At 34.1% G+C, this 57671-nt stretch carries 47 protein-coding genes, 3 tRNA genes and 4 pseudogenes (2 of these 54 cut by a window edge); 31 read left to right on the top strand and 23 right to left on the bottom strand.

The window, feature by feature from the left end:
• Together frr and OOK99_RS02775 are read left to right on the top strand one after the other, a co-directional pair.
• A protein-coding gene (gene frr / locus OOK99_RS02780; RefSeq protein WP_015588404.1) for a ribosome recycling factor crosses the window boundary here: on the top strand, positions 1-434 show its 3' portion. Its footprint begins 124 nt before the window's first position; only the last 434 of its 558 coding nucleotides appear in the window; its start codon lies off the left edge, out of view; its stop codon occupies positions 432-434.
• A gap of 192 nt (positions 435-626) precedes the next feature.
• A complete protein-coding gene (locus OOK99_RS02775; RefSeq protein ID WP_264720114.1) occupies positions 627-1643 on the top strand; it encodes a substrate-binding domain-containing protein in 1017 nt (338 codons plus the stop codon).
• 102 nt (positions 1644-1745) lie between these two features.
• On the opposite strand, the gene OOK99_RS02770 is transcribed toward OOK99_RS02775, so the two are convergent.
• On the bottom strand, positions 1746-3041 hold the full coding sequence (locus OOK99_RS02770) for a hypothetical protein (protein WP_264720113.1): 1296 nt from the start codon (positions 3039-3041) through the stop codon (positions 1746-1748).
• A gap of 124 nt (positions 3042-3165) precedes the next feature.
• On the opposite strand from OOK99_RS02770, the gene OOK99_RS02765 reads away from it, so the two are divergent.
• Both OOK99_RS02765 and dcd read left to right on the top strand, forming a co-directional pair.
• Entirely contained in the window at positions 3166-4623 is a 1458-nt protein-coding gene (locus tag OOK99_RS02765; protein WP_264720112.1) for a TrkH family potassium uptake protein, read from the top strand.
• Between the two features lie 71 nt (positions 4624-4694).
• Positions 4695-5252 carry a dCTP deaminase gene (dcd, locus tag OOK99_RS02760; RefSeq protein ID WP_006012513.1) on the top strand — a complete coding sequence of 186 codons (558 nt, stop codon included), beginning with the start codon at positions 4695-4697 and terminating at the stop codon, positions 5250-5252.
• 313 nt (positions 5253-5565) lie between these two features.
• On the opposite strand, the gene OOK99_RS02755 is transcribed toward dcd, so the two are convergent.
• The gene (locus OOK99_RS02755; protein WP_264720111.1) at positions 5566-6807 is read right to left on the bottom strand and encodes a metallophosphoesterase family protein; all 1242 of its coding nucleotides are present in this window, start codon (positions 6805-6807) and stop codon (positions 5566-5568) included.
• A 190-nt stretch (positions 6808-6997) separates the two neighbouring features.
• On the opposite strand from OOK99_RS02755, the gene OOK99_RS02750 reads away from it, so the two are divergent.
• The 8 genes from OOK99_RS02750 (at position 6998) to OOK99_RS02715 (ending at position 15215) form a co-directional block, all read left to right on the top strand.
• Positions 6998-7085 (top strand) — tRNA-Leu (locus OOK99_RS02750).
• A 20-nt stretch (positions 7086-7105) separates the two neighbouring features.
• Positions 7106-8191, top strand: coding sequence for a GTP cyclohydrolase II (locus OOK99_RS02745; protein ID WP_127464237.1), 1086 nt, complete (start codon positions 7106-7108; stop codon positions 8189-8191).
• 72 nt (positions 8192-8263) lie between these two features.
• Positions 8264-8944: a VirB8 family type IV secretion system protein gene (locus OOK99_RS02740; RefSeq protein ID WP_007302609.1), complete on the top strand. Its 681-nt coding sequence runs from the start codon at positions 8264-8266 to the stop codon at positions 8942-8944.
• The gene (gene virB9, locus OOK99_RS02735) at positions 8931-9722 is read left to right on the top strand and encodes a P-type conjugative transfer protein VirB9 (protein ID WP_254230093.1); all 792 of its coding nucleotides are present in this window, start codon (positions 8931-8933) and stop codon (positions 9720-9722) included. Before OOK99_RS02740 ends, virB9 begins: the two co-directional genes overlap by 14 nt.
• A gap of 16 nt (positions 9723-9738) precedes the next feature.
• Positions 9739-11250 carry a TraB/TrbI/VirB10 family type IV secretion system protein gene (locus OOK99_RS02730; RefSeq protein WP_264720110.1) on the top strand — a complete coding sequence of 504 codons (1512 nt, stop codon included), beginning with the start codon at positions 9739-9741 and terminating at the stop codon, positions 11248-11250.
• 1 nt (position 11251) lies between these two features.
• Positions 11252-12244 carry a P-type DNA transfer ATPase VirB11 gene (gene virB11 / locus OOK99_RS02725; protein WP_007302612.1) on the top strand — a complete coding sequence of 331 codons (993 nt, stop codon included), beginning with the start codon at positions 11252-11254 and terminating at the stop codon, positions 12242-12244.
• 30 nt (positions 12245-12274) lie between these two features.
• Positions 12275-14293, top strand: coding sequence for a type IV secretory system conjugative DNA transfer family protein (locus OOK99_RS02720; protein ID WP_211907957.1), 2019 nt, complete (start codon positions 12275-12277; stop codon positions 14291-14293).
• A 100-nt stretch (positions 14294-14393) separates the two neighbouring features.
• Positions 14394-15215, top strand: a complete 822-nt coding sequence (locus OOK99_RS02715; protein ID WP_264720109.1) for a P44/Msp2 family outer membrane protein — start codon at positions 14394-14396, stop codon at positions 15213-15215.
• 21 nt (positions 15216-15236) lie between these two features.
• On the opposite strand, the pseudogene OOK99_RS02710 reads toward OOK99_RS02715, so the two are convergent.
• The 3 genes and pseudogenes from OOK99_RS02710 to topA all read right to left on the bottom strand — a co-directional run.
• A pseudogene (locus tag OOK99_RS02710) lies at positions 15237-15848 on the bottom strand (IS3-like element ISWpi17 family transposase); the annotation flags it as partial.
• A gap of 104 nt (positions 15849-15952) precedes the next feature.
• Positions 15953-16455, bottom strand: a pseudogene (locus OOK99_RS02705) (transposase); the annotation flags it as partial.
• A 124-nt stretch (positions 16456-16579) separates the two neighbouring features.
• The gene (gene topA / locus OOK99_RS02700) at positions 16580-19030 is read right to left on the bottom strand and encodes a type I DNA topoisomerase (RefSeq protein ID WP_264720108.1); all 2451 of its coding nucleotides are present in this window, start codon (positions 19028-19030) and stop codon (positions 16580-16582) included.
• Between the two features lie 735 nt (positions 19031-19765).
• On the opposite strand from topA, the gene OOK99_RS02695 reads away from it, so the two are divergent.
• Positions 19766-21037, top strand: coding sequence for an MFS transporter (locus OOK99_RS02695; RefSeq protein ID WP_143689067.1), 1272 nt, complete (start codon positions 19766-19768; stop codon positions 21035-21037).
• 66 nt (positions 21038-21103) lie between these two features.
• Positions 21104-22447: a DNA repair protein RadA gene (radA, locus tag OOK99_RS02690; RefSeq protein WP_264720107.1), complete on the top strand. Its 1344-nt coding sequence runs from the start codon at positions 21104-21106 to the stop codon at positions 22445-22447.
• Between the two features lie 1028 nt (positions 22448-23475).
• On the opposite strand, the gene ftsY is transcribed toward radA, so the two are convergent.
• Positions 23476-24387: a signal recognition particle-docking protein FtsY gene (gene ftsY, locus OOK99_RS02685; RefSeq protein ID WP_264720106.1), complete on the bottom strand. Its 912-nt coding sequence runs from the start codon at positions 24385-24387 to the stop codon at positions 23476-23478.
• A 177-nt stretch (positions 24388-24564) separates the two neighbouring features.
• Between ftsY and iscU the strand changes: the two genes are divergently transcribed.
• From iscU to OOK99_RS02665, 4 genes are read left to right on the top strand one after another with little or no spacing between them, the layout of a single operon-like run.
• The gene (gene iscU, locus OOK99_RS02680) at positions 24565-24948 is read left to right on the top strand and encodes a Fe-S cluster assembly scaffold IscU (RefSeq protein ID WP_007302620.1); all 384 of its coding nucleotides are present in this window, start codon (positions 24565-24567) and stop codon (positions 24946-24948) included.
• 5 nt (positions 24949-24953) lie between these two features.
• Positions 24954-25340 carry a HesB/IscA family protein gene (locus OOK99_RS02675; protein ID WP_006012614.1) on the top strand — a complete coding sequence of 129 codons (387 nt, stop codon included), beginning with the start codon at positions 24954-24956 and terminating at the stop codon, positions 25338-25340.
• A complete protein-coding gene (locus OOK99_RS02670) occupies positions 25333-25791 on the top strand; it encodes an iron-sulfur cluster co-chaperone HscB C-terminal domain-containing protein (RefSeq protein ID WP_264330518.1) in 459 nt (152 codons plus the stop codon). Before OOK99_RS02675 ends, OOK99_RS02670 begins: the two co-directional genes overlap by 8 nt.
• Positions 25769-27664, top strand: a complete 1896-nt coding sequence (locus tag OOK99_RS02665; protein ID WP_264720103.1) for an Hsp70 family protein — start codon at positions 25769-25771, stop codon at positions 27662-27664. Before OOK99_RS02670 ends, OOK99_RS02665 begins: the two co-directional genes overlap by 23 nt.
• 3 nt (positions 27665-27667) lie before the next feature.
• Here the strand turns inward: OOK99_RS02665 and lepB are convergent, their stop codons facing one another.
• Positions 27668-28453, bottom strand: coding sequence for a signal peptidase I (lepB, locus tag OOK99_RS02660; RefSeq protein WP_264720102.1), 786 nt, complete (start codon positions 28451-28453; stop codon positions 27668-27670).
• A 199-nt stretch (positions 28454-28652) separates the two neighbouring features.
• Between lepB and OOK99_RS02655 the strand changes: the two genes are divergently transcribed.
• On the top strand, positions 28653-29009 hold the full coding sequence (locus tag OOK99_RS02655; protein ID WP_007302624.1) for a TrbC/VirB2 family protein: 357 nt from the start codon (positions 28653-28655) through the stop codon (positions 29007-29009).
• 2 nt (positions 29010-29011) lie between these two features.
• Here OOK99_RS02655 and OOK99_RS02650 read toward each other — a convergent pair whose 3' ends face one another.
• Together OOK99_RS02650 and OOK99_RS02645 are read right to left on the bottom strand one after the other, a co-directional pair.
• Positions 29012-30010: a pyruvate dehydrogenase complex E1 component subunit beta gene (locus OOK99_RS02650; protein WP_264720101.1), complete on the bottom strand. Its 999-nt coding sequence runs from the start codon at positions 30008-30010 to the stop codon at positions 29012-29014.
• 737 nt (positions 30011-30747) lie between these two features.
• On the bottom strand, positions 30748-31251 hold the full coding sequence (locus OOK99_RS02645) for an ankyrin repeat domain-containing protein (protein WP_264720100.1): 504 nt from the start codon (positions 31249-31251) through the stop codon (positions 30748-30750).
• 325 nt (positions 31252-31576) lie between these two features.
• On the opposite strand from OOK99_RS02645, the gene uvrA reads away from it, so the two are divergent.
• The 4 genes and pseudogenes from uvrA (at position 31577) to OOK99_RS02620 (ending at position 36216) form a co-directional block, all read left to right on the top strand.
• Positions 31577-34390 (top strand): excinuclease ABC subunit UvrA, encoded by a 2814-nt coding sequence (uvrA, locus tag OOK99_RS02640; protein WP_264720099.1) that lies wholly within the window; start codon positions 31577-31579, stop codon positions 34388-34390.
• Between the two features lie 51 nt (positions 34391-34441).
• Positions 34442-35071: pseudogene (locus OOK99_RS07000) on the top strand (double zinc ribbon domain-containing protein); the annotation flags it as partial.
• A 71-nt stretch (positions 35072-35142) separates the two neighbouring features.
• A pseudogene (locus tag OOK99_RS02625) lies at positions 35143-35999 on the top strand (IS3 family transposase); the annotation flags it as partial.
• Between the two features lie 13 nt (positions 36000-36012).
• Positions 36013-36216, top strand: coding sequence for an ankyrin repeat domain-containing protein (locus OOK99_RS02620; RefSeq protein WP_264720097.1), 204 nt, complete (start codon positions 36013-36015; stop codon positions 36214-36216).
• 185 nt (positions 36217-36401) lie between these two features.
• Here the strand turns inward: OOK99_RS02620 and OOK99_RS02615 are convergent, their stop codons facing one another.
• Complete coding sequence (locus OOK99_RS02615; protein WP_070357039.1) at positions 36402-37424, bottom strand: IS110 family RNA-guided transposase; 1023 nt, start codon at positions 37422-37424, stop codon at positions 36402-36404.
• Between the two features lie 180 nt (positions 37425-37604).
• On the opposite strand from OOK99_RS02615, the gene OOK99_RS02610 reads away from it, so the two are divergent.
• From OOK99_RS02610 to OOK99_RS02590, 5 genes are all read left to right on the top strand, one after another.
• On the top strand, positions 37605-37940 hold the full coding sequence (locus OOK99_RS02610; RefSeq protein WP_264720096.1) for a hypothetical protein: 336 nt from the start codon (positions 37605-37607) through the stop codon (positions 37938-37940).
• Positions 37941-38228: 288 nt separating this feature from the next.
• Entirely contained in the window at positions 38229-39566 is a 1338-nt protein-coding gene (locus OOK99_RS02605) for an AAA family ATPase (RefSeq protein ID WP_264720095.1), read from the top strand.
• 83 nt (positions 39567-39649) lie between these two features.
• Positions 39650-40764 (top strand): IS3-like element ISWpi17 family transposase gene (locus tag OOK99_RS02600; RefSeq protein ID WP_214303219.1). Its coding sequence is split into 2 segments (ribosomal slippage): positions 39650-39923 and positions 39923-40764, totalling 1116 coding nucleotides; the frame shifts between segments, so codons are not numbered across the junction.
• 317 nt (positions 40765-41081) lie between these two features.
• The gene (locus tag OOK99_RS02595) at positions 41082-41897 is read left to right on the top strand and encodes a hypothetical protein (protein ID WP_264720094.1); all 816 of its coding nucleotides are present in this window, start codon (positions 41082-41084) and stop codon (positions 41895-41897) included.
• Between the two features lie 120 nt (positions 41898-42017).
• The gene (locus OOK99_RS02590) at positions 42018-42845 is read left to right on the top strand and encodes a hypothetical protein (protein WP_264720092.1); all 828 of its coding nucleotides are present in this window, start codon (positions 42018-42020) and stop codon (positions 42843-42845) included.
• Positions 42846-42925: 80 nt separating this feature from the next.
• Here OOK99_RS02590 and dnaQ read toward each other — a convergent pair whose 3' ends face one another.
• From dnaQ to rpsD, 8 genes are all read right to left on the bottom strand, one after another.
• The gene (gene dnaQ / locus OOK99_RS02585; protein WP_264377951.1) at positions 42926-43585 is read right to left on the bottom strand and encodes a DNA polymerase III subunit epsilon; all 660 of its coding nucleotides are present in this window, start codon (positions 43583-43585) and stop codon (positions 42926-42928) included.
• 786 nt (positions 43586-44371) lie between these two features.
• Positions 44372-44836 (bottom strand): hypothetical protein, encoded by a 465-nt coding sequence (locus OOK99_RS02580; RefSeq protein ID WP_264720090.1) that lies wholly within the window; start codon positions 44834-44836, stop codon positions 44372-44374.
• Positions 44837-44934: 98 nt separating this feature from the next.
• Positions 44935-45798, bottom strand: a complete 864-nt coding sequence (lipA, locus tag OOK99_RS02575; RefSeq protein WP_108784143.1) for a lipoyl synthase — start codon at positions 45796-45798, stop codon at positions 44935-44937.
• Complete coding sequence (rpmB, locus tag OOK99_RS02570; protein ID WP_007302640.1) at positions 45791-46105, bottom strand: 50S ribosomal protein L28; 315 nt, start codon at positions 46103-46105, stop codon at positions 45791-45793. The genes lipA and rpmB overlap by 8 nt, the downstream gene beginning before the upstream one ends.
• Before the next feature lie 54 nt (positions 46106-46159).
• A complete protein-coding gene (locus OOK99_RS02565) occupies positions 46160-46420 on the bottom strand; it encodes a DciA family protein (protein ID WP_254229807.1) in 261 nt (86 codons plus the stop codon).
• Positions 46421-46750: 330 nt separating this feature from the next.
• The gene (iscX, locus tag OOK99_RS02560) at positions 46751-46945 is read right to left on the bottom strand and encodes a Fe-S cluster assembly protein IscX (RefSeq protein ID WP_264337261.1); all 195 of its coding nucleotides are present in this window, start codon (positions 46943-46945) and stop codon (positions 46751-46753) included.
• 20 nt (positions 46946-46965) lie between these two features.
• A tRNA-Leu gene (locus OOK99_RS02555) sits at positions 46966-47052 on the bottom strand.
• A gap of 5 nt (positions 47053-47057) precedes the next feature.
• On the bottom strand, positions 47058-47672 hold the full coding sequence (gene rpsD, locus OOK99_RS02550; RefSeq protein ID WP_006012690.1) for a 30S ribosomal protein S4: 615 nt from the start codon (positions 47670-47672) through the stop codon (positions 47058-47060).
• A 113-nt stretch (positions 47673-47785) separates the two neighbouring features.
• Between rpsD and tkt the strand changes: the two genes are divergently transcribed.
• From tkt to gatC, 3 genes are all read left to right on the top strand, one after another.
• Positions 47786-49750 carry a transketolase gene (gene tkt, locus OOK99_RS02545; protein ID WP_264720089.1) on the top strand — a complete coding sequence of 655 codons (1965 nt, stop codon included), beginning with the start codon at positions 47786-47788 and terminating at the stop codon, positions 49748-49750.
• Between the two features lie 148 nt (positions 49751-49898).
• Positions 49899-50819 carry a ribose-phosphate diphosphokinase gene (locus OOK99_RS02540; protein WP_264720088.1) on the top strand — a complete coding sequence of 307 codons (921 nt, stop codon included), beginning with the start codon at positions 49899-49901 and terminating at the stop codon, positions 50817-50819.
• Positions 50809-51162: an Asp-tRNA(Asn)/Glu-tRNA(Gln) amidotransferase subunit GatC gene (gatC, locus tag OOK99_RS02535; RefSeq protein ID WP_007302647.1), complete on the top strand. Its 354-nt coding sequence runs from the start codon at positions 50809-50811 to the stop codon at positions 51160-51162. The genes OOK99_RS02540 and gatC overlap by 11 nt, the downstream gene beginning before the upstream one ends.
• Before the next feature lie 38 nt (positions 51163-51200).
• Here gatC and OOK99_RS02530 read toward each other — a convergent pair whose 3' ends face one another.
• The 5 genes from OOK99_RS02530 to OOK99_RS02510 form a co-directional block, all read right to left on the bottom strand.
• Positions 51201-52457 carry a Tol-Pal system protein TolB gene (locus tag OOK99_RS02530; RefSeq protein ID WP_026092717.1) on the bottom strand — a complete coding sequence of 419 codons (1257 nt, stop codon included), beginning with the start codon at positions 52455-52457 and terminating at the stop codon, positions 51201-51203.
• 446 nt (positions 52458-52903) lie between these two features.
• Positions 52904-54538 (bottom strand): ribonuclease J, encoded by a 1635-nt coding sequence (locus OOK99_RS02525; protein WP_063630613.1) that lies wholly within the window; start codon positions 54536-54538, stop codon positions 52904-52906.
• A 169-nt stretch (positions 54539-54707) separates the two neighbouring features.
• Positions 54708-55826, bottom strand: coding sequence for a molecular chaperone DnaJ (dnaJ, locus tag OOK99_RS02520; RefSeq protein WP_012481762.1), 1119 nt, complete (start codon positions 55824-55826; stop codon positions 54708-54710).
• 82 nt (positions 55827-55908) lie between these two features.
• Positions 55909-55986 (bottom strand) — tRNA-Arg (locus OOK99_RS02515).
• A gap of 852 nt (positions 55987-56838) precedes the next feature.
• Positions 56839-57671, bottom strand: the end of a protein-coding gene (locus OOK99_RS02510; RefSeq protein WP_264720084.1) for a phosphoribosylformylglycinamidine synthase subunit PurL. The gene runs 2218 nt beyond the window's last position; only the last 833 of its 3051 coding nucleotides appear in the window; its start codon lies beyond the right edge, outside the window; its stop codon occupies positions 56839-56841.

Below are 57671 nucleotides of genomic sequence, written 5' to 3'. Positions count from 1 at the left end.
TAAATATCTATGGTGGACATCAAAAACTGAACCAAGTTGCAGGCGTTTCAGCTATAGATAACAAAACTCTATCAGTTAAAGTTTGGGATGCTACTGTTATCGGTGAAGTAAAAAATGCGATAATCAATGCTAACCTGAATTTAAATCCTGTTGTTGAAGGAAATACTATACGTATAGTTCTTCCAGACTTAACGCAAGAAACTCGTGAAAAATTAGTGAAATTATTGCATCAATTTTCTGAAAATGCACGAGTTGCAATTAGAAATATACGCAGAGATGTTATGGAAGAAATAGAGGAAATGAAGAAAAATAAGGAAATCTCAGAAGATGATTTTCATGTTGCCAAAAAGGAAATACAAAACATTACTGATGATAATGTAAAAAAAGTCGATGATGACTTATCTATTAAAGAAAAGGATATATTGCATCATTAAGTTAATATGGAAGAATTTTTCAGTATTGAAAAACATAAGAGTATTTGATACAGGTGTAATTGTATGAATGCTGTGATTCAGATCTCATCATTACGCACACATTTGATCGTTATACCTTCTAAAATCTAGAAAAAAAGCTTTTCAGTTTGATTTTTATTACGATAATTAAGTTTACACTCTTGAACAAAAACGATGCTGAAACGCTTTTTCCTTATTTTTGCATTTGTATTACTCGTGCCACTTTCAGATGCTGATGCCAGAAAATATATCAGAATTGTTGGATCTTCAACTGTTTTTCCTTTTATCTCATTTGTATCTGAGGAATTCAGTCGTATATTTCCCTTTAAAACTCCAGTTGTAGAATCGATAGGAAGTGGATCAGGGTTCAAAATGTTTTGTTCAGGAATAGGGAAAGGCACACCAGATATCACCACTTCATCTCGCCCTATGAAGGAAGTAGAGAGAGAATTATGCAAAAGAAATAAAGTGAATGAAGTAATAGAGATCATAATCGGCTATGATGGAATTGTTATTGCAAATTCAAATCAAAGCCATAGATTTGATTTTACAAAAAATGACCTGTTTGAAACTTTATCTTCATATTCTGAAGACAATGATAGATTAGTAAAGAATAACAAGAAATTTTGGTCTGATGTAAATCAAGCTCTACCAAAAACAGAAATTAAAATCTATGGTCCACATCAAAATACAGGTACACATGAAACTTTGATTAATTTTATTATGCTTGATCAATATTCATGCATGAACTCAAGGATTTTCAAAGAGAATTATCAAGACCAAGAAAAAAGAAAGAAAGCATGTAGTAATATCAGAGATGATGGAAGGTATATAGAAGTTGGAATTAATGAAAACATAATAATACAAAAATTGAAGAGCAATAAAAATGCTTTAGGAATATTTAGCTTCAGCTTTTTAGCGAAAAACCAAGATGAGATTCAAGGAAGCACAATCGCAGGAATTGAGCCAACTTATAAAAATATATCATCGGGGGAGTATATGTTAGCAAGGCCTTTATATCTTTATATAAAGAAAGAACACTTAGATACTGTTGATGGATTAAGGGAATTCATTAGAGAAGTTGTAGACTCTATTAGTACTGAAGGTGGATATTTATCTAGACTTGGCTTAATTCCACTTTCAAGCGAAAATATAAAAAAAGTCTTGGAAAAGGTTCGTGATATAATATGATGACTTTGATATTTTTTTATTCTGGATACTAGGTTAAAAATAGAACGTTTAAATTTCTTGTTTTTATTGTTATCATACTTAGATTTCCTAAGAACTTATTTACTACAAAATACAACAAGTTCTATTTATTTGAGAAAGTTGTGCGTCTTGTAGAACAGATTTTGTTGTAGGTTTCTCTGTAGCTATTTCAAGGTTTTCTTCTATGCTTTTTTGTTCTGTGTAATCTTTAACTTCTTGAATGAAATCTTCAAGCCACTTCTCACTACCTATCTTAGCATGTCGTTGTTGCTCACCTTTAAGAAGTTTTATTACAGCTGCATCTTGATTTTCAGGAGCTCTTTGATTTTTAAGCCACGAGTCACGAATATCAGGAGAAGCGTTTTTCAAATGAGCTTCAAAGGTTGCTTTTTTGTCTTTTGTACTTTCTTCTTGTTGATCTTGATGGAATTTAAGCCAGAAATCGCAAATATCAGGAGAAGCTTTATCCCAAAGAAGTTTAGTAATTTCTTTTATATTGCTCAGATCTTCTTGTTTCAATCTTTTACCATCACCGGTACGTAGTTTTTTAAGACCAACGTACAGAGGGTAAAGTAAAAGGGTAGTTTTGCTCGGTGAATGTATAGGTCTATTTAAAATCATTTCTAGATTTGTATCACAATCTTCTAATACTGCTTTAACTTTTTCAATTTTCAAAGAATTTATTGCTTCACATAATTTGCAATGAAGGGTACCTATTCTTCCTAAATTTTCCACTTTTTGCATAGCTCTATCACGAATATCATTTTTCTGATGAGATTCTTCATAAGTTCGTTTGGTAGCTTTTTCAGTGCACTTTCTATTATAATTCTCAATTTCTGGAATAAATTTTTTAACATCAAAATTTGAACTATAATTAGCTGATTTGATTGCACTATCACTCAAGAAGACACGAGTGTTTTTATCAGCTTTATCCCAAAATGCCTTAATGATATCTCCTTCTTGTTTTAAAATAGCAAAATCTAAGATAGTATAATTACCATCGAACTTACTCCTTAAAACCTTTTGTGTATAATCTATATTCTCCTCAGAATTAATTTTTTTGATTATGTTTAGGACTTCTCGAAGACTGCTATTCACAACTGCAAAACGTAATGAATTTTGAGTTGCTTTACGCTTATTCCATAAAGCATTAGTGTATTCATTAGCTTTCTGCTGAAGTGTCTGAATGATTTCTTCATTTCCTATGGATTTAGCAACATCAAAGATTGTACGACCACTCGGGAATTGGCTTCTGAAAACCTTTTGTATATTACTGTAAGAATTAATATTGAATATATTCTGGACCTCTTGAAGATTGTTATTCAAAATTGCAAAATATAATGATTCTTGAGTTTTAATAAGGCCACAATCTAATACCATACCCTACCTCTATCTCTTATGGCAAATTTAGCGCTATAATTATACGTATTTATAATCAAGTCAAGAGAAAAAATTAGCAAAGCGGTTGAAGTTTTAATAACATATAGCTTTCACGTTGCTATCTATGGAAAATCTGCAAGTTTTACGTTCAATTGCGTTTATTGTGGGAATTTTTCTATTGTTGTTTGGTGTAGCAATGCTTATTCCTGCTATTACTAATAATTATCTAGGTTACGAATGGAAAAATTTTCTGGTTGGATTTATAGTTACCTGCATATTTAGTGCGATTTTTATTCTACTGGGTAAACTAAGTAGGTTACATGGAATGCCGGCAATTTTTGCGATTACCAGTTGTACCTGGATTGCATTATCTCTATTTGCAGCTATTCCATTTTATCTTGATAGTTTAAGCTACATTGATGCACTGTTTGAAGCAGTATCTGGGATTACAACCACAGGAGCAACTGTTCTAAGTTACATCGAGCAACAATCTCCGGGGATACTACTGTGGAGAGCAATGCTGCACGGTATAGGTGGTTTTGGAGTAATTACAGTAGGAATTGCAGTTTTTCCCATATTTAAAGTTTTGAGCTTAAATAACTTGCTATATTCCGAATACTCAGATGCTATTAAAAAACGGCTACCGCATACGCGAAGCGTAGTGATACATATTACAGAAATATATTATGGCCTAATTTTATTATGCATACTTTCATATTATCTAGCTGGCATGCCATTATTTGACGCAATATGTCACGGGATGTCTACCGTGTCAACTGGTGGATTTGCTAACTATAACGATTCTATAGGCTACTACAATAACCCTATATTGGAGGTCATAACAATTATCTTTATGATTTTAGGCTCTTTACCTTTTATGAGCTATTTAAAAATTATAAGACGATTAGACGTTTGTTATGATGAACAGGTCTCTTACTTTATTAAGATAGTTGTTATCTCATCTTTGCTTGCTTGTTTTTGGTTATATAAAAATTTTGACTTAGGAGTATTTTTATCATTTAGGTACAGCACATTCACCATTACCTCCTTTATCACATCAACTGGCTATGTAATGTGCAACTACTTGAATTGGAGCTTTATTTCAGTCTTAGCTTTCTTTTTAGCCTTTATTGGTGGATGTGGTGGTTCTGCTAGTGGTGGAATCAAAATCTTCCGTTTAGTCATTTTTCTAAAATCTATAAGGAATTACTTTAGCTCTTTATTAAATCCAAGTGAAAGCGATAGAGTAAAACTCAATGGTAAAATACTGGAAAATGATGAAGTTCAATCCGTCTTTACGTTTTTTGCGATTTACATGTTAACGTTCACTATATCATCAATAATGATGTCTTACTTGAGCAATGCGGACTTTATAACTAGCATCAGCTCTGTTTCTGCAATGCTTACAAATTCTGGCCCAGGATTTAGTAACCTAATAGGTCCTTCAGGTAATTATTCCTCCTTTAGTGGTGGAGTAAAGCTATTTCTATCGTTTTTGATGCTGCTTGGCAGGCTTGAAATATTGCCAATTTATTTTTGTATAGGTAGTTTATACTGGAAACTTTGCCATTCCAGAGTGTAACGCTAATTCAGGTTTACATTTAAATTCTATTACATATTATTATAAGTATTACAAAACTTTAAAGGACAATTATGGCAGTTATGCCAGATAAATGGATAAGGGAAAAGGCTGAAAACTCTAGAATGATAGAGCCTTTTGTGAATCATAAAAGCAGTAAGGGTGTTGTATCTTTCGGATTATCATCTTATGGCTATGATGCAAGAGTTAGTAATAAGTTTAAGATTTTTACTAATGTTAATTCAGCTATTGTAGACCCCAAGAATTTTTCTGAGAATAGTTTCATAGATAAGGAAACAGATGTATGTATAATCCCACCAAATAGTTTTGTACTTGCCAGCACGGTGGAATATTTTCGTATACCAAGGAATGTACTGGTAATTTGTGTTGGTAAATCAACTTATGCAAGATGTGGTATTATAGTAAACGTCACACCTTTAGAGCCTGGATGGGAAGGTCACGTCACACTTGAATTCTCTAACACTACTCCACTTCCTGCAAAAATTTACGCTAATGAAGGAGCATGCCAGTTTGTATTTTTAAGCGGCGAAAGTGAGTGTGAGAAGTCATATGATGATATGAAAGGAAAATATATGAATCAACATGGTATCACTTTGCCGCTGGTGAAATAATCTGTAATTGCGGTAAATTTTTGATCATTGGCAGCCACTTCTCCACACTGCTTCCATACATATTCTCAACTTCTCCTCGCTTTTACTGTGTATTCTTTTTGTGCTCTTTAAAACGGTAACTTCTCTATATTTATTGTCATTAGGCTAAGTTACCGCTTTTTTCCATTTTTATACTTCCTGCTCTTGATTAATTTGACCTGCTAACATTTTGTTTACAGGGCCTGCTATTAACTCTGCACAATTTATTCTCATGGTAAAAACTTCTTCTCTACTTTTTTTCGGTAAGGTCAGTAATCGATAACAACAAATAGTCCTAATTTAAATTTGTTTTGAGTTTAAAGTCTTTCGTTAGGTTTGCAGAATACATTTCCTTATTATCTTGGTTATAGAAAGTAAATTTGTGATCATCTAAACTTAATATTGCAAAGCCAAAGCCGAAAAAGTTTCTAACTTCGTGTGCTAAGTAATTTCTACTATTTGGATAGTTAAATTCTACATTTTGATAAACAGGTTCTTGATCTTGAGCGTGTAATAATGCACCGCCGTTTCCAACTATAATCTGATCTGGAACATCATCCATTAATAAAATCTGGGCTATATGAATGTGGCCAGAAACTATGGTAGTAACATTGTTTGGAAATTTATCTCCAAAAGCTTCAATTTGTGTAAGATTACCATGGCTTTTTAATGTCAAAAATTCTTTTTTTGGAGATCTCCAAAGCGGTTTATGAGTCAAAAACCACGTGGGCTTATCTTGTATCAATTTATCAAATTGTCTCTCAAAAGCATCAACTGTGCTTTGGGTTGTAAAAATTTCCTCACCGGATGAAGAGTCGAAGATAAAAAACTTCATCGGCCCAGTATCTAAGAACCAACTGGAAATAAGATCTTCACATTTTTGAGGGAAAAAGGGGTATGAATCTAAATATCTGAACCATCCTTCATAAGCTCTATTACAACTCTCATGATTCCCACGAACAAAAAGAAAAGGAGATTGTGTTAAAATATCTTTTGCAGGCTCAAACCAATCAGCGTACCAAGCTTCTTTGCTATATCCATAAATATCGCCGCACTTTTTTGTGTTTCTACATTTTGTTTGTCTATAATGATAATCACCAACATGGATAATTAAATCTGGTTTATGAAAAGCGATTGAATCTAAATTTTTTTTCAGAGGCCAGTTATCTACAGAATTACATTCTTGCTGAAATAACATATTTATTCTACATCCTGTATCGCCAATGAAGGCAATTTTGCTGATCTTTTCCGCTAATACGGGAACTTTTATATTGTCAATACTAATGTTTTGAGCATTTGTTTCTACTATCAGTTCACAAACTGTTTCGGTATTGTTAATTGAGCTGCGACTTAGCATTTCTACTTCCTTATTATCGACGTAAGCAATGGGACACATGTTATTGTCTATAATCGCACGTATGCTTAATTTATTTTCTGGAATGATTTGAGACCATGTGTACAATATTTGTGCATGATTAGAGTGAAAGCTAATTGTAAGAGATAGAATTAAAAAAATGAAGATATTAGCTACTTTCATTTGTATAAAAACCTAAATTAAGAATTAGTATTAAGATTATCTTAAATGATTAAAGTTTGTAACCATAAAATTCATAGTTAAATTATACAGGCATTTCCTAAATTATCCTAGTATCAGATTGACACTTTAGATGAAAAATCCTAAAATGATTAAGTAATTTAAAGTAATTATATAGAAACTAGAATAAAGTGCGGTCGTGGTGGAATTGGTAGACACGCAGCGTTGAGGTCGCTGTGGCTCACAAAGCCTTGGAAGTTCAAGTCTTCTCGACCGCACCAAGTTGTTTGGTGTAGGTGAAATGTTTATAGGAAATCAAAGTAGAAATAAAGTAGAAAGGGCCATCAGTGAAGTCAGGCGTGGTCTTCCAATTTTAATATATGATGATGAAAATAACTATCTATTGCTTGCTGCTGCTGAAACTTTAGAAAAAAATTTATTTAGTCAATATAAGCTTATATCAGGTAATGTGTATGTTACTTTGACTGCAAGTAAGGTAAAATACATATGTCAGAGTAAAGAACATAGTAGCAAACGTCTGTTGATAAGCAATTTTGATGAACTGCTCCATTTAATAAACTGTTCAAAGGAAGGTAGCATAAAAGAGTTGCAATGCTCAAAGACAATAGATGCGTATGCTGTTGCCTTGCTTAAGTTCTCAGAATTATTGCCATACGCGTTAGTGGCTGATATGACTTTTGAGAATAAACATGAAATGCGAAATTGGTGTGAAGAAAATGACATTATTGTACTAAATACGTTACTTGTGAATGATTTTCAACAAAATCATAGTGTGTATGAAGTGTGCAAAACATCATTATTTTTAAAACAGACTCAAGAAGTAGATATCATATCTTATAGAACCAAAAGTGGCGGAAGAGAACATTATGCAATTATCATTGGCAATCCAGATAAAGATAATGAGCCATTAGTGAGAATTCATTCTGCATGCTATACAGGAGACTTATTAGACAGCTTATCATGTGATTGCAGAAGCCAGTTACATCAAGCGATTCAAATAATGACCGACTTTGGGAATGGCATTATATTATACTTGATGCAAGATGGGAGAGGCATTGGTTTAACTAATAAGTTAAGAGCATACAGTATGCAAAGAAAATATAATCTTGATACTGTTGATGCAAATAGAGTATTGGGTTTTGAAGATGATGAAAGGAGCTTTGCTGTTGCAGCTAAAATACTTAAGAAATTGAACATTAACAAAATACAATTACTTACAAACAATGGTAGAAAGTTATCAGAGTTGAAAAATAACGGTATAGAAGTTACAAAGTGTGTACCACTTATTATGGAACGCAATGAATATAATGATTCATATATGGAAACAAAATTTGGCAAGTTAGGCCATGGATTAAGGGTTTATTAGCTTTTTTGTTATAACTACTTTGTTAGCTTGCTATGTTAATTAATATAAGTTAAGATTTTTAAGAATATTGAGATGCTGAAATTTTTAAAACAAGAAAAAAGTAATGAGTCATTGGATAAGGATATAAATTGGAATTCAAGTCGCTATAGCACAGTTGTTGCTCAGAGAAATACTTTACTTTTATTTACATTAATATTACTAGTTGCAATTTCTATAAGCATATTAGCTATATTTAAAATTAGCACAAGTAGCACTATTGAGCCATTCGTTATAGAAATTGATAAAAAGTCAGGCATAGTGCAATTGGTTGATCCTGTTACAGTAAAACAATATTCTGCAAATGAAACGCTGAACGATTATTTTATTTCAGAGTATATAAAAGCAAGGGAGGTTTTTGACCCATATAATTATAATTATAATTATTATACAAAAGTAAGGTTGTTTTCTTCGCCTAGTGTATATAGTGAATTTAGCAATTATATAAAATCGCAGAATATGAATGACCTTTTTAATTTATATTCAGATGCTAAAGGTGAGTTGAAAATTCGTTCAATTCAAAAATTAGGTAATGATGCTCTTCAAGTGAGATTTTCTATAGAATTTACACGAAAAGATGGAAATTCCTCAAGGAAAAATAAGATAGTTGTGATGTCGTATAAATATGCATCGCTTGAAATGAATGATCAGCAAAGATATATTAACCCGTTAGGGTTTCAAGTTATTTCATATAGAGTAGATGATGAATATGTGTAGGATATTGTTAGTTTTAGCTTTACTAATAAGTGGCAACTTAAATGCATCTATTAATAATAAACCTATTTCTGTAGATAGTAGAATAAAGACTTTTGTATATAGCCCTAATGAGGTGTTTACAGTAATTTTTAGTCAAGGTTACTATTCTTATATTGAGTTTGCAGAAGGGGAAAAAGTCAAAAATATTGCTGTTGGTGATGCATCAAGTTGGAAAATTAATCCTTATGATAATAAACTGCTTGTCATGCCATTTGAAGTCAGTAGTCGCACTAACATGATTATTACGACAACTAAAAAGAGAAATTACATTTTTGATCTAATTTCAAGACCAAATTACGATAAATACCCAGATGCTGATGCTAAAAAAGTGGATCATGATTATTCCGTTGAAAAGGATATATCTTACGTAATACGTTTTTATTATCCTCAAGAAGAAGATGAATTTGATGTTGATTTAGATGAGGTTTCTTTACCTACTCAAATGCAATACATTACAGAAAAGCCAGAAAAAATAATACAAGAAAATAATACGAGGTACAACTATACATATATTGATGAAGGTGGTAACGTAGATATAGTTCCAATTGAGTTATTCGATGATGGTTATTTAACCTATTTAAAGTTTAGAAATAGTAATAAAATTCCTCAGATTTTTATAGAAGGGGAATCCTGTAAAAGGCTGTTATTTGATGATTATGTTGTAATAAAAGGAGTACATAAAAAGCTATTAATGCGTTATGAAGGTAGTGAAGTTGAAGTTATAAATAGGTCACTTTAGTTGTGGTACATATAATATGAGTAAAGAAAGGCATAATAGTGTAGAAGATGAATCAGAGATAGAAAGCAAGGTAGTAACAGTTGGCTCTAATCAAGGTTACAAGGCATTGATGATAGTTATGGTAGCGCTCTTAGTTGGTGGAGTGTACTATCTTTATTTTAGTCCTTCTAATAAAGAGGGTCCAGAGATTGTTAAAAAAGAGGAAACAAAGCAAAACATTCAAGAATTGAAAGGAAAGTTAGAACAAGTTCCAGATAATGTAGTAGTTTCCGAGAGGATAGCAACTGATCTCTTGCCACCCTTACCTCCTCTTCCTATTCCACAAGTCATACCAGAAGTAAAACAAATCAAAAAAGAGGAAGTGACAAAAAAAGAAGAGCAACTAAAAGAAATTCCCTTGTCAAATATACCTGTTTTACCAAAGCAAAATTTTCCTTCTGGTAATGTTATTAGCAATTTGCCTACTTCATTTCCTACAATAGGGGGTGGCGGTTATCCTAGAGACAGACGTAGTGCACAAATGTTAGCAATTTCAGGTAGTAGTGGGGAAGGTAAAGCTACAGATGCTGTTTTATCCAATACCTCAGCACAATCGAGCAAAGCTACCAAAGCTGGAAAGCTTGGTTTAATGATTATTCAAGGTAAAGTTATTGACGCTATTCTTGAAACTGCAATAAGTTCTGACTTACAAGGAATGCTCCGTGCTGTTGTTAGTAGAGACGTTTATGCAGAAACTGGTGATACAATTTTAATACCAAAAGGTTCAAGGTTAATAGGTGGTTATTCATTTGACTCAAACGTTGCAAAAGCCCGCGTGAACATAAATTGGAATAGGATCATTCTTCCTCATGGTATAGATGTTGCTATTGCATCATCTGGTACCGATGAGCTTGGAAGGGCAGGGATAGCTGGAATAGTTGATAATAAAATAGCAAGTGCATTATTCTCTTCAGTGGCACTTGCTGGTGTTTCGATTGGTTCAGCTGTTGTAGGACAAAAAGCCTCTAATCTTATCGATGCGCTAACTGCCATGGATGCAGTGAAGTCTATTACTGCAACTGAAATAGATATTTCTTCTCTCAAAGGGGCTATTGTTGAGAGATTGGAGAATTCTATAAAAACTGAAGTTGGGAAGGTAGGAGACGAAAAATGGAAATTGGGTATTAGGGCTATTGAAAAAATTCGAAATGCTAAAAGTGATCAGGATTTGCTGAGAATAATAAAGGAAGAAATAGTAAGTGTGATAAAAAGTTCTGGAGCTAGTGGAGTTGGTACAATTACTAGTGACAATATCGGTATAACTTTAGACGATGTACGTCAACTGTTGAGGCAAACTCAGAAAAGAAGCAAATCTGTTTATGATGAAGCAATTGGGAAGTCAATCAATGATTTTTCCAAAGACATGCGAGATATAGTTGATAGGAGTGTAGATAAAAAACCAACTATTTATGTTAATCAAGGAACTGCATTGAAAGTATTTGTTAACCAAGATATAGTATTTCCTCCACAGTCAATATTAAATAACTGAAATGAACTATGCTGCACTTGATACATACTTGGAGCCATTACAAGGGATATTTCAAGAGGAAGGTGTAAATGAAATATCAATAAATAAACCGAAGGAAGTATGGATTGAAAATCGCGGTGAAATAAGATGCGAAAAGTTAGAAATATTTGATCTTAATCATTTAAAATCTCTTAGCAGGTTGATTGCTCAAGCTACAGAACAAAAACTGAGCGAAGAGACACCGCTGCTTTCAGCTACATTACCAAATGGTTATCGTATACAGATAGTGTTTCCTCCAGCATGTGAGCCTGATAAAGTAGTCATTTCAATTCGTAAACCTTCTTCTATGCAATTGGCATTGGATGATTATGAAAAAATGGGGGCTTTTTCTGAAACTGTTATAGGAGTGACCGATAATCCAGTAGATCGTCACCTAGATTTGCTACTGAAACAAAAAAAAATAAAAGAGTTTTTAGAATATGCTGTAATAAGTAAGAAAAATATCATAATTAGTGGTGGAACTTCCACTGGTAAAACCACTTTTACTAATGCTACTTTGCGTGCTATTCCATCTGAAGAAAGAATTATTACTGTTGAAGATGCAAGAGAGATAGTTTTGAATGATCATCCGAATAGAGTACATCTTATTGCTTCTAAAGGAGGTCAGGGTAGGGCAAAAGTGACCACTCAAGATTTGATAGAGGCATGTTTACGTTTAAGACCAGATAGAATAATAGTTGGTGAGCTGCGTGGAGCAGAAGCTTTTAGTTTTCTTAGAGCAATAAACACTGGCCACCCAGGGTCAATATCAACTCTTCATGCGGATAGTCCGGCAATGGCTCTTGAGCAAATAAAACTTATGGTTATGCAAGCAAATCTTGGAATTCCCCCAGATCAGATCATACCATACATTAGAAATGTAATTGACATTGTTATTCAACTCAAAAGGACCAGTGGTGGAAAAAGAAGCATTTCTGAAATATTATTTACTAGATCTTCAAATGAAAATACTTAAATTTATACGTAAGTTAAGAAAAAGTAGTTTATGAGTAATGGAAATCACCTACGCAATATTCTCATAGGAGGTGTAGTATCTTTTAGCATACTTGAATTTTGCTTCTATTTGTCTGGTATATTATTCTACCTGTTTGTTGACGGTCCAGATGGTGTAGATTTTAGAGCAATTAATCCTAGCTTGACACCTTTTCCTCAAGCTCTCTGGCCGACAATTTTTGATCATATACAATATTGTTGGCATCATCCAGAGCTATATAGCTTTGAGCTCAAAATTAAATTAGTTGTATCTTCTGTACTGCCTCAAATTGTTTTGATGATTATTTTGTGGAATGTGAGAGAAAGACTAATTGAGTGGCGGCCATTTAAAAAGAAAGAATCACTTCATGGAGATTCACAGTGGGCATCAGAGAAAGACATACGAAAAGCGGGATTAAGAAGCAAAAAAGGTCTATTGCTTGGTAAAGATAAGAGAGGATATTTTATTGCTGATGGGTTTCAGCATGCATTGCTCTTTGCACCTACAGGCTCTGGTAAAGGTGTTGGTTTTGTAATTCCTAATTTGTTATTTTGGAATGATTCGGTAATTGTGCATGATATAAAATTAGAAAACTATGAAATAACAAGTGGTTGGCGAGAGCGACAAGGACAAAAAGTATATGTATGGAACCCAGCTCAGCCAGATGGGGTAAGCCATTGTTATAATCCACTGGAATGGATTAGTGAAAAACCTGGACAGATGGTTGACGATGTGCAAAAAATAGCTAACCTAATCATGCCTGAACAAGATTTTTGGCAAAACGAAGCAAGAAGCTTATTTGTTGGGGTGGTACTATATTTACTTGCTGCACCAGAGAAAGTTAAATCTTTTGGTGAGGTTGTGCGTACGATGCGTAGCGATGACGTAGTTTACAATCTTGCTGTAGTTTTGGACACAATGGGTAAAATAATACATCCGGTAGCGTATATGAACATTGCAGCTTTTTTGCAAAAGGCTGACAAAGAAAGATCAGGTGTTGTGTCAACTATGAACTCGTCGCTTGAATTGTGGGCAAACCCATTGATCGATACTGCAACTGCATCAAGTGATTTTAATATTTTGGATTTTAAAAAGAAGAAAACTACAGTTTATGTTGGTTTAACTCCTGATAACTTAACTAGGCTCAGGCCTTTAATGCAGGTTTTTTACCAACAGGCAACTGAGTTTTTATGTAGAAAATTGCCATCGGATGACGAGCCTTACGGCGTATTATTTTTAATGGATGAGTTTCCAACACTTGGAAAAATGGAGCAATTTCAAACGGGCATCGCATACTTTCGTGGCTATCGAGTAAGGTTATTTTTAATTGTTCAAGATACTGAACAGCTTAAAGGAATATATGAAGAAGCAGGAATGAACTCCTTTTTATCAAACTCAACCTATAGAATAACTTTTGCAGCCAATAATATTGAAACGGCTAATTTGATATCTCAGCTTATAGGAAACAAAACTGTACAACAAGAATCATTAAACAAACCTAAATTTTTAGACTTGAATCCTGCATCAAGATCATTGCATATCTCTGAAACACAGAGAGCATTGCTCTTACCTCAAGAAATTATTATGCTGCCACGTGATGATCAGATAATTTTGATAGAATCGACTTATCCAATTAAGTCAAAGAAAATTTTGTACTATAGTGATAGCACATTCACAAGAAGGCTGATTAAACCAACACGTGTGCCTACACAAGAGCCATATGATCCAAACAAGGTCTTTTCTGCTGCTAACAAAGATAAGATTAGTAATGAAGAAGAGAGTAATGCTATTGAAGCTGCTGATTATCCTGTTGAAGCTAAAACTGAAGATGCAATATACGATGAGCCAGAGATTGAAGATGGATTTGAAGACGAGGATATTGATGATAAGTTTGAAGGTGGTGATGGGTTTGATGATGAGGAAGACGATGATGGGTTTGATGATGAAGACAGTAAGGATGAATTTGACGATGATGATGAATTTGAAGATGAGGACAAACTAGACGGCAATAAAATCGAGGATAGAGGTTAATTTTACCTATTTTTTAGCTTAGAAAATAATTAGTTTTTTCATATTAAATCATTTTTAATTAATTAGTACTAGATTAGCTATTTTAACTAGAGGAATAGTCATGATGAGTAAAAAAACATTAGCAGTTACAGCACTTGCTTTATTGTTGTCACAACAATCTTTTGCAAGTGAAACAGAAGGATTTTACTTTGGTGGTGGATATTACGGTCAATATTTGAACTTGGGTAAGTTGAAAGCAAAAATTGGAGGCAAAGATGCTAAAGATGATAACCGTGTATCTATAAATGACATAGACGCTCAGAGAACAGAAGGTCAGTTAATAAGTAAGTATAAAGGAGATTATAACCCACCTTTTGCTGCAAATGTAGCACTTGGTTACACAGGAGAACTAGGCAATAATAGCTATAGAGCTGAATTAGAAGGAATGTATTCTTCTGTGAAAGTGGATAATGTTGGTTTAACAAGCGGCCAGATGACAATATCGTACACAGAAGGTGGCAATCGATATGGATCAATTATTAACCATGACAAAATTGAGAACATATCTGTAATGGCAAATGTTTATCATTATTGGAAAAGTGATAGTTTCTCTTTTTCTCCCTACGTCGGTATTGGAATTGGTGCAACAAAAATGACGATGTTTGAAAAATCATCAATAAGACCTGCAGGTCAATTAAAGGCTGGCTTTGATTATCATATAAATGAAGATGTAAATATGCATATCGGATATAGAGGTTTTGGTGTTATTGGTAGCAGTGAATACAAACCAGAAACTTTAAAGTTTGATGATAAAGCAAAAAAAATGGCTCAACAAACAGGTAATGATAAAATGTATAATGCACCCATTTGTCTAGACCATTTTTTTCAAAGTGATCCGATTTTTAAAATGAATATGTTGATAAATACGTCGACACACATTTAAAGTATTTATCAATATATTCATTTACTGTTTATAATAATAAAGATCAGCAGGAACTTTATAATGTAGAGTCTGATGTCGCCTTCTATAGTTATACCAAGCAACAAAATCATTTATTATAAGATTTAAATCTCTGATACTATTTGGTCTATAATAATATATAGCTTCTTGCTTTAAAGTTCTCCATAAGCGCTCAACAAATATATTGTCGAAGCAACGTCCTTTATGGTCCATACTGATTTTAATATTAGCACGCTCTAATTCCATAATAAAGTTGTAGCTAGTAAACTGCACCCCCTGATCACTATTAAAAATCTCAGGTTTACCTTGTTTTAGAGCTTCTTTGAGAGTATAAAGGCAAAATCCAGCATCGAGATATGGTGATAATGAATGAGCAATAATATAGCGACTATACAAGTCCATTATTGCCACAAAATAGATAAACTTACCTTCTACCATAATATATGTTATATCAGTAGCCCATACCTGATTAACTCTACAAATAATCAAATCTTTGAGTAAATAAGGATATATTTTATGCTTTTTTTCTTTAATACTTGTATTACATCTTTTTCTACAATACAGCCCACTAATCTTCATTTTTTTCATAATTCTTAAGATTTTTTTGTGATTGACTATAGTGTTTTCTAAAATAAATGATAGTGCACTAACATACAAACTCGCAGCTTTTAGGGGGTAATCTCGTAATGAAAATTTATCATTCATTTTCGAAACTACTATACTACTCCACTCGCTATGATTTCAGCAGTAATTTTACGATATCCATAACGGCAATCAGAAGCCAAATATACTTCTTGAATCAAATTTGCTACTTCACTTTCGTTATTAATTATAGGCCTATAATATAGGCTAGATCTGCAAATCCCCAATAAATCAGCCTGTTTCCTAATTGACAGATCAGAATCTTTTTCTATAAACCTTACTCTATCTTTTTTGCTTATTTCAGTAATTTTTTTTTCAAATAGCTATTTTCCACTGTCAATTCTCCTATTACTTTATGTAAACTTTCTATTTCTTGCGCTAAGATTCTTTGTTTTCTCGCACTTTCACTTTCTTCAACAAATAGGTCTTTTAACCTTGCCAATACTCTATCACGCCAATCATATAGATTTGTTGATGGTATTTTATATTCACTACATATCTCAGCTGTGCTTTTTTGATTTTTTATTGCTTCCAAAGCTATCTTTGCTTTTAACTCTGGTTCATATTTTTTTGTTGCCATACTTTTACCCCTTTACCTTCCTACTCGGATCAACCATTTTTTTTTGGTCTAGTTTATGGGTGCATTATAGTTCCAGCGTGTAGCGCTGGAACAACAATAAAAAGCATATGGTTATGCAAGAAGTCTACTTTTTATTCTTAATTAACTCTAAAGCCTTCTTCAGATCTATACTTTCAATATCTGCATTCTTGCCCAACGCAACGTTTGTTTTACCGCATTTTATATAGAATCCGTACCTACCGTTGCAGATAAAAACTTCTTTTCCCTTTTCATTAAAACCAAGAGATTTTAGCTCTTTGCGTGGGCTGCTCTCAATAATTTGTATAGCTTCGTTTAATTGTGTGTCTAATACCTCCTTAGAGCTTTTTTTAAGAGAAAAGTATCGACCATCATAGAGAATATAGTACCCAAATCGTCCAAGACCTATTTTTACTTCTTTTCCAGTTTCAGGGTGCTCTCCGATTATTTTCGGCAGGGAAAGTAATCGAGTGGCGGTATTTAGATCAATATCATTAACATTTATATCTTTTGGTACAGAAATCTTTTTTTTCTTTTCTGACTCACTATTAAACTCCAGATAAAGTCCAAAAGGACCTTTTTTGATCATTACCTCTTGGCCTGTCACATCATCTATACCCAAACTTTTTGGATATTCTGAATTGTCATTACTGCCCGTAATTTCTTTTGTATGGTTGCATTCAGGATAGTTAGAACATCCAAGAAACACACCGGCTTTTCCAAAATTTAATTTCAATATACCACCAGAGCAATTAGGACATTTTTTACCTATTTCTTCCTTTCCTTCCTCTGAGCAAAACCAATTGACTACCAAATCATGAATACCACTAAAAATCTCATCATGTGTCATTTGCTTAACAGAATTTACATGATTAAAAAATGGCACCCAAAAATAGCCTAGTTCTTTTTTCCAATCTGCATGTCCATTTGAGATTGAATCAAGCCTTTCTTCCATTTGTGCTGTAAAGTCATACTCTACACAACGCTGAAAAAAAGTTTCTAAAAATATAGTAACGATTTTACCGCGGCTGCTTGGAATAAATCTTTTGTTATCCAATGAAACATACTCACGATCTTGTAATACTGAAATAATTGTTGCATAAGTTGACGGGCGACCTATACCGATTTCTTCCATTTTTTTAACGATACTTGCTTCACTATAACGAGGTGGCGGTTGAGTGAAATGCTGTTTTGGCTCAACTGAAATCAGCTTACATGCTTCCCCTTCCTTCATGGCAGGTAGCAGGACTTCATTTTCGGCTTCCATGTTATCTTGATAGACTTTATAAAAACCATCAAAGAATATACTTGATCCACTTGCCCGCAGAATCACTTTCTGGTCAATAGAACTAATTTCAACTACCACTTGATCAAGAATCGCCGATTCCATTTGACTTGCAATGGTTCTTTTCCAGATTAAATCGTACAATTTAAATTGCTCTGGCGTTAAGTAATCCTTAATACTACCCGGCGTTCTATTAATATCAGTTGGCCGGATTGCTTCATGTGCTTCTTGAGCATTTTTGACCTTTTTTACATATTTACGAGGAGACTGCGGTAAATATTTATCACCATATAACGACTTAATTGACCCTCTAATTGAGTTTATAGCCTCATCTGCAATATGAAACCCATCTGTACGCATGTAAGTTATCAACCCTACGATTTCACCACCAATATTGATACCTTCATATAAATTTTGCGCTACTCGCATAACATTTTTCACATTAAAATACAGTTTATTCACTGCATCTTGCTGAAGACTTGAGGTGATAAATGGAGGAAGCGGGTTTCTCTTAACTTGCTTGCGTTCTACTGTGCTTACAGCATACTGCCTTGACTCGATCTCCCTGACTAAGTTCTTTGCCTCTTCTTCATTTTTAATATCAAATTTTTCTAGCTTCTTATTGTCATAGTGACTCAGCATAGCAAAAAAAGCCTCATATTTGCTATTTTGCATTTCTGCCTTTATGCTCCAATACTCCTGTGTTATAAACTTACTGATTTCATCCTCTCGTTCGCATATAAGCTTTAATGCAACAGACTGCACTCGCCCTGCAGATTTGCTTCCCGACAATTTTGTCCACAGCAGCGGTGACAAGCTAAATCCAACTAGATAATCCAAAGCTCTGCGTGCTTGCTGTGCACGCACTAAGTCCATATTAATTTCACGTGGATTTTTTATAGCTTCTTGCACTGCTCTTTTTGTTATTTCGTTAAAGACTACTCTATGAATGTTGCTTTCATCATTGATTGCTTTTCTTTCCTTTAGTGCCTCTATCACATTCCAAGCTATTGCTTCCCCTTCTCTGTCTGGATCTGTTGCAAGGTATATATCTGATGTTTTACTAGCTTCCTTGACTAACTCTTTTACATACTTTTCTGCTTTTTCAATAATCTCATACTTCATGGCAAAGTCATTATCAGGATCAACAGAACCATTCTTCGCTGGCAGATCTCTGACGTGGCCAAAGGATGCAGCCACTTTAAATTCTTTACTCAAATATTTACCTATCGTCTTTGCCTTTGCCGGCGACTCAACTATCAATAATGCCATAATTATTAGTACTTAAAGGTAATATGTTGAAATATATAGAATAAAAAGTAAAAAAATATTTTAATGGTCTTCTCAGTTTTTTAAGTGAATTGTTTTAATGTTAACAAAAAACCTAATGAAAGAGCCTACTTTACAAATTTCCCCAACTTCCTTACCATAAGGATAACGCTATACTATTTATCTTCGTCTGTGGAGATTAAACGACAAAAGCATAACGCAGTTGTCGTCTTATTTTTAATTTTTTGCACTATGTGCATCTTATTTCTTTACAAAACTTCCAGTTTTTTAACCATATAAGCTGAAACGGGCTGTTTAAGACAGGCCAATTTTCAGGATTAGAGCTAGCTAATAGGGGGTTTCTTTTGTCTTTTTTCTACTTGGTAAATTTCTTGATATTTGTAGCTAAAGTAATTTAAGAGAGGTGTCATCCCAGTGCTCCGACACTGGGATCCATTTTTCCATCATCAGAAACGTTGATTACTTTTATACTCGTAAATTTAACTGGATCCCAGTGTCGGAGCACTGGGATGACAAGAAAAGGAGTACTGGAATGACAAGAAGGACATTCCACCATGTCATTCCAGCGCATGACCAGATTTTCTTATTTGATCCCAGAATGGCTGGTTATGCAAGTTCCAATTTTAATAATATTTACATGTAAGCCATACGCTTGAGTTGCAAAGTTCTAAAAAGCAGCCAAAATAAAAATAAGTAGACATTTACAAATTAAACTAAGTGTACAATCAACAAACAAGAGTATTGATTGCAACAATACTCTGTAGAATCGCAATATGGTATGACCATATGCTCTTTATTGATCTGGTTAATATAATTAGTAGAGAATTTTGTTATGCAAAAGATATCTACTACAGCATATTGCAATTGTTTGGAATTGCAGGACTGGGCGCTATGGTAAGACCACTTGGTGCATTCGTATTTGGTCACATTGGTGATAGGTATGGAAGGAGAATGGCGTTAACGATTGCTATCTTGCTAATATCGATTCCTTCTAGTCTCGTTGCGTTTATTCCAAGTTATAGTAAAATAGGAATAACCTCTACTATGTTGCTTCTTACAATCCATCTGATACAAGGGGTTGCACTTGGCGCTGAGCAAGGAGGTAGCTCTGTTTATCTCATAGAGCATTTACCTAATAAGAAAAAACTAGGAATGTTTTTTGGAATAATAAGTTTTGGTCGCTCCATTGGCATATTGCTCTCTGTCGTTGCAGTGATCATCTGTAAAAAAACCACTGATTTTAACGCTTGGGGTTGGAGGCTGCCGTTTATTTTTTCAGCCATTTTAGGATTAATAAGCGCATGTAGTATATATACACTAGGAGAAACTCCAGCGTATGAAAAAAATCGAGAACAAAGAAATTTACCTAATGTACCAATAATAGAGCTTACAAAACGCTATAAAAGAGCCCTGATACTTGCCATTTTAATATCTGTACCTGTTAATGTTGCTGTTGGATTTACCATATTTCTTAGAACAATTGCAAAAGAAATAGTGTCTGTTGAAACTTATGTAACAACGTATGTCAACGAAGTTGTACTCATTATAACCAGTATATTAATGCCGATATCTTCAATAGTGCTTGGAATTTTAGCTGATAAAACAGGAAGAGAACGCACTGCAATCTTATTTATAGTGATAACAATGGTAATATGTTGTCCTATGTTATCTATTGCATATTACTATAAAAGCTACCTAATAATTATGTTGAGTGTGATGGCTCTTTCTATAATCGAGAGGGGTATTAATCCTATAGGGATAGTTACTGCTGAGCTTTTTCCTACTAATGTTAGATTTAGTGGTGTGAGTTTATCACGTAACATTTCTTATGCCCTGCATGGTGGATTTACTCCTATGATATGCACTTGGTTTACTATAATGTTTCCTAAAATAGACTTTGCTGCTGGGCTTTATGTAATTTTTTGCTTATTAGTCAGCTTAGTAGCAATATTGCAAATAAAACCACAAGATAAAAAGTGTGATTGGTAATTTTCTCTATTTAAATTTATTTCACTTATTTAGCTAATTTTTATTACAATTATAATTTTGGCTTTTATGAAAACTGCATACGTATGTCAATTCTGCGGTCATAGCACTGGAAGGTGGGTAGGAAGGTGTATTGCATGTGACAGTTGGGATACGGTTGTCGAAGAAATAGTACTAAAAACAGAAACGAGAAGTACATCTGCACCAATTTCAATAAAAGCGTTATCAGATAGTGAAATTATTACCCCCGATCGTTTTTTAACAGGAATAGAAGAGTTAGATAGAGTTTTTGGTGGAGGTATCGTTCAAGGTGCTAGCATTTTAATTGGTGGTGAACCTGGAATTGGAAAATCTACTCTTTTGCTTAGGATTGCAGCTAATGTTGTACAACTTTCCTCTTTTGAATGTCTTTATGTATCTGGCGAGGAATCTTTAGAGCAAGTGAGCCTCAGAGCAAAGCGTCTTAAGATAAATGAACCTAAAATTAAGCTTTTATCTACAGTATCTTTAACTGATGTAGTAGCAACAATAAGGAAAAATAAAAGTATTAAGTTCTTGATAATTGATTCTATACAAACTATGTATGATAGCAAAGTCACATCAGCACCAGGAACTGTAACTCAAGTCCGTACCTGCGCTCATGAATTGACTGTTCTTGCAAAGCAATATGGTGTTTCTCTCTTAATAGTTGGCCATATAACGAAAGATGGACAAATAGCGGGACCTAAAACCCTGGAGCATATGGTAGATACAGTACTATATTTTGAGGGTGAAAATAGTAATCAATATCGCATTTTACGTACTATTAAAAATAGATTTGGCCCTGCAAATGAAATTGGTGTTTTTGAGATGTCTAAAGCAGGACTCATGCCTGTTGATAATCCATCATCATTATTCTTGACCGTACATGATAGAGAAGTAGTTGGCAGCGCCGTATTTGCAGGAGTTGAAGGCTCAAGACCAATCTTAATGGAAGTGCAAGCATTAATAGCAAGGACTAATATGGCAACTCCAAGAAGAGCAGTAGTTGGTTGGGATATTAATAGATTAGCTATGATAATCGCGGTTCTAAGTGCTCGTTGTAAAATGTTTTTGCATGATAAAGAAGTATACCTAAACATTGCGGGAGGACTCAAAATACAGGAACCATCAGCTGATCTTGCTGTTGCTGCTTCCCTTATTTCAAGTTTAGTAAATTTACCGCTACTAACTTCTTCAATAATCTGCGGTGAAGTTGCACTTTCAGGAGAAATTAGAAATGTTTCGCATGCTGATCTCAGACTAAGGGAAGCACAAAAGTTAGGATTTAAAAAAGCGATTATGCCTAAAAATGGCAATTATTCTTCTCATGATATTGAGATAATTAAGCTTGGTCATATAAAAGAGTTAAAAGAGGTCTTCAATCACAATTAAATATTATCTGCATGAACATTTTGCTTGTGGGAAGGATGTCATCCCAGCTTCCATAATGTCATCTGAGTAGGTGACATAGGCTTCTTTTTTTCTGGATTCCAGTGTCAAGCACTGGAATGACACCATCATACCTGTTGGAGTATGTATGTAGCCTTATCTCACACTCCTGTCATGCCAGTGCCCAGACACTGGCATCCAGTCTTTTCGTCATCAAAAACATTGTAAAGTGTTTAGCTGGATTCCAGTTTCACGCACTGACCATTTGCTGTTTTTACTCATAACTACCTTGTCTGGACGAATACGAAAACAAGTAGCTAATTATCGCATAAAAAAAAGAAGATGTAGAATATCTTCTTTTTTGTGATTAAAGATACATTAAATCTTGATTGTGTATTTCCTCTGCTATAAGCAATAATTTTTCGCTCTCATCAAAGAGACTTTTTGCGCTAGCTGCTAATTTCTCACTAATTTGTGGTAGACATTGTCATAATATACTCCTTAAATTTTTAAAATATATTTATGTTGGTATACAAGTATCAATATTACATTAATATAGTAACTTTTTAGGCATGAGTGACAAGCTGAAGTGGTTTTTAATTACTCAAAAAACAGAAACGTTTCTATTTCCTACACTTTCTAAAACCATAGGTACCAGTTGGTTTTTAGCTAAAGTAAAGGTCAAGTATCTGGAATTCTGGACATAAAATCCTCCTGTGTAAAAAAGAGTTAGAAAAAAAATGCAGTGCACATACGACAGATATACACTGAAGAATACATTTTTTAATAAGTTTGATTAAAAAGTCTGCAGACTAAAGATAGATTTTGAGCTCTTAAAATATCTCTATTTGTAATTATAATGAGATTGAAAATATGCGGAAGTAATTTTTATACGTTAACGGCTCACCCAACCCACTTGCAATCTGGATCCCAGACTGGGATGGCAAGAAAAGGCTACTCGGATAGGAAGTACTGGAATGACACCATCTAAAAATTGAAGCTTGGTCATATGAAAAAGTTAAAGGAAATCTTCAATCACATTTAAACAGCGCTTCAGCAAACTCTTTGCCAGTAAATTCCCTCAGTTCTTCTATACTTTCACCAATTCCTATAGCGTGTAATTTCACCTTATAAGCTTCTGCAAGCCCAATCACTACTCCACCTTTGGCAGTACCATCTAGCTTTGTTACAATTAACCCGGTAACACCAACCATTTTACTAAAGGCCTCTAATTGGCTATAAGCATTTTGGCCAGTAGTTCCATCAAGAACTAAAATAACATCATGAGGAGCAGTATCATCCAATTTCTTTATCGTTCTATGTATTTTTGACAGCTCTTGCATGAGATTTACATTGTTTTGTAGCCTTCCTGCTGTATCAATTAAAACAACATCAACGCTATCTTTTATCGCTTGACTTACAGCTCTATATGCCACACTTGCAGAATCGCTACCGTGCTCTCCAGTAACAATAGAGCAATCAGAACGTTCTGCCCAAATATTTAATTGCTCACTCGCAGCAGCTCTGAATGTGTCGCACGCAACAAGCATAACGGATTTCCCTTTTTCCTTATATTTATAGGCAAGTTTACCTATAGTTGTAGTTTTTCCATTACCATTCACTCCGCACACCATTATTATGTGTGGTTTTTTATTCAAAATGAGCGGCTGCACTACAGGGTTTAATATCGACTCTATTTCGCTCATTAACTGCTGTGTGATAACGCTATGCTCAACTTCTGATTCAAATTTGATACTTGCGAGCTTATCAATAAGCAATCTAGAAGTTTTATGACCTATATCCATGCTAATCAGCAGCTCTTCCAGATCATCTAAAAGCGACTGATCTAATTTTTTTTTGCCAGAAAAAATATTTTTTACTCCATCACTAAAACGGGAGGAGGTTTTTAATAGTCCTTGATAAAGATTACTGAATAAACTCAAGAAATACTCCTTCTAAAATTACCATATAAAGAATGACATGCACTATATGTATTTGTAAAGTAAATACACTCGTAACCTATATATTTTGTGAGTAAAATGTACTGCTTGCTAGTGTATTTTACTTTAGTTTTTAACCTAAATATGTTATAATGTAAGTAATGGTTTACGGGTAGTTCTATGAGTTATAATGAGAAAATTTTAGATCATTACGAAAATCCAAGGAATGTTGGTTCTCTGGATAAAAATGATCCAAATGTTGGTACTGGTTTAGTTGGTGCACCATCATGCGGAGATGTAATGAAACTGCAAATAAAGGTCAACGATAAAGGTGTTATTGAAGACGCAAAATTTAAAACTTTTGGTTGTGGTTCTGCTATAGCTTCAAGTTCTTTGCTTACAGAAATGATCAAAGGAAAAACTATTGAGAATGTAACAAAGATAAAGAATACTCAAATAGTGGAAGAATTGTCTTTGCCGCCAGTAAAGATACACTGTTCAGTACTTGCTGAGGATGCTATAAAAGCTGCTATTCATGATTATCAAAATAAACAAAAACATTGAGGAATATGAGTGAATTTCAAGGAGTAAATTCTGTTAAAAAACCTATCACTCTAACTGCAAATGCAGTAGAGAGGGTAAGGTTTTTATTGGACAAAAAGAAGCATGCTAACCTTGAAGAAGCAATAGGAATAAGAGTTCTAATTAAGCAAAAAGGATGCTCTGGTTTAAAATATGATATTGAGTATGCATATGATGTTCGTCCTTTGGAGTCGGTAATTGAAGAAAGCTGCAGTGATGATCAAAAAGTCAAGGTGCTGATCGATCCAAAATCTATCATGTTTATCCTTGGCTCTGAAATGGATTATGTAGAGGAAAAATTCTCATCAGGTTTTATTTTCAAAAATCCTAATGAGAAAGGAAAATGTGGTTGTGGAGAGAGTTTTCATGTCTAGCAACCATTTCACATTATTTGGAATTGAACCGGCTTTTAACATCAGCTTTGATGAGCTGGAGAAAAAATATATTGAGCTAAGCAAAACTGATATAAATGAAAGAGAGTCCAAAAATATGGAAAATATCAACAAAGCTTATCAGGTACTGAAGTCACCGCTAAAGCGTGCCGAACATTTGTTGGATCTTTTTGACGTAAAAAGCAAAAAAGAGCATCTTGATCCTGAAATATTAAATGAATCAATGGAAATAAGAGAATACTTTCTAGACTGCGATGATTTACAATTTGCAAGTAGGATGATTGATGAAAAGGTAAAAGATTGTACTAAAAACCTAATTAATGCTTTTGCTACAAAAAATTTTGATGAAGCTGCTACGCAAGTTTTTAGATTGAGATATTTATATAAGTCATTTGAGGAGATGAAGGAAAATGCGGCCAGTTCAAATTTCTGAACCAGGTTCAAATGAGGTAGTTTTTGGTATAGATCTTGGAACTACTAACTCTTTAATTGCCATGGTAAATAAAGCTGGCAACGTAGAAATATTTAAAGATGAGCAAGGTCGTGAACTATTACCTTCTGTCATTTCATATGAAAAGGATGTACTAAAAGTAGGCTACGATGTTGGCGAAAACGCTATCTGCTCTATAAAACGCTTAATGGGTAAAAGTGTTAAAGATTTGCATAAAGAAGGTATCAATTGTGAAATAGATAACGAAAGTGAAAAAGTTATTAGGGTAAAATGCTCAGAAGAAAAGTATCTCACTCCTATTGAGATCTCTGCTGAGATACTAAAAACTCTATGCAAGAGGGTAAAAAAATTCACAGGGATGAAAGTTAACAAAGCAGTGATTACTGTACCAGCTTATTTTGATGATTCAGCACGTAACGCAACCAAATATGCAGCAAAATTAGCTGGCATAGATGTTCTTCGCCTCATTAATGAACCAACCGCTGCAGCACTTTCTTACTCCATTGAAAAGAACAATAACAGTGGCATATATGCAGTTTATGACCTCGGTGGTGGAACATTTGACATTTCAATATTAAAATTACATCAAGGAGTGTTTCAAGTTCTTGCAGTTGGTGGTAATACTAAACTTGGTGGTGATGATTTTGATCATCTACTTAGTTTAATCGTGCTTGAAAAGTATAGAGAACAGGTAGGTTTAAATAAAAAATGCTCTAGTGTCATCCCAGTGCTCCGACACTGGGATCCAGAAAGTTTGATTGCAAGTGAACACACCAGAAAGTTATATAATAAGAACTGGATTCCAGTGTCAAGCACTGCACCATCTGATACAACTACCTACAAATTACAACATTCATACACTAAAACTGGTATCTGCAATATACGTGCTATAAAAGAGTACCTAAGTGAAGATACCTCTGGCACTTTTGAATTCAGCATCAATGGTGAATTATTTAAGTGCAAAATTACCAAAGAAGAATTCGAGCAAGCAATCAGTCCTTTGGTTAATAAGACTATAAATATAGTTACTCGTACTATAAGCAACATAGATCTTAAAATCGATGATATAAAAGGGGTAATTTTAGTTGGTGGCGCAACTAGAGTGCCATTAGTGCAAAATTCACTAATCAAACTCTTTGGCAATAAAGTGCTGAATGATGTGGATCCGGACAAAGCAGTTGCCAATGGGGCAGCTTTGCAGGCTCATTATTTAACTTCAAACTCAAAAGATAGGAATATTCTCCTTGATGTGCTGCCTTTATCACTTGGCATAGAAACTATGGGGGGAATAGTTGAAAAAATTATACCAAGAAATACACCACTACCAGTTTCAGAAATAAAAGAGTTTACAACTTACGCTAACGGGCAAACAGCAATGAAAATTCACGTTTGTCAAGGAGAACGTGAAATGATAGAAGATAATAAATCTCTAGCACGATTTGAACTCAAAGGTATACCAAAATTGCCTGCAGGTTCTGCAAAAGTTGAAATAGGATTTACAGTTAGCATTGATGGAATATTGACTGTCACTGCAAGAGAAAAAACTACTGGAGTCGAACAGACAGTTGAAATAAATTCAAGCTCTGGCTTAAGTGAAGAAGATATTCAAGATATGGTCAATCAGTCAGTAAGTAACTTTAATGAAGACATGAAGGCTCGTTCCCTTGCAGAGGCTAAAATTAACGGTAACAAGCTCATACATCTAGTTGAAAATGTTTCCACTGAGCAAAAGTTAAAAATTTTACTACAGAACGCAAAAGACGCTTTACAGGAAAATGACTTAAACAACATTAATAATGCTATCGCTGAGTTAGAAAATTCTGCTTTAGAATTATGCGAATCATCAGACAGATAGAATTTACACAACTTTGTGCAGTATCCTGTCAAATCTCAGGGCAACAGGTAATCTAAAGTTAAATGGTAACCAATCAACTTTGCTTAATTTAAACGATAAACCAACCATGTTCACGCGTCCAATTATATTTTCCGCTGGTATGAACCCAATTTCAGGAAATCTACTATCAAAAGAATTATTTCTATTGTCTCCCATCACAAAAAATTGATCATCAGGTACATAATAAACTGGAGTGTTATGTGATAGCTTATTGGATGCATTGTCTATTAAAATCTCATGTTCCTTACCGCTCGGAAGTGTTTCTATGTATCTTGTTATATCACGCTTTGACTCATAATCAAAAAAACTTTCAATTTGCCGCCACTCTACTTTTTGATCATTTAGGTACAATTCTCCCTCTATCATTTGCACTTTATCGCCAGGTATTCCTATTACCCGCTTAACAAATCTAATGCTATCATTTCTTGTAGGTTTGAAAACTATTACATCACCACGCTCTGGAGGGGTATAAAAAATTCTGCCGCTAAAGATGTTTGGAGAAAACGGGAAAGAGTGTTTACTGTAACCATATGAATATTTACTAGTAAAAATGTAGTCCCCCTCAAGTAGAGTGCTTTTCATTGAACCAGAAGGAATATGAAATGGCTCAAATAAGAGACTGCGTATTGATAGAGCAATCAGCAGCAAAAAAAACAGTGAAGATAAAAACTTTCTCGTTCTTGCTATCCGGTTCTCTCTCAACTCTTTCAATTTTATTTTCTTTATAAATTTAAACTTATCATAACACATAAAAGTGGTAATGTGAAATTTTACTCATAAGTGTTATTGTTCTTTTTCGAAAGTCGAAATAAGTTCTCAAGTAATTGGCAATGATTGACAACCAATAGACATCGTTTGCTATGTAATATTGTATAAATCACAATGCTAGTTTTACTGAAAATTATACTATTTTAGATATAATTATAATATTTAAACTTAAGGTATAGGGATGAACCCTACAATTAGAAAGGTTTTTTGTATTCTACTTATAGTATTATTTATTTCTTTTTCTCATGTTGGAAGTGCTGCTAACTCTAATGACGATACAACTGCTCAAGTAATATGTAATATTATTGGCTACGTTTGGGGAATAGGTGGACCGCTTATGACCGTAGTGATAATAGGAGCAGCTTTACTTGCAATATTTGGTAGAATGCCGTGGCCTGCTCTTTTCGCCCTCGGTGTATTTTGCGCTGTGTTTTTTGGCGCTAAAACTATTGTCATAAAAGTAATGGGTGGTATAAACTCTACAAATGCCTCTTTTATGGAAGAATGTGGAACGGGAGATAAAAAAAAGAGTCAATAGGACTATTTCTTTCTAAAGCAGACTTGGTGCACAGCTTCAACTATATCTTCCACTTGTGGTAATGCTTTCTTTTCTAGGTTTGCAGCATAAGGTAAGGGGACATCCTTGCCGGTTACCCGTACAACTGGAGCATCAAGATAGTCAAATCCTTGTTCCATAACCACAGCCGAGAGCTCTGCACCTATTCCTGCAAATGGCCAACCCTCTTCTACACTGACCAATCTATTAGTTTTTTTAATAGAATTAATAACAGTTTCAGTGTCAAGTGGCCTTAGGGTTCTAAGATCAATAACTTCAGCTTCTATGCCTTTACCAGAGAGTAAATCTGCTGCATCTAACGCATCCATTAATTTCAATGAGAAAGCAGTAATAGTTACATCCTTTCCTTCCCGTATAACAGCGGCTTTGCCTATCTCAAGTAGATAATCTTTATTTGATAGCTCAGAATCAGGAATCTCATGTTCATGCCCATAAGCAATCTCGTTTTCTAGAAATATTACTGGATTCGGATCACGAATTGCAGCTTTAAGCAGACCTCTGCAATCGGAGGCAAAATAAGGTGCTATTACTTTTAACCCTGGTACGTGCGAATACCAAGATGCAAAGCATTGAGAGTGTTGTGCTGCAACTCTTGCTGCAGCGCCATTTGGTCCACGAAACACTATAGGGCATCCAAGTTGTCCACCTGACATATAATTTGTTTTTGCTGCGGAATTCACAATTTGGTCAATAGCCTGCATAGAAAAATTAAAAGTCATAAACTCAACAATAGGTTTGAGCCCAGCAAACGCTGCTCCAACAGCAAGACCAGCAAATCCATGTTCGGTAATAGGTGTATCAACTACCCTATTTTCTCCGAACTCTTTCAGTAATCCTTTTGTTACTTTATAAGCACCATCATACTCTGCAACTTCTTCACCCATGATAAATATATCAGGGTCATTTTGCATTTCTTCTCTGATCGCTGTGCATAAAGCTTCTCTTACACTTAAGATTGCCATTTGTAAACCTGTAGATTTCAACTGAAATAACTATATCAAAATTACCAGGAAGCGCACAAGTTAAGTTTTACAAGCATCATGTTGCATTGAGCATTGAATACTTACTTCTTTTAATTCAGTAGGTTGCGGTGATAGTGCGTATGTAACTCCACCGACTATCAATGAAGACATCACAGAAGTTGCAATCATCAATAGAATTGGTAATTGGAAGGCTATACTAAAGGCAACACCTACTGTCAACATGATTGCAAAGTTTACAGAAGCAATTTTTAAGAAAGACAGTTGTCTTTTTTCTGTTTTTTCTAGTAATACTTTATTTGCTTTGGTTTTGCTTAATTCACTATTAAGTGTTGTATTCTCGTTTTCCAGATCTTTTATTTTTTGCTTTAGTGATTGATTCTCTTTACTGAGCTTATCAACTATTTCTAACCGAGTCTCATGTCCAGCTAAGTCACTCTTTAACTTTTCTAGTTCTTTCTCAACATGTTTTAATTCTTTACCTGGCTTTTCTAACTTCCGAATTTGTCTATCTTGCAGCTGAATTTGAGGTTGCAGACTTTCTAAAATTTGGTCATCAACTTCATTAGCTGTCCCGTCGTGATTTATTTCGGAGCAGAAAGAAGTATCAAATGTAGCCTCAGACTCTAGACCGCTGTCGTCACTACTAACGCTTTCACCAATAGGAGTCTGTTTACCACTACATGTAACACTTCCTCTTTGCGGTGACTCAAATTTTTCTACAATATTCTTAACACCAGCATGTAAGTATTGCTCACTTGTAATATTGCTTCCTTATTTTCTGTATTGCCTACCACCTCTCTTGGAGTCTTATTTTTGCTTTTTAATGAAGGATTCACTCGATCATCACTTAGTAGTTGTTTTACCATGCTTTCATGTCCACAAGAAGTAGCAATATGCAAAGCAGTTAGCCCATCATTTTTAGAACCATCTTTTACTCGAGCGTTAACACTTGCTTTCTTTTTTAGTAAAAGTTCCACTATTAACATATTGTTGCATGCTGTAGCAAGATGTAACAACGTCCAATCTTCTGCAGCTTCTTCTGAAATTTTTATACTAAATTGATGTTCTTTACTAAAATTTTTACTAAACTTGTTGTACTCTCCTGCATCTTTTCCTTTTAACTCATTCTTTATTTTTTCAAGTAAATTATCTTCATCCAAATCGCTACTTTCACTTACCTCATTTATTATTTCAAAAAACTTCTCCTTCTCTATTGCCATAACCTTTCCCTCTAAATTTATTTTTATCGCTGCATAATCTCACAAAAAAGTTAAATTTATCAAAATTCTATATTTTATATAAAATAAAATTTCCTGTTTCCAAAAATTGGTAAGCATGTTTTTGATGAGATTGTAGAAAACATACTTTTATGACACCATTTGTTGTACGAACTAACTTGGCGAAAACAGATGTTTATATAGTTGTATGGCAAAATGTTTTGCACTAGTTGTGCTACTTCGTTTTCCGTAATAGTTGAAAAAATTAGTAGAAAGTTGTTGTAAGTTTATGTATTTTGAGGCTGTAATGGTCAAAGGTACATGAAGTATGATCAGAGTTAAAGGTGCAAGAGAGCATAATTTGCAGGGTATTGATGTCAATATACCAAAAAATAAGTTAGTTATTATAACTGGACTAAGTGGTTCTGGTAAGTCTAGCCTCGCATTCGATACGATTTATGCAGAAGGCCAACGCCGATACGTCGAAAGTCTATCGGCTTATGCACGTCAATTTCTTAATATTCAAGATAAACCAGATGTTGAGTCAATCACAGGCCTCTCTCCTGCAATATCAATTAACCAAAAATCGATCTCAAAAAATCCAAGATCAACCGTTGGAACTGTTACTGAAATTTATGACTATCTACGCTTAATATATGCACGAGTGGGAATACCTTATTCGCCTGTAACTGGGTTGCCAATAACGAAACAGGCTGTATCTCAAATTGTAGATACTATTATAGCATTACCTTTAGAAACTAAAATATATATACTTGCTCCTATTGTGCGTGGCAGAAAAGGAGAGCACTTCAAAGAGATATTGGAAATTAAAAAGCAGGGTTACGTGAGACTAAAAATAGATGGTGAAACATACAATATAGATGACTTGCCTAAACTCGATAAAAACAAGAAACATGATATTTTTGTTATTGCAGATAGAATCTCCATATCAGATGATATAGGAAATCGACTACCAAGCAGTGTAGAATCAGCATTGAGGCTGGGCCATGGCTTAATGTATGCAGAAATAGTGAACTTACCTGATAACCACAATTCCGAGTATAAAAATGGTCAAACTTTAACTTTCTCAGAGAATTTTGCATGTCCTGAGTCTGGCTTTACTCTTGAAGAAATAGAGCCAAGATTGTTTTCTTTTAACAGCCCCTACGGTGCATGCAGTTCATGCAATGGGCTCGGTAAAAAACTAAGTGTTGATGCAAAGCTAATAGTGCCAGATGAAACGCTCTCGATATCTGAAGGTGCTTTAAAGCCAATTGGATCAATATTCCGTCAAGTGCATACAAACTATGGATTGCTAAAAAATGCAATTCTATCACTGGCTGAAAATTGCAAATTTAGCCTTGATGTTCCGTGGAAGAATATAGACCAAAAAGTGAAGGATTTAATACTTTTTGGCTCTAGAGAAATGAAATTTCAAGGTTTGGTCAGTATCCTAGAACGCCAGATGGATTACGATGCATCACTTATTGATAGGTATTGTTCTGTTACTGACTGCAAAGAATGTGCTGGCTATAGATTGAGAAAAGAAGCACTTACAGTGAAAATTGACGAAAAACATATAGGTGAAATATCAAGGCTCAGCATCGATGAATCCCTTAAGTGGTTTGGAAATTTATCAGACAGACTTACAGAACAACAAAGGCAAATTTCAAATAAAATATTAAACGAAATAATCAAAAGGCTGACATTTTTAAAGAATGTAGGGCTAAATTACCTTACACTTGACCGTGAATCTAGCACTCTCTCTGGTGGTGAAAGCCAGAGGATCAGGCTTGCTTCGCAAATTGGCTCTGGTTTAACAGGAGTGCTATACGTGCTTGACGAACCCTCAATTGGCCTTCATCAATGTGATAATGATCGATTAATTGCCACACTTAAAAATCTGAGAGACATGGGTAATACTGTGATTGTTGTTGAACATGATGAAGACACAATAATGGCTGCTGATTATGTGATTGATATTGGTCCTGGAGCTGGCGTGAATGGAGGAAAAATCGTTGCAGAAGGAACACCAGATCAGGTACAAAAAAATTTAGAGAGCATAACAGGACAGTATTTAAGTGGAAAGAAGGAAATTTCAATTTCAAAAAGAAGAAAGCAAACAACTCAGTTCATAAAGGTAGTTAACGCATGTGAGAATAACTTAAAAAATATAAATGTTGAATTTCCTATAGGGAATTTTATTTGTGTTACTGGAATATCAGGAGGAGGAAAATCAAGTTTAGTAATAGAAACACTATATAAATACTCAGCACAGAAGATAAATCATTCATCTGCAAAGCATGGTAAATGCGATAAAATAGAAGGCCTTGAGTATATAGATAAAATTATAGAAGTTGATCAGTCACCAATTAGTAGGACTCCAGCATCAAATCCAGCAACATATGTTGGTATGTTTACTCACATCAGAAATTGGTTTGCAGGTCTCCCAGAGTCGAAGGCACGAGGTTACAATATAGGCCGATTTTCATTTAATACCAAGGGAGGAAGATGTGAAGCTTGTAAAGGTGATGGGCATTTAAAGATCGAGATGCATTTCCTACCGGACGTTTATGTGAAATGTGAGCAATGTAGAGGACAGAGGTATAACCGAGAAACATTGGAAGTTACTTACAAGGGAAAATCAATTTCTGATGTGCTTGATATGACAATAGATCAAGCATGTGACTTTTTTGAAAATCTTCCAATGATAAGGGAAAAGTTGATTTCTTTACAGGAAGTAGGGCTTGGCTATATAACGCTTGGACAGTCGTCAACAACGTTGTCCGGGGGTGAAGCACAACGAATAAAGCTGTCTAAGGAACTATCAAAGCGATTTACCGGGAAAACATTGTATATTCTCGATGAGCCAACAACTGGGTTACATTTTGAAGATGTAAATAATTTACTGAAAATACTCCATAGGCTAGTTGATTTAGGAAATACTGTTATAGTTATTGAGCACAATTTACATGTTATAAAAACTGCTGATTACATAATAGATATTGGTCCAGAGGGTGGAGTAAAAGGTGGCGAAGTGGTTGCTGTAGGAACTCCAGAAAAAGTTGCACAGACTCCAAAAAGCGTTACAGGCAAGTATCTTAAAACATATTTATTGGATCAAGTATCGACTATTTCTTAATAATTAGGTTATGAGGAGCATTTTAAAAGGTATACCTAACATATTTAATTCATGAATCTTCTCTTATTAAAAAAAGCTACAGATCTCATATTTCCAAACGTATGCGTAAGTTGTGAACGTATAATTGATAAAAGTTATGATTTATGTAGTGAATGCAATAAAAAAATCAATTTTTTAACTAAGCATTACTGTAATGTTTGTGGTGTAGTAATTCCAGATAGTTTTTATACATGCGGCAAATGCATCAGTAATCCTCCGCCATTTAAAGTATTAAGATCAGTTTTTGCCTACGATGAACATAGCAAAAATATGATTATAAATTTTAAATTTTTTGATAACTTAAACTACATGAAAGTCTACGCAAAGTGGATGTACAAAGCTAACAAAGACATGTTTCAAAATGCAGAGGTCATAATTCCCATACCGCTACATAAAATACGCTTATTTAAACGTAAATATAATCAAGCAGCATTGCTCGCGAAGGAATTAAGTAAGTTATCTCATTTATCTTATACACCATTTGCAATAAAACGTATTCGTCACACTGTACCTCAAGCTGGTCTTTCACTTAAAAGGCGTGAAAAAAATTTGAGAAAGGCTTTTAAAATAAGCAACAGCGAAATTATCAAAAACAAAATCGTGATATTGGTTGATGATGTAGTAACAACTGGTGCAACTGCAATATAATGCACCCCATAAACTAGACCAAAAAAAAATGGTTGATCCGAGTAGGAAGGTAAAGGGGTAAAAGTATGGCAACAAAAAAATATGAACCAGAGTTAAAAGCAAAGATAGCTTTGGAAGCAATAAAAAATCAAAAAAGCACAGCTGAGATATGTAGTGAATATAAAATACCATCAACAAATCTATATGATTGGCGTGATAGAGTATTGGCAAGGTTAAAAGACCTATTTGTTGAAGAAAGTGAAAGTGCGAGAAAACAAAGAATCTTAGCGCAAGAAATAGAAAGTTTACATAAAGTAATAGGAGAATTGACAGTGGAAAATAGCTATTTGAAAAAAAAATTACTGAAATAAGCAAAAAAGATAGAGTAAGGTTTATAGAAAAAGATTCTGATCTGTCAATTAGGAAACAGGCTGATTTATTGGGGATTTGCAGATCTAGCCTATATTATAGGCCTATAATTAATAACGAAAGTGAAGTAGCAAATTTGATTCAAGAAGTATATTTGGCTTCTGATTGCCGTTATGGATATCGTAAAATTACTGCTGAAATCATAGCGAGTGGAGTAGTAGTCAATCACAAAAAAATCTTAAGAATTATGAAAAAAATGAAGATTAGTGGGCTGTATTGTAGAAAAAGATGTAATACAAGTATTAAAGAAAAAAAGCATAAAATATATCCTTATTTACTCAAAGATTTGATTATTTGTAGAGTTAATCAGGTATGGGCTACTGATATAACATATATTATGGTAGAAGGTAAGTTTATCTATTTTGTGGCAATAATGGACTTGTATAGTCGCTATATTATTGCTCATTCATTATCACCATATCTCGATGCTGGATTTTGCCTTTATACTCTCAAAGAAGCTCTAAAACAAGGTAAACCTGAGATTTTTAATAGTGATCAGGGGGTGCAGTTTAGCTGCAAATGGCTATATGGAGATAGTAAATGCTTTACTAGACAGAGGTGCAGATGTTTATGAGAAAGATAATTTGCAGAAAACTCCTTTGTATTATGCCATTATAAATCGCCAAGAAGATACGGTAGAGGATATAGAAAGGTTTTTGAAAAGCAAGGTAGTAGATACCGTCTTGCAAGTCAACAAAAAAATTACAAAAATTGTTCAAGCTGTATCATAAAATTAAAAAATACTTCCAATTCACATTTTGTGTAACGGTACACAGATTATAGTTAGTGAATATGTTGATAAGTAAATTTCCGCTTTTTTGTACGTATAAAATTAATTTACTTATCAACATATTCACTAACCAGTTACAAAATTTGTGTAAGATACTATTTTACATAATTGGAGCGTTTTTTGATTTTAAAGCACTAAACTTTCAGCCAAACTCCTAGCTCTGTAGTTTTTGATATGATCTGGATCAAAAGCCTTCTTTGACCTTAAAACACCAAAAACAATATGGAGTAACTTACGCATTGCAGCTCCCACAATGGCCATGTTATGCTTGCCTTTCTCTTTTAACCTTTTGCAAAAAGTCATAATAGTAGGATTATGATTCTTAGCTACTATGGCAGGAAAGTACATTGCCTTACATAATGTTCGTGAACCGGATTTACTTAATCTGGGCTTGGCATGTACAGACGTACCTGACGTTATATTTCGTGGTATAGCTCCAGCATATGCTGCCAATTGCCTGGCATCCTTGAAAGCTTTTATGTTAGGAACTTCAGCCAAAATAGCTACTGCTGATTCTTCTCCTATTCCTGGAATGGTCAATAGAAGTTGAAAATTTTCCAACAATTCTTTGTGTTTATTTAATAGTTCACGTAAGGAGTTTTTTATTCTTTCTATTTTTTGTTTTATGTTCATTGCAAGGTCTTCCCAAGCATTTGCAACTTCTTTAGGCAGTCTCTCTTTTTTTTCTAAGTGGTTATTTACTAATGTCAATTCATCTTTTAACGCAGCCGAGCAACGATAAAGATGCTTTAATTTCTTTAACTCAGGAGAAGGTGGTGCCCAACGAATAGGTTCCTGTCTTTGGCAATAATCGGCAATTATCTCTGCATCAGTCTGATCATTCTTTTGTCGTATAAGCTTACTTTTTGCATAAAATCTTATACAAGCTGGATTAACAACACTCACAAAATGTCCAGTATTGTGTAGAAATTCAGCTAAGGCTTCACTATAACAACCAGTAGCTTCCATGCAGGCTTTTACTTGTTCTACATTATGCTTTTGTAGAAAGCTCAGTAAACCTTGAAACCCATGATCATTATTCTTGAAACTCCTTTTCCTGGTTTCACGTTTTCCTTTGTTGCTTATGAATGAAAGAGAAACATCAAAGCGATCTTTTGATATGTCTATACCCAAAAAGTTGTTGATCATATATAACTCCATACGTTACTATTAAAATGAAAAGTAAGGCTAACCTTGTGGATACAGAATTATAACCATTTAGGTCTTTCTACGATACCGTTCAGCCTATACTTTTGAGAAGGGAACTCTTGTCTACCACACAGATTTTATATCTAAGGAGATATTCAAAGTTCTTCCCTTCTCCACCTAATGCTTAAGCTTAAAACATCAGATACTTTTGACAAGATACAAGGAGGTAGTATTATTGTTGGTGGCTTAGTTGCCATGTTAGGGAATTTTGTAGCATCGACGCTTTTTATAACCAAGACAGTGGAAAGTACATTAACATCTGTTACGGCAGCAATAGCTGTATCTGCATCAACAGCATTAGCATCTGGTTATGCTAAATATCTAATGTCAAAATTCGATAACGAAATAAAAGAAATAAAAGAGCGACAAAACGTAATGGAAGGGAGGCAAAGCTTAACAGAAGGGTGGCAAAGTGTAGATCTACAAAGCATATATATACATAATGCTCTTTCATAAATTTTTGCTTTCGTACTTTTTTATTATTGCTTATAATAATTATAGATGTAGATCTTAATTAAAGGGTTTAATTATCTATTTTAAGTTATTGAGTTTTACGTTATGGTATCTGTTATTTCAGTGTGCTTTTTTTTGTCATCCCAGTGCGTGATATCATAGGGATACTGGGACAACAGTAGATTGATTAAGGAAACCTTAAGTTATTTCTTTAGTTGGTCTTGTTTTACTATGAAAAGCTTGTACTCTTTAAATATATTATTTATAAATTAACTACTTATAAGCTAAAATATGTTTAGTAGAACTAATATACCTTTTCTTATAGCTGGTTCTATTGCTTCTCTTACACTACTTACGTCTGGAGTTTTTGCTGTAGCCTCTTATATTCCATTTTTATCTTCAGTTGCAGCTTTAGATGTAGCTTTCCCTATTATTTTTATTTCATTCACGCTTTCTGTGATAGTAATTGCGCTTTCATATAAAATGATTAAACAAAATAAAAAATCTCAAGAAAATTCGAAAGCTGAAGTCGAAGAGCTAAATAAAGAGTCAAGGAAAGAAGAAAATACGCTAGCTCAAATCAAAGAAGAATTAGAAGATGGAAAGGATAAAGAAAATAAATACGGGTTTAGTGGTCTAGAAGAAAAAGTTCATAGAATTTCAGAGAATTTTGTAACGAAAGATGAAGTGAATGGGTTAAAAAAAGAGGTTAGTGATCTTTCTGCAAGGTTAATTAATAGTCCTGCAACAAAAAATGAAGTAGAAGCAAAGCTGAATATGGAATTTTACGCAAAAGATGAAAAAAGAGGGTGGAATACAACATTTAGTGATATTATATTACCAAATGACATAAAAGAAAAATTGCAAGGGATTTGTGAGTTACAAGGCAGAGGATATCTCTTGTATGGTCCACCAGGAACTGGTAAGACTAGTATTAGTAAGGCAATTGCAAATCAAACTAAATCTCTGTTTGCGTTTATGTCTGTTTCTGCATCTTGCTTGTCTAATCAATCAAATATAGATCAGGTTTTTGAGAAAGCAGAGGCAAACAGTCCGTGTATAATTTTTATAGATGAGATTGACGGCATTGGCAAAAAGCGCACTTCCAGTGAAAATGCAGGAACTTTAACTCATTTACTCACTAAATTGGATCGAGAGTTTTTATCCTCAAAAAATATAACGGTAGTTGCTGCAACTAATCATAAGAATCATTTAGATCCTGCGCTTATTAGGGGTGGTCGTTTGGAGTGTATTGAGGTTCCTGGGCTGGATAAAGACGATACACGTCAAAAAATATTACAAGAACGGCTCGAAAAATTAAAAGATAGCGATATGAAAATTCTTGTACAGGCTAGTAAGGGATTCTCAATGGCAAATCTGATTTGCTTAATCGATAAAATAAACGAAACTACAGAAAAGGAAGGCGAAATAAAATATCTTCGCACTTTCTGTAAAAATTTCAAGAAGGAGCATAACATAAAAGATGAGCCAGATAAGAAACATAGTAACGGAAAAACTAAAAACAAGGATATAAGGCTATCATCTGGAAGCTTATCTAGAAGTTCATCAGTAAGCTCTTCATTGAGTGATGTATCTTCTCGAGGAAGTAAGCGGCAAATCGAGGGATAAGGAGAATTACTACTATAATGCACCCCATAAACTAGACCAAAAAAAAATGGTTGATCCGAGTAGGAAGGTAAAGGGGTAAAAGTATGGCAACAAAAAAATATGAACCAGAGTTAAAAGCAAAGATAGCTTTGGAAGCAATAAAAAATCAAAAAAGCACAGCTGAGATATGTAGTGAATATAAAATACCATCAACAAATCTATATGATTGGCGTGATAGAGTATTGGCAAGGTTAAAAGACCTATTTGTTGAAGAAAGTGAAAGTGCGAGAAAACAAAGAATCTTAGCGCAAGAAATAGAAAGTTTACATAAAGTAATAGGAGAATTGACAGTGGAAAATAGCTATTTGAAAAAAAAATTACTGAAATAAGCAAAAAAGATAGAGTAAGGTTTATAGAAAAAGATTCTGATCTGTCAATTAGGAAACAGGCTGATTTATTGGGGATTTGCAGATCTAGCCTATATTATAGGCCTATAATTAATAACGAAAGTGAAGTAGCAAATTTGATTCAAGAAGTATATTTGGCTTCTGATTGCCGTTATGGATATCGTAAAATTACTGCTGAAATCATAGCGAGTGGAGTAGTAGTCAATCACAAAAAAATCTTAAGAATTATGAAAAAAATGAAGATTAGTGGGCTGTATTGTAGAAAAAGATGTAATACAAGTATTAAAGAAAAAAAGCATAAAATATATCCTTATTTACTCAAAGATTTGATTATTTGTAGAGTTAATCAGGTATGGGCTACTGATATAACATATATTATGGTAGAAGGTAAGTTTATCTATTTTGTGGCAATAATGGACTTGTATAGTCGCTATATTATTGCTCATTCATTATCACCATATCTCGATGCTGGATTTTGCCTTTATACTCTCAAAGAAGCTCTAAAACAAGGTAAACCTGAGATTTTTAATAGTGATCAGGGGGTGCAGTTTACTAGCTACAACTTTATTATGGAATTAGAGCGTGCTAATATTAAAATCAGTATGGACCATAAAGGACGTTGCTTCGACAATATATTTGTTGAGCGCTTATGGAGAACTTTAAAGCAAGAAGCTATATATTATTATAGACCAAATAGTATCAGAGATTTAAATCTTATAATAAATGATTTTGTTGCTTGGTATAACTATAGAAGGCGACATCAGACTCTACATTATAAAGTTCCTGCTGATCTTTATTATCATAAACAGTAAATGAATATATTGATAAATACTTTAAATGTGTGTCGACGTATTTATCAACATATTCATTTTAAAAATCGGATCACTTTGAAAAAAATGGTCTAGACAAATGGGTGCATTATACTTGGGCTAGAGGAGCAAACTTATACCATAAACAGGTAAAAAGTGAGTTAGAAAAAGTACAAGTAGATCAGATGGAATTGGAAAATCTATCGTTAGAGTAATCAAGTGTAAACCGGAAAGTAACTCAGGTTACAGTTGATAGTCTATATTATTAAAAGGTTAATAATTATATATGTATTATAGTATAAGAGCTATTAATAGTATATATGTCAAAAAAAATGATTAATGAGTTGAAAGCTAAGGTGAAGGAGAGAGGATATGCTCATTTGAAGTCTACAAAAAGTTCTGATTATAGAACATATAAGGATTTGGATATGGACTTCAATAGTGAATATGAATTTGCTTGTGATCTTGTTATTAATGGGAAGGCAATAACTAATGATTTCATTAAAAATTTGTATTTAAAACATAAAGATCTAATTCCAAAGGACGAAAAAGGGAATTATCGTCCATTTCTTAAGCAAATCTTTAAGGAAATATTTGAACATGCCGGTGCAGCAGTTCCAAATGACCCTATTATGGAAGAATTGATAACTTATTATAACAGGTCTGGGTACAAGCAGTTCTTTTCTTCTCAAAGTCAAGCACTTCGTTCTTTTGGATTGTGGATGTATTCATTCCACTATTTAATTCCTTCTTACAGAGAAAGTACCTATATAAGTTGTGAAGATCCAAATTGTCTGAAGTTTAGTTTTAGCGTAAATGATGGCATATATAACGATAATAAAATTTTAGTATGTAATTTGCAAAACTCAGTGGAGTTTAAACTAAAATGTGAGGGTGAAAATGTGAAGTATGAAGAAGGTAAAGTGTCTCTTACTATTCCTAAGGAGCTGAAAAACTACAAAGCAAATGATAAGAATTTGTTTGATGTTATTATTGAGTATTTTCAGAAATTTTGCGAAAAATTTGGATTTCACTTTGAGACAAAAATTGAGCATATTCTGGATAAGCCACTTGGAGTATTAAGTGATATAAATACATTCCAAGATAAGAATCTAAACTTGAAGAATTTAAAATAAGATATTGAAATCTCTGCTTTTTTTAATAAGGTGAGTATAATAAAAAGTAAATCAAGTTTTACAGAAAACCTTTACTTATGATGAAAAGTATGTAATACGTATATAATATAAGATTGTGATATGTCAAAAAAAATAGTTAATGCATTAAAATCTGAAGTAAAAAAGCTCAAATATGCTGATTTAAAGTCTATATCAATAAAATCAGATAGTTGGAACTTTAGTTACAAAACATATATTGACCTTGGTAGATCACACAACCTTACTATTAATGAGAAAGAAGTGCCTAATGAGCTTATCGAGGAGCTATACTCAAAACATAAAGATCTCATTTTAGAAGATGAGAATGGAAGAAAGAACTATAGTCCATTTCTTAAGCAAATTTTCATAAAAATATTTGAATATGCTGGTGCAGAAGTTCCGAGTGACTCTATCATGGAAGAATTGATAACTAACTATCATCAAGAAGGGTATAATCATTTTCTGTTTCTTCATATATTAAAGGCTCTTTCTCCATTTGGTTTGCTTGTGTTAGATTCTAATATAATAATAACTTATAGTATGGATTGCCGTGACTCCAATTGTCTAAAACTCAATTTTAGCATGGATTGTATAAAGGTACGCAGCAGTGATCTTGTTAATGATATCAAAACACCAGGTTTTTACAGCTCAGTAGAATTTAAGTTAAAATCTAAGGGTAGAAGCATAACATATGAGGATGGTAAAGTGCTTATTAATATTCCGAAAGAGCTGAAAAATTATAAAGCAAGTGGTAGAAGTTTGTGTGACATTACTATTGAGTATTTTCAAGAATTTTTTGGAAATTTGGGATTTAAATTTGAGACAAAAGTGGAACATAGTCTAGGTGGACCACTTAAAGTGTTAAAAGATGTAAATACATACCATGATAAGAACTTAAACTTGAACCAACAGTTAAGTAATTCAAGATAAGATATTGAGATTCGCATTTTTAAAGCTAGAAAACACATTCATTGAGAGAATAATTTCGCTACTGAAAGCAAAAGGCGTTTTTACAATCTTCTATCTACTACTCCCTCATGAACAGATACGTTAATCTCATCTAACTGCTCACTAACTTCTTCATTACTTGGCAAGTGTCCTCTAAGAGATAAGTTACGTACTGCATGCTGACATCGATCCAAAGGAGTTTGTAATCGCTCAACATATACTTTTGCTAGCAACTCAGCGTCAATTAGCGCTCCATGCAGCTCCCTACTCTCTAGTGATATACCAAAACGCTCACACAATGCACTTAAAGAAGCCGGTGGTCCAAATTTCTTTCTTGCAAGCGGTAATGTATCTAACACTCTGTCTGAAGAGATTAATTTGGCATTCAGTTTACCAAGTTCCATGTTCAAAAATTTAATGTCAAATCCAGCATTGTGAATTACCAAAGTATCGCTAGATATAAAATTAAGAAATTCAGATGCAATCTCTGAAAATAATGGCTTATCCTTTAGAAATTCTTCGCTGATACCGTGAACTTTAAATGCACCTTTGTCTATGCTCCTTTCTGGGTTGATGTATCGATGGAATACTTTGCCTGTTGGAATATGATTAATTAGTTCTACACACCCTATTTCGATAATTCGATGGCTATTGACATCAAGACCTGTAGTTTCAGTGTCAAGTACTATTTCACGCAGCCCATCTTGTTTGACGCTTAACATACTACTAGGATCTGACTGACTATTGGTAGCTTGTATCTTTTTTTTTCTTTTAGCTACTAATTTTTTTGTAGCACCTTCACCATCTTTTACTCTAGAGTGTCCAGGCGCTTCGGTTATTGAGCTTTTTTTTATACTATCAAGGATAACTTCTTTATCATTTAAGAATTTTTTACCGTTACCTTCTACATAAAGTGAGGTGAGATTTTTGAGTGCTATATCTCCTCCATAGTGGTGGCGCCACACTCCAACAATGTTGTTGTTTTCTACATTTAATAAAGTAAGATTTGGGAGACGTTTGCTGCCAATCAAAAATGCAAAACCTCTGTCTCCAATATTGTTATTACTTATTTCAAGTAAAGTAAGGTTTTTTAGATTGCCTTGACCTATATATCCTGCACCTTCAAAACCGAGTTTATTGTTCCTTAGAGTGAGCGAAGTAAGATGTGTAAGTTTACTTAACTCTTTTACATCTTTACTATCAATCTCTACATTTATTAAATTAAGCTCGTTAATGCCTTTTTTACTCTGTAGAAAGTTTGCTAGCTCTCTTATATCAATTTTAGCACTTACATCTGATATTGTTAAAGCTTTATCATGTACATATCCACTAAAACCCACCTTACCCTCTGTTAATATACTATGTAAATATTTTAACTGGCATCTCAGTAGCTGTCAATTGCTTATATAAGATCTTAAACAGCTGGTTTAGGTGCTGTAAAATTCATACTTTTTGTGATCAGCTAAGTAAAAAGTCAAGCCTAGAGCAACTCACTAAGCTTTTCTGATTTATTGTGATACAGTTCTTGAGTTTTTTTCTTCCTTTACAAAAGAATCTGTTACTAAATCCTTTAAAGTTTTACCAGGCTTTTCTAGCAATTCAGGTTTAAGTAAATACTCAAGTTCATATATTGCTGCTGTAATTGCTATAGCAGCTAAAGCTGCAATTAAAAATGGTGAACTTATTTCTTCTGTTATGAGTGTTAAAGTTATTAAACCTCCTAGAAGCCCAATTACTGGTGGAACAATAATTGCTGCACCTCTTTCCCATAATTGTGGTTTTTTATTGAGCTCATGTTTTTGTTTCTCTTTCTTTTCTTTGTATCGTTTACATGCTCCTTTTTTTCCTTCAAGTGGAATTTCTTTAACTTGGACTTGCTGACAAAATTCGACCTTTTTTTTTGGCTTTATTTTGTCAGAAATAGAAGATTTTGATAACTCAGTGTAGTCAACTTTTTCGTTAGAACCACCCATAACTTTTTCGCTTCATAAATACCTATATTAAATTATATTCTAAATAAAGTCAAGATATTAATTACTATATTAAACTGTACTCTGAAAAAATTAAGATATTAACTACAAGCCTTGAGCCTGTTAAAATCTTCTTCAGCGTGATATGATGAACGGGTTAATGGACTTGATGCAACTACCAAGAAGCCTTTAGAATAAGCAATATATTTATAATGCTCAAACTCTTCTGGAGTAACATATCTATCAATTTTTGCATGCTTTGGAGTTGGTTGCAGATATTGACCAATTGTAATGAAATCAACTTCGGCGCTACGTAAATCATCCATAACCTGAAAGATTTCTTCTTTTGTTTCTCCAAGACCAACCATAAGCCCTGACTTCGTGAAAAGTTTAGAATTAATCTGTTTCACCATCTTTAGCAAATATAGTGAATGAAAATAACGAGCTCTTGGTCTTATTTTTGCATACAGCCTTGGTACTGTTTCGATGTTGTGGTTATAAACATCAGGTGATGCAATAGCTATTGCTTCAAACGCTCCTTTCTTATTTAAAAAATCAGGAGTGAGGATCTCTATTGTTGTTTCCGAAGTTATCTTTCTAATTTCTTCTATACACCTTATAAACTGATTTGCACCACCATCTGGTAAATCGTCACGGTCAACAGAGGTAATGACAACGTGCTTTAAATTTAACTTTTTTATTGCTTTTGCTAAATTTTCTGGTTCATGAGGATCGAGCTTATCAGGAATGCCAGTTGCAACGTTGCAAAACGCACAAGCACGAGTACAAACAGAACCGAGAATCATCACAGTAGCATGACGTTTATTCCAACATTCACCAATATTTGGACACGCAGCTTCTTCGCATACTGTATGTAAGTTATGTAGCTTAACAGTGTTTAAGGTTTCATTGAATACTTTACCAGCTGGAGCTTTTGCTCTGAGCCATGTAGGCTTACTATGCATCTGAAACAGCTAGCTCTACCTCTTGTTTTGCTAAAACTTTCTTTAATCTTCTTTTTATCTTTTGCGCTTCTTTACTTAGTTTAATTGTTTTTGTGTTGAGCAAGAAAGCATCAAGATCACCTTTGTAATCTATAGTTCTTAAAGTTCTTGTCGCTATACGAAAGCTAAACTTTTTTTCTAATATATTACTCGTTAATGTAACCTTATGTAAATTTAAGAGAAAGGTACGCTTTGTTTTACGATTTGAGTGCGATACCTTATTACCAAAAGACTTTTTTCTATTTGTTAATTCACAAATTCTACTCACTTCAATATACCAATTTATCCTATGTAACTAGGTTAACCTTATATAGTTAAATAGTCAACTCCCTTGCTTGATTTTTATACCGTATACTGCTTTATAGCCAAAAAACACTGTAATTTTTTCTATTACAAGAGAAACCATATGCTGCATTTCTAATGCTTTACTGCCATTTGTTACTAACAGATGCAGAACACCAGAATTTACGTTTTGTGCGTATGAGATCTTTTGTGGTTTTGTACATTCTGCTAATTCCTCTCCAACTATACTTTTCCAGTTTAAAATAAGACGTATTTCATTTTTGCTGATCTTATTTTTCATGCATTTTAATGCATAGTTTTCTATTATAGATTTTAATTTCTTTGGCCCGCTATATTTAAACATCTTTCCAGTGCTTAAAATTAAATTATATTACAACTTTCTTATACAAAAAACTAACTTATTGTTTTCATAATCCTCGGCCTCACACATAAAAAGCAGTATTTGTATATCTAGCATTTGCCAGAATTTTGTGTTTCCTACCTTGTAATCATTTTTAATTTTAATTTGTTAAATTATTATGAAGCTAATTAAAATTCGAGTAAAGTATAGTATTTCCAAGAAGATTATCTTTTTACTGTATGCAGTAATTTTCTTATAGCTATCTGTTTTTTAAGATCTTTCTGCAATCCAAGCTGCTTGAATGGCCTCTAATATTTTTTCATTACAATACTTTTCATCATCATCAAACTCCTTCAAACCCAAGATCTTTTTCTTAAGTTCAGTGAATCTAATACTAATTATATCCTTACTGGGAAACTTCTCTTCTAGAGCTTCTGCAATATCTTCTATATCAAGCCATTTCATACTTTTTCGATAAATTAAACTGGTGCCCATGGGGAGACTTGAACTCCCAAGGTCGCAAAACCCACGGATTTTAAGTCCGCTGCGTCTACCGATTCCGCCACACGGGCCTTATTTATCTAGAGTAAAATTCTACTACTAAATTGACTTCCATGTCTGCTGAATATGGGACTTCGGAATATTGAGGTGCTCTCAAATACTTCACTGAAAGTGCTTTGCTATCTGCCTCTAAATAATCTGGAGCCTTACGTTCTTGTTTTTGTTCAGCCTCTATTAATATAGGAATTTTTGCTGCTCTTTCCCTTATTTTTACTATATCACCAGGCTTCACTCTATAACTTGATATGTTAACCACCTTATCATTAACTGTAACATGTTTATGAGATATAAGCTGTTTTGCCGAGTAAATTGTTGGCACAAAACCAGAGTGATATAGAACAGAACTTAACCTTGATTCCAAGGCACCAATAAAATTATCAGCCGTATAACCCTTTCTTTTGTAAGCATCTAAAAATGTACGTCTAAGCTGCTTACTTGAAATTGCATAGTAGAACTTAAATTTCTTATGTGCAGCAAACTGCTTACCAAAGTCAGATAACTTCTTAAATCCAAGAATACCATGCTGACCTGGAGGGTATTTTCTTTTATTGACCGAATCTTTTGCTCTACCCCATAAGTTTACACCAAGCCTGCGACTGATTCTATACTTTCTATTGATAACAGTTGTCATACAAAAATTCTCACAATCTAACTATAAATTATTAATGATTTTAACATTAAGTGTCAACTTGTTTTTGCCACTATGATATAGTATACTTCACTTTTAAGTTTTCCTATTAATACATGAATCATCTACTACTAAAATCCATGGCAAATGCTGTCCGCTTTTTATCAATTGATGCAGTACAAAAAGCAAATTCTGGACATCCAGGTATGCCACTTGGCATGGCAGATGTTGCCACTGTATTATTTGCTAAATATCTAAACCATAACCCTGATGATTCTAAATGGATCAGTAGAGATCGTTTCGTCCTATCAAATGGTCACGGTTCGATGCTGCAATACTCTATATTATATCTGACAGGCTACATTGGTATAGATGAACTAAAAAACTTCAGGCAACTTACATCAAAAACTCCAGGTCACCCAGAATTTGGCTTGACTTCTGGTATAGAAGCAACAACAGGCCCACTTGGTCAGGGATTTGCCACTGCTGTTGGCATGGCACTTGCTGAATCGATTCTTGCAAAGCAGTTTGAAATCAGCCACTACACTTACGTAATGCTAGGAGATGGCTGTCTTATGGAAGGTATAAGCCATGAAGCAGCGTCTCTTGCTGGGCATCTTAAATTAAATAAGCTGATAGCACTTTTTGACGACAATGACATCTCTATAGACGGCTCTACTAGCCTCTCTTGCTCTGATGATATAGAAAAGCGTTTTTCAGCGTATGGATGGAATGTTGACAAAATTGATGGGCATGACTTTGATGCTATATCCCTTGCAATAGAGCAGGCGCAAAAGTCTGATAAACCTACACTAATCTGTTGCAAAACTATTATCGGAAAATTTTCGAGCCGTGCTGGCACATCTTCTGCTCATAGTGGTGCCTTTACAGAGGAAGATGTAAAACAGATGAGAGAAAAATTGAATTGGAACTATGAACCATTTTATGTACCAGAAGATGTGAAAAACGTTTGGATGGAAACAGTTAAGAGGGCAAAGCAAAACTATACATCCTTGATCAATAAAGAACTACAAAGAAGACTTGAGAAACGTTTGCCGAATAATATCGAGAGTGATTTGGCTGATCTGAAGAAACAAATATGTAAGCTAATGCCAAACGAAGCTACTCGATCTTCTTTCGGCAGAGTAATGGAACTATTAAATAAGTCTATGCCAGAACTAATTGGTGGCTCTGCTGATCTTACCGGTTCAAATTGTACTAAATATAAGCACATGCAGGCAATAGATAGTAATAATTATAGTGGCTCTTATGTACACTATGGAGTGAGAGAGCACGCTATGGCAGCTTGTATGAATGGTATGGCTCTTCATGGTGGGATTATTCCTTATGGTGGAACTTTTTTAGTATTTTCCGACTACTGCCGCCCTGCTATACGTCTTTCAGCCTTGATGAAACAGCAGGTTATCTATGTAATGACTCATGACTCAATTGGAGTAGGAGAAGATGGTCCAACTCACCAGCCAATAGAGCATTTAGCTTCTCTGAGAGCTATACCAAATCTGTATGTTTTTAGGCCAGCAGATGCAATTGAAACTTTGGAGTGCATTAGCATTGCACTTGAAAAAAAAGAGTCACCTGCACTATTTGCGCTTTCAAGGCAAAATATTAATTACATGCACTCTTATACTGACCAATTGGTCAACCTATCAAAATTTGGTGCATATATACTATGCGAATATTCAGGGAAGCTAGAAGTGACGATATTTGCTACCGGATCTGAAGTTGAAATTGCAGTTGAGGCAAGAGAAAAATTACAGGAAAAAGGTGTAGGTACAAGGGTCATTTCTATGCCGTGTTGGAGGCTTTTTGACGAGCAAAGTGATGAATATAAAGGGGTAATATTAAATAATGATAGTATTAAAGTTGCAATTGAAGCTGGAAGTGAAGTGGGTTGGCATAAATATATAGGTTCAAACGGTATATTTATTGGCATGAAAAATTTTGGAGAATCAGCACCTTATGAAGCTCTTTATAAGCATTTTAATATTAGCGCTGATTATGTAGTAAAATGTGTTTGTGAAAACGCTTTTTATCATTCCACTGCGCATAAAATTACTTAATGCACTCAGCAAGTGCCGTTATTATGATAAGGAACATCGGTGAAATGTTTCGAGTAACTTTTCCGTTTCTATGATCCACTTGGCGGCAAGAATAAAGTTTTAATCATTCTATGGTTTCTGTATAATTTTCAAAACTTAATTGATATATATGAAGGTAATAATAGGTAGCACTAGTAAACAATTAGGAGATTCAATAGCAAGTGGGCTAAATGCTCAGCTATTACCTACTCAGGTATCAAGATTTGCCGATGGTGAGGTAAATGTAGAAGTAGCAAATGATCTACGTAATCAAGAAGTATATATAGTACAATCTCTTTCTTCCCCTGTAAATGATAACCTTATGGAGCTTCTGCTTACAATTGATGCAGCAAAGAGGTCAGGAGCCAAGAGAATAACGGCTATTATTCCTTATTACGGATACAGTAGGCAGGATAGGGTTATTAAAAACAATAATATGCAATCTGCTTTAAGTGCTAAATTAACTGCAAATCTTATTCAAACAGCTGGTGCAAACAGTGTTGCTGCTATTGATTTGCATTCAAGTCAAATTGAAGGTTTTTTTGATATACCAGTTACTAATCTAAGCTGTTTTGAAGTATTTGTTAACTCTATATACAAGGAAAACTTGGCAATAGTTGCGCCTGATGTTGGAGCAATTGGCAGAGCTCGTGCTTTTGCAAAGATTTTAGAGGAAAAATACAAGTTAGATAATGATATTGTTGTAGTAGATAAATATAGAGAAAAAGCAGGTACATCTGAGGTAATGAATGTAATCGGAGAAGTTGCAAACAAAAATTGCGTCATTGTTGATGATATAGTTGACTCTGGCGGAACATTATGTAATGCAGCTCTTGCTTTAAAAAACCGAGGAGCAAAGTCTGTAGTTTCATGCATTACACATGGAATACTTTCAGGAAATGCAGTTGAGAAAATCTCTTCCTCTTCTCTGGATAAATTAGTAATTACGGACACCGTATTTCACAAATTTGAAAAAAATGATAAGATAGAGGTTGTTTCAATTGCAAATATTTTAATTTGCTTTATGCAAGGAGGTAAAAGTGCCAGCTAGATCAACAGAAGATGTTATCACTTCGTTAATAGAATTTGCAAATAAGAGAAAAATAACAATTACTAAAGAAGAAATGCTTAAAACTGCACAGCTTGTGAGGATTAAGTTATCCGATGATGAGATTCAATACTACTCAAAAGAACTGACAATGCTGGATTGGATACATGATACTTTGTTGAAAGTTAATACTGAAGGTGTTTCTCCTATGCGTTATGGAACTATAGATAAGGATATTCATGTACGCGATGATATTATAAATTCTCAAAACATTAAAGAAGAAATATTATCCAATACAAAATCGGAGCATGGGTATTTCGTAGTACCGAAGGTTATAAACGATTAAGATAAAGCAAGATTTATAACGATTTTATAGATCTACTTTCAAAAATAAGACCAATCTGGTAAAGAAGCATTCGTTGGAGTAAAAACCATTTTTTGATTTTTCTTTACTAAATCTACTAAATATAATTTAGAGTTGCTTGGTGATTCTGCGTTAGTGAAGATAATTTCTCTGCCATTTGGTAGCCATGCCGGAGATTCAATTTTATGTCCCTCTGAAAGCAAGCGCTCTTCTTTGCCATCTGGCTTCATAACTCCTATGTAAAATTTTCCTGACTGAATTTTTGTAAAAGCTATCAGATCTCCTTTTGGCGACCAAACAGGTGTAGCATATCTTCCATTTCCAAAACTAATTCTCTTGGGTTTTTTGCTTTTTTTAGTGAAATCTATGATATATAGTTGCTGACTTCCACTTATATCAGAACTAAAAACCATGTACTTTTGATCTGGAGACAAAGAGGGAGAAGTACTTATAGCTGAACCTTTAGTAATTTTTTTTGTTCGTTTACTGTTTAAGTCTAGAGATAATATATTTGTTTCACCACTCAATGAGTGGGAAATAAAAAGAGATTTACCATCAGGAGAAAATCTTGGTGCAGAAATAACTCCTTCAAATGCGCTGATTATTGATTCAGTGTTATCTTTTAAATTTTTTAATATTATATAACTTTTACCATTTGTGTATGAGATATAAACAATACCCTTTCCATTTGGTGAAAATCTTGGTGTTGACACAAATTTCTCACCATTTGTTAAGTACTTTATATTACTTCCATCTTGATTCATCACAGCAATTTTACGGACGGATTTGTAATTGCTATCTTTTTCTTCAGCGATATATGTAATTTTTGTATTGAAATGCCCTTTCTCACCAATCAATCTATCATGTATCAGATCTGAAACAAGATGACTAATTTTCCTCCAGTCTTTTGCTAGAAAAACAACCGACTGAGTAAGCAATTCTCTGTTTGTAAAGCTGTCAGATAAACGAAAAGATAGCTCTAAATTTCTGTTTGATACTTCACTTAAACTTACTGTGACTACAGTATCGCTTTTCCAAGACTCAACTTTCGCATCACGTTTCACATTAAATAAGCCACAATTAGATAGATTTGTTTCAATTACTTTTGTGATGCTTTCACTTAGCTCACTTTCCACTTCTGTCTTGCATGCACATTTAGATACAACAAGATCAATATTACCAATATTGCTTTTTTTTATATCAACATATAAAACAGCTTTTGTGGAATAAGGAATAAATAACGAAATAAATAACACCAGTTGAACGAATAGCTTCATTAGATTTCTTGCATTACCTCCTGTCATCTCAGCAAATAGCTTACTTTTGAAGTTAAACTGCATGACAGTAGAGTAAATCAATTTCTGCAGTACTTGACACTGGAATCCAGAAATTTGACTGCAAGTAAGTGCACTGAGGTGGCAAGCATAAAAGTAGCTGTTTTATTCTAAAATAAACGTCTTTGACAAGGTTGCATGAAAAACTGGATTCCAGTTTCAGAGCACTGGGATGACACCCTACTGGTGGAGATTGCTCTAAAACTACAATGTTTGCATGGGCGTTGAGATGGCACCCTTCTGGTAGATTCAAATCACAATGTTTGTATAGTTGTGTGATCTGACACTGATTTTTTTTTACGGATTCCAGTATTGCATGCTGAAATAACATCAAAGAATACATTGTTAACTTCTTACTCAAATAATGGTTAATAAAAAAAGGTGTATTTCTATACCTGTTCTATCTGGACTTCAATTATAGGTCTTTTTAGTAAATATTCTTTTAAGATACTAAATATTGAGCTCTCAATTTTATTTCTTATTTTTTTTATCGGCTGTGAGTCAAATGCTGACTCAACCTTCTTTATGATCTTTTGCATAATGGCTGCATCTTTTTGCGCTTCGAAAACACCAGGTGCAAATACTTTTGGCTTAGCAAGCAGTTTATTTTTCTTGTTTACAACTGCTGTCACTACGATAGCTCCGGCATCTCTCATTCTCTCACGCATTTTTATAACGCTGCATTCTGGATGACGGAGTAACATACCATCAATACCAAAGTAGTCGACATCAATGGAGCTAACTTTTTCCCCATTTTCCAAATTAACAATATCACCTGGTGCAATCATTATTGCTTTTTTCACACCGCACTCTTTAGCAAACTTTACATGTGCATCCGTATGAATATACTCACCATGAACCGGAATAGACATCTTAGGTTTTATCAAAGAATACATTTCCCTTAGCTCTGCTTTTACTGGATGTCCGGAAGCATGAACATTCTCTGTTTTTTCAGTAATAACTTCCACTCCCATCTCAATAAAGGCATTGAGCATGTTATGTGCACGAGTTTCATTGCCAGGAATGATTTTTGATGAAAAGATCATGGTATCACCTTGCTGCATTTTAAATGCTTGATGACTCTTAGCGGCAAGTCTTGCGGTAGCTGCCAGTGGCTCACCTTGACAACCTGTGCAAAGTAGCACCAGCTTTTCCCTTGGAAAATTTACTGCCTCCTTTGCTTCTAGAAACTCAGGAGAATCAGTTAAATAACCACTATCCTGAGCAACTTTCACTATTCTCCATAAAGATCTGCCAAGTAAAACCACTTTTCTATTTAGTGCTTTTGCAGCTTGGCTTATTGTTTCAATTCGCGCCACATTCGAGGCAAATAGCGAGACAGCAACCAATTTTTTAGACCGCTTTATTATATTGTAAATATTATCATAAATTTCACTTTCTGATTCAGGGTCGTGTTTGCTCAGTATGTTTGTTGAATCACAAATTGCTGCAAGTAGATCACCTTTATCGCCAATTTCTTTTAAACGCTCTATATTAGAAATTAATCCAACAACAGGTTTTGGATCAAATTTCCAGTCCCCAGTATGAAGTGCACTACCTGCTTCAGTGCTAATTAATATTGAATTTGCCTCAGGAATTGAGTGAGTTACATTTATAAACTCAACGGTAAAAGGACCCAAATTTATGCTGCCATTTATGTCTACCTCTTTCACAGGTACCACACCTTCCAATCGAAACTCCTTTAGTTTCTCCTTGAGAAAATTAACTGTAAACTTTGTTGTATATATGGGACATTGCAAATCTTCCCACAGATGAGGCACTGCACCACAGTGATCTTCATGTGCATGTGTAATTATTATTCCAAGCAAATCTTTTTTTCTTTGAGCAATAAAATCTACATCAGCAATGAGTAGCTCAACACCTGGCATAGTTTCATCTGCAAAACCGATACCAAGGTCGATCATAATCCACTTGCCTTGATAATGATATAGGCTAACGTTCATCCCAATTCTTCCTACTCCTCCAAGAGGAAGAAATAAAAACTCATTTTTGTTTATGTTCATTAATTTTAAATTATTAAAATGCGAGGATAGCAAAACTTCGACCTTAAATAAAGGAATTTATCACTTTTGCATAACTTAAAAAAATCTTTTCACTAAAAGAGAAGGCTTTCAAATTGGTAAAAAGAATTAAGTGTAGACAGCTACCTCTTTATATCATTTAGCAAATTTCTCATTTTTTTTTTACTTTTCCAAAGAATCCTTCAGATTTCTGCTCTACACTTTCATGTTCCTCTTCCTCAAGCGCTTTTAATAGCTCAATCTGCTTTTGGGTTAAATTCTTTGGATTTAAAGTCTCAACTATTACCTGTACGTATAAATCACCACGAGCATGTGAGTTCATATATGGCATACCCTTTTCCCTACAACGTAGTTTGGTACCAGTTTGAGTGCCTTCAGGGACCTTTACTTTTATTTTAGCTCCATCAATTGATTGAATATCGATTTCACCACCAAGTACTGCTAGTGTCATTCTTATAGGCACTTTACAGTGTAAATCTGCTCTATTGCGAGTGAAGATCTGATGAGTAGCTATTTTCACACATACGTATAAATCTCCGCTTTTTCCACCTCTTGCTCCAGCTTCTCCTTTACCACTGACCCTTACCTTAGCTCCTTCTTCTATGCCTTTTGGAATTGAAACGGAGATATTTACTTCATCTCTTTTACGCCCACTTCCACCGCATTTCTTACATTTATTTTGTATTATTTCTCCTTCCCCATAGCATGTAGTACACGTTCTTTCAATGGTAAAAAAGCCCTGTTGAGTTCTAATTCTACCGCTTCCCTGGCATGTGTTGCACTGAACTGGTTTGATTGCTCCTTCGCTACCTGTGCCTTGGCATGTATTACATTTTATATTTGTCACATAATGTATAGGTGCTTGTATTCCTTTAAATGCATCTTCTAAGGTAATTTTAAGGTCGTAGCGCAGATCTGCTCCAGATACTCCTGTTGTACTTCTTTTTGTTCTTGACCTACTTGTACTGCCGCCGAATCCTCCACCAAAAAAATCGTTAAATATATCGCTAAAATCCCCTCCAGCTTGGCTGAAATCAAATCCACCGGAAGCACCATCGTGACCATAACGATCATAACCTGCTCTTTTTTCAGAGTCAGATAGAACTTCATATGCAGCTGTTACTTCTTTAAATTTTTCCTCTGCTTCCTTATTACCAGGATTTCTGTCAGGATGATATTTTAATGCTAGTTTTTTATATGCTTTTTTTATCTCGTCAGTACTAGCATTTCTGCTCACTTCTAGCAGATCATAATAGTCTTTTTTGTTCATATATAATAGCTCAGTATTTTACCTTTAAAGATAGGTATTACACATATGAATTTCAAGCATGACCTCTATTTCCTATAAAATATGGTGCACCCTGAGCGACTTGAACGCCCGACCTTTTGATCCGTAGTCAAATGCTCTAATCCAACTGAGCTAAGGGTGCTTGCACAAAGTTGACTTTAACAGATTTTATAGCTTATTTCAATTGGTTTAGCTAAAAATAAAACTCTTATCATGTATGAAACCTGTAAGAAATTGTACTAGCTCTCTTAAAGGATAACTTAAGTTAACAGTTTCCAATTACTTTGATTTTAGAACCGCTATCCGAATAAGAGCTTTTCACATTATACTACCAAGCTGCTAACAAATAGCGGAATGACGGTTATAGTTAAATCTAAACTATTTTGGCTATATCAGAAGACGGGTTATGCAGAAACCTTAAAATACTTCTTGCTTGCCAAGGAGAATAAATACATTCCTACAAACAAGCAGATACTCAATATCGATGCATAGGAAAACTTGAAAATTAAATCTTTAATATATCTTGATAAGCATTTACCTGCAGAAATTTTGTATAGTAGTCCAACACAAACAATCGTACTATCAATGACTGATGCTATAATTAAAGTGATGAAATTTGCCATATGAAAATTCAATTTGGACTTTAATTTTTTTAAAATAACTATGCTTGAGAGAAGAGAGACTAGAATTGCAGTATATGAAACCAATATTACCAAACTAAAATTTTGCAATTTAAAAAGACAGCATATCACCGTACACACTATTAAGCTGTAAGTAGCTTTGCTTCTACCATGAAACTCAACCATTGAGTTTACAACTAAAGTAGCTCCTACAAATAAGGTAGCACATATCATTAATTTATTTGAAGTGTTAAGTAAAGAAAGACTGATAAGCAAGAGTATTGATAAAATGGACATAATCACCTACCCAAATTTAATAACATGCATTTATTTTAATCAGACATTACACATAATGAAAAATTTGTCTAGCGTAATCAAAAGTTATTTAAACTAGTACCTAAGTCTTTCAAATCTATTCTTATAATATCCTTTATATTGAGAGCTTTCTCCTCTGTCACTTTTCCAATACATGAAAAAACTATACCTTTAAACAATTCTTCAAACTTCCGCTGATTTTGCGGGGCAATGGTTACTAATATTCTACTTTGCGATTCAGAAAACATTATTATCTTGTTTATTATGTCTGTATTTTGTGTTTTTCCTATTGGTACTAGTGAAAGATCAATTTCAGCACCAAGGTCTCCTGCAATTAGCGATTTTGCCAGAGCAATAATTAAGCCCCCTAAGTTTGGTGCAATTGCAGAGACAATTATGCCATCTTTTATTGCCTGGTTGTAACGTTCATACAACTTCCTAGCGCTCTTTGCATTAACTTTTGGCACGTTGTTATTATCTATTCCACTATATAACTGATATTCAGATCTACCAAGCTCATCGTGGGTTGTACCAAGCACATATATCAAGTCCCCTGGCATTTTCACATCAAGCGATACCGCATTTTCAATATTTTCTATAATTCCAATTGCTGAGATGAGTAATGAAGGTGGTGCAGAGATTATCACTTTCTCGCCATTTTCATCATATCCCTTGAAGTCATTGAACATACTGTCTTTTCCGGATATGAATGGTGTTTTAAATGCAGTTGCAAAGTTGTAACAAGCCTCTGCAGCTCTCTTTAGTTGCCACAATCTTTCTGGATTATAAGCATCACACCAGCAAAAATTATCGAGCAACGCTAGATGATTTATATTTCCTCCTGCAGCTACGTAGTTGCGTATGGCAGTGTCAATCGCACATGCTGCCATGT

This window comes from Wolbachia endosymbiont (group B) of Eucosma cana (assembly GCF_947250645.1).
GTDB lineage: Bacteria > Pseudomonadota > Alphaproteobacteria > Rickettsiales > Anaplasmataceae > Wolbachia.
The sequence above is the reverse complement of the archived record's forward strand: the minus strand, read 5'-3'. Positions and strand labels throughout refer to the sequence as shown.

Excerpts from the sequence above, each read along its gene's own strand:
- virB9 (WP_254230093.1), top strand. The coding sequence starts at position 8,931 with ATGAATATGTGTAGGATATTGTTAGTTTTAGCTTTACTAATAAGTGGC.
- OOK99_RS02595 (WP_264720094.1), top strand. The coding sequence starts at position 41,082 with ATGTCAAAAAAAATGATTAATGAGTTGAAAGCTAAGGTGAAGGAGAGA.
- OOK99_RS02530 (WP_026092717.1), bottom strand. The coding sequence starts at position 52,457 with ATGAAGCTATTCGTTCAACTGGTGTTATTTATTTCGTTATTTATTCCT.
- OOK99_RS02655 (WP_007302624.1), top strand. The coding sequence starts at position 28,653 with ATGAACCCTACAATTAGAAAGGTTTTTTGTATTCTACTTATAGTATTA.
- tkt (WP_264720089.1), top strand. The coding sequence starts at position 47,786 with ATGAATCATCTACTACTAAAATCCATGGCAAATGCTGTCCGCTTTTTA.
- topA (WP_264720108.1), bottom strand. The coding sequence starts at position 19,030 with ATGGCATTATTGATAGTTGAGTCGCCGGCAAAGGCAAAGACGATAGGT.
- OOK99_RS02675 (WP_006012614.1), top strand. The coding sequence starts at position 24,954 with ATGAGTGAATTTCAAGGAGTAAATTCTGTTAAAAAACCTATCACTCTA.
- OOK99_RS02525 (WP_063630613.1), bottom strand. The coding sequence starts at position 54,538 with ATGAACATAAACAAAAATGAGTTTTTATTTCTTCCTCTTGGAGGAGTA.
- lepB (WP_264720102.1), bottom strand. The coding sequence starts at position 28,453 with ATGTGTTATGATAAGTTTAAATTTATAAAGAAAATAAAATTGAAAGAG.
- rpsD (WP_006012690.1), bottom strand. The coding sequence starts at position 47,672 with ATGACAACTGTTATCAATAGAAAGTATAGAATCAGTCGCAGGCTTGGT.
- OOK99_RS02765 (WP_264720112.1), top strand. The coding sequence starts at position 3,166 with ATGGAAAATCTGCAAGTTTTACGTTCAATTGCGTTTATTGTGGGAATT.
- OOK99_RS02665 (WP_264720103.1), top strand. The coding sequence starts at position 25,769 with ATGCGGCCAGTTCAAATTTCTGAACCAGGTTCAAATGAGGTAGTTTTT.
- OOK99_RS02745 (WP_127464237.1), top strand. The coding sequence starts at position 7,106 with ATGTTTATAGGAAATCAAAGTAGAAATAAAGTAGAAAGGGCCATCAGT.
- OOK99_RS02755 (WP_264720111.1), bottom strand. The coding sequence starts at position 6,807 with ATGAAAGTAGCTAATATCTTCATTTTTTTAATTCTATCTCTTACAATT.
- OOK99_RS02740 (WP_007302609.1), top strand. The coding sequence starts at position 8,264 with ATGCTGAAATTTTTAAAACAAGAAAAAAGTAATGAGTCATTGGATAAG.
- OOK99_RS02770 (WP_264720113.1), bottom strand. The coding sequence starts at position 3,041 with ATGGTATTAGATTGTGGCCTTATTAAAACTCAAGAATCATTATATTTT.
- OOK99_RS02775 (WP_264720114.1), top strand. The coding sequence starts at position 627 with ATGCTGAAACGCTTTTTCCTTATTTTTGCATTTGTATTACTCGTGCCA.
- OOK99_RS02720 (WP_211907957.1), top strand. The coding sequence starts at position 12,275 with ATGAGTAATGGAAATCACCTACGCAATATTCTCATAGGAGGTGTAGTA.
- OOK99_RS02615 (WP_070357039.1), bottom strand. The coding sequence starts at position 37,424 with ATGATCAACAACTTTTTGGGTATAGACATATCAAAAGATCGCTTTGAT.
- OOK99_RS02610 (WP_264720096.1), top strand. The coding sequence starts at position 37,605 with ATGCTTAAGCTTAAAACATCAGATACTTTTGACAAGATACAAGGAGGT.
- dcd (WP_006012513.1), top strand. The coding sequence starts at position 4,695 with ATGGCAGTTATGCCAGATAAATGGATAAGGGAAAAGGCTGAAAACTCT.
- lipA (WP_108784143.1), bottom strand. The coding sequence starts at position 45,798 with ATGCATAGTAAGCCTACATGGCTCAGAGCAAAAGCTCCAGCTGGTAAA.
- OOK99_RS02565 (WP_254229807.1), bottom strand. The coding sequence starts at position 46,420 with ATGAAAAATAAGATCAGCAAAAATGAAATACGTCTTATTTTAAACTGG.
- OOK99_RS02715 (WP_264720109.1), top strand. The coding sequence starts at position 14,394 with ATGATGAGTAAAAAAACATTAGCAGTTACAGCACTTGCTTTATTGTTG.
- dnaJ (WP_012481762.1), bottom strand. The coding sequence starts at position 55,826 with ATGAACAAAAAAGACTATTATGATCTGCTAGAAGTGAGCAGAAATGCT.
- OOK99_RS02605 (WP_264720095.1), top strand. The coding sequence starts at position 38,229 with ATGTTTAGTAGAACTAATATACCTTTTCTTATAGCTGGTTCTATTGCT.
- OOK99_RS02620 (WP_264720097.1), top strand. The coding sequence starts at position 36,013 with ATGGAGATAGTAAATGCTTTACTAGACAGAGGTGCAGATGTTTATGAG.
- OOK99_RS02670 (WP_264330518.1), top strand. The coding sequence starts at position 25,333 with ATGTCTAGCAACCATTTCACATTATTTGGAATTGAACCGGCTTTTAAC.
- OOK99_RS02590 (WP_264720092.1), top strand. The coding sequence starts at position 42,018 with ATGTCAAAAAAAATAGTTAATGCATTAAAATCTGAAGTAAAAAAGCTC.
- OOK99_RS02730 (WP_264720110.1), top strand. The coding sequence starts at position 9,739 with ATGAGTAAAGAAAGGCATAATAGTGTAGAAGATGAATCAGAGATAGAA.
- iscU (WP_007302620.1), top strand. The coding sequence starts at position 24,565 with ATGAGTTATAATGAGAAAATTTTAGATCATTACGAAAATCCAAGGAAT.
- OOK99_RS02580 (WP_264720090.1), bottom strand. The coding sequence starts at position 44,836 with ATGGGTGGTTCTAACGAAAAAGTTGACTACACTGAGTTATCAAAATCT.
- dnaQ (WP_264377951.1), bottom strand. The coding sequence starts at position 43,585 with ATGTTAAGCGTCAAACAAGATGGGCTGCGTGAAATAGTACTTGACACT.
- OOK99_RS02650 (WP_264720101.1), bottom strand. The coding sequence starts at position 30,010 with ATGGCAATCTTAAGTGTAAGAGAAGCTTTATGCACAGCGATCAGAGAA.
- uvrA (WP_264720099.1), top strand. The coding sequence starts at position 31,577 with ATGATCAGAGTTAAAGGTGCAAGAGAGCATAATTTGCAGGGTATTGAT.
- radA (WP_264720107.1), top strand. The coding sequence starts at position 21,104 with ATGAAAACTGCATACGTATGTCAATTCTGCGGTCATAGCACTGGAAGG.
- iscX (WP_264337261.1), bottom strand. The coding sequence starts at position 46,945 with ATGAAATGGCTTGATATAGAAGATATTGCAGAAGCTCTAGAAGAGAAG.
- virB11 (WP_007302612.1), top strand. The coding sequence starts at position 11,252 with ATGAACTATGCTGCACTTGATACATACTTGGAGCCATTACAAGGGATA.
- OOK99_RS02645 (WP_264720100.1), bottom strand. The coding sequence starts at position 31,251 with ATGGCAATAGAGAAGGAGAAGTTTTTTGAAATAATAAATGAGGTAAGT.
- OOK99_RS02540 (WP_264720088.1), top strand. The coding sequence starts at position 49,899 with ATGAAGGTAATAATAGGTAGCACTAGTAAACAATTAGGAGATTCAATA.